The 57,347-nt window shown below is 64.5% G+C and carries 53 protein-coding genes and 1 tRNA gene (1 of these 54 running past the window's edge); 30 read left to right on the top strand and 24 right to left on the bottom strand.

Annotated elements, in window-relative coordinates:
- A protein-coding gene (locus ACVINW_RS34510) for an NADPH:quinone oxidoreductase family protein (RefSeq protein ID WP_456755401.1) crosses the window boundary here: on the bottom strand, positions 1–261 show its 5' end (the start). It extends 717 nt beyond the left edge of the window; the window shows 261 of its 978 coding nt (coding positions 1–261); it begins with the start codon at positions 259–261; its stop codon lies off the left edge, out of view.
- A gap of 398 nt (positions 262–659) precedes the next feature.
- On the opposite strand from ACVINW_RS34510, the gene ACVINW_RS34505 reads away from it, so the two are divergent.
- The 7 genes from ACVINW_RS34505 (at position 660) to ACVINW_RS34475 (ending at position 9,167) form a co-directional block, all read left to right on the top strand.
- Entirely contained in the window at positions 660–1,433 is a 774-nt protein-coding gene (locus ACVINW_RS34505) for a motility protein A (protein ID WP_016848416.1), read from the top strand.
- A 28-nt stretch (positions 1,434–1,461) separates the two neighbouring features.
- The gene (locus tag ACVINW_RS34500) at positions 1,462–2,292 is read left to right on the top strand and encodes a flagellar motor protein MotB (RefSeq protein ID WP_456755400.1); all 831 of its coding nucleotides are present in this window, start codon (positions 1,462–1,464) and stop codon (positions 2,290–2,292) included.
- A 115-nt stretch (positions 2,293–2,407) separates the two neighbouring features.
- Positions 2,408–4,330, top strand: coding sequence for a potassium transporter Kup (locus ACVINW_RS34495; RefSeq protein ID WP_456755399.1), 1,923 nt, complete (start codon positions 2,408–2,410; stop codon positions 4,328–4,330).
- A gap of 154 nt (positions 4,331–4,484) precedes the next feature.
- A complete protein-coding gene (locus ACVINW_RS34490; RefSeq protein WP_456755398.1) occupies positions 4,485–6,410 on the top strand; it encodes a potassium transporter Kup in 1,926 nt (641 codons plus the stop codon).
- Positions 6,411–6,543: 133 nt separating this feature from the next.
- A complete protein-coding gene (locus ACVINW_RS34485; protein WP_456755397.1) occupies positions 6,544–6,873 on the top strand; it encodes a rhodanese-like domain-containing protein in 330 nt (109 codons plus the stop codon).
- An 8-nt stretch (positions 6,874–6,881) separates the two neighbouring features.
- Positions 6,882–8,051, top strand: coding sequence for an aminotransferase (locus ACVINW_RS34480; RefSeq protein ID WP_456755396.1), 1,170 nt, complete (start codon positions 6,882–6,884; stop codon positions 8,049–8,051).
- 6 nt (positions 8,052–8,057) lie between these two features.
- On the top strand, positions 8,058–9,167 hold the full coding sequence (locus ACVINW_RS34475) for a polyamine ABC transporter substrate-binding protein (protein ID WP_456755395.1): 1,110 nt from the start codon (positions 8,058–8,060) through the stop codon (positions 9,165–9,167).
- Between the two features lie 136 nt (positions 9,168–9,303).
- Here the strand turns inward: ACVINW_RS34475 and ACVINW_RS34470 are convergent, their stop codons facing one another.
- From ACVINW_RS34470 to ACVINW_RS34440, 7 genes are all read right to left on the bottom strand, one after another.
- Entirely contained in the window at positions 9,304–10,239 is a 936-nt protein-coding gene (locus ACVINW_RS34470) for a lipid A biosynthesis lauroyl acyltransferase (protein WP_456755394.1), read from the bottom strand.
- 22 nt (positions 10,240–10,261) lie between these two features.
- Positions 10,262–11,539 carry a beta-ketoacyl-ACP synthase gene (locus ACVINW_RS34465; RefSeq protein ID WP_456755393.1) on the bottom strand — a complete coding sequence of 426 codons (1,278 nt, stop codon included), beginning with the start codon at positions 11,537–11,539 and terminating at the stop codon, positions 10,262–10,264.
- Positions 11,540–11,566: 27 nt separating this feature from the next.
- Positions 11,567–12,751: a beta-ketoacyl-ACP synthase gene (locus ACVINW_RS34460; RefSeq protein ID WP_456755392.1), complete on the bottom strand. Its 1,185-nt coding sequence runs from the start codon at positions 12,749–12,751 to the stop codon at positions 11,567–11,569.
- The gene (locus tag ACVINW_RS34455; protein ID WP_456755391.1) at positions 12,744–13,220 is read right to left on the bottom strand and encodes a 3-hydroxyacyl-ACP dehydratase FabZ family protein; all 477 of its coding nucleotides are present in this window, start codon (positions 13,218–13,220) and stop codon (positions 12,744–12,746) included. The genes ACVINW_RS34460 and ACVINW_RS34455 overlap by 8 nt, the downstream gene beginning before the upstream one ends.
- A 9-nt stretch (positions 13,221–13,229) precedes the next feature.
- Positions 13,230–13,529, bottom strand: a complete 300-nt coding sequence (locus ACVINW_RS34450; protein WP_456755390.1) for an acyl carrier protein — start codon at positions 13,527–13,529, stop codon at positions 13,230–13,232.
- Positions 13,530–13,710: 181 nt separating this feature from the next.
- Positions 13,711–14,052 carry a hypothetical protein gene (locus ACVINW_RS34445; RefSeq protein ID WP_456756566.1) on the bottom strand — a complete coding sequence of 114 codons (342 nt, stop codon included), beginning with the start codon at positions 14,050–14,052 and terminating at the stop codon, positions 13,711–13,713.
- A gap of 87 nt (positions 14,053–14,139) precedes the next feature.
- Positions 14,140–14,385 carry a hypothetical protein gene (locus ACVINW_RS34440; RefSeq protein WP_456755389.1) on the bottom strand — a complete coding sequence of 82 codons (246 nt, stop codon included), beginning with the start codon at positions 14,383–14,385 and terminating at the stop codon, positions 14,140–14,142.
- A 231-nt stretch (positions 14,386–14,616) separates the two neighbouring features.
- Here ACVINW_RS34440 and ACVINW_RS34435 point away from each other — a divergent pair, with 231 nt between their 5' ends.
- Positions 14,617–15,243 carry a ParB-like protein gene (locus ACVINW_RS34435; RefSeq protein WP_456755388.1) on the top strand — a complete coding sequence of 209 codons (627 nt, stop codon included), beginning with the start codon at positions 14,617–14,619 and terminating at the stop codon, positions 15,241–15,243.
- Here the strand turns inward: ACVINW_RS34435 and ACVINW_RS34430 are convergent.
- From ACVINW_RS34430 to ACVINW_RS34420, 3 genes are all read right to left on the bottom strand, one after another.
- Positions 15,204–15,716, bottom strand: coding sequence for an MgtC/SapB family protein (locus ACVINW_RS34430; protein WP_456755387.1), 513 nt, complete (start codon positions 15,714–15,716; stop codon positions 15,204–15,206). The two genes, ACVINW_RS34435 and ACVINW_RS34430, sit on opposite strands and share 40 nt — an antisense overlap.
- A gap of 22 nt (positions 15,717–15,738) precedes the next feature.
- Complete coding sequence (locus tag ACVINW_RS34425; RefSeq protein ID WP_456755386.1) at positions 15,739–16,317, bottom strand: peroxidase-related enzyme; 579 nt, start codon at positions 16,315–16,317, stop codon at positions 15,739–15,741.
- Positions 16,318–16,431: 114 nt separating this feature from the next.
- Positions 16,432–18,192: an ATP-binding protein gene (locus ACVINW_RS34420; RefSeq protein WP_456755385.1), complete on the bottom strand. Its 1,761-nt coding sequence runs from the start codon at positions 18,190–18,192 to the stop codon at positions 16,432–16,434.
- A gap of 387 nt (positions 18,193–18,579) precedes the next feature.
- Here ACVINW_RS34420 and ACVINW_RS34415 point away from each other — a divergent pair, with 387 nt between their 5' ends.
- The 8 genes from ACVINW_RS34415 to ggt all read left to right on the top strand — a co-directional run bounded on the left by ACVINW_RS34415 (position 18,580) and on the right by ggt (position 28,094).
- Complete coding sequence (locus ACVINW_RS34415) at positions 18,580–20,472, top strand: putative bifunctional diguanylate cyclase/phosphodiesterase (RefSeq protein WP_456755384.1); 1,893 nt, start codon at positions 18,580–18,582, stop codon at positions 20,470–20,472.
- A gap of 149 nt (positions 20,473–20,621) precedes the next feature.
- A complete protein-coding gene (locus ACVINW_RS34410; RefSeq protein ID WP_456755383.1) occupies positions 20,622–21,578 on the top strand; it encodes a catechol 2,3-dioxygenase in 957 nt (318 codons plus the stop codon).
- A 142-nt stretch (positions 21,579–21,720) separates the two neighbouring features.
- Entirely contained in the window at positions 21,721–22,191 is a 471-nt protein-coding gene (locus ACVINW_RS34405) for a DUF1801 domain-containing protein (protein ID WP_456755382.1), read from the top strand.
- A gap of 175 nt (positions 22,192–22,366) precedes the next feature.
- Positions 22,367–23,644 (top strand): sulfite dehydrogenase, encoded by a 1,278-nt coding sequence (gene soxC / locus ACVINW_RS34400; protein WP_456755381.1) that lies wholly within the window; start codon positions 22,367–22,369, stop codon positions 23,642–23,644.
- A complete protein-coding gene (locus tag ACVINW_RS34395) occupies positions 23,631–24,179 on the top strand; it encodes a c-type cytochrome (RefSeq protein WP_456755380.1) in 549 nt (182 codons plus the stop codon). The genes soxC and ACVINW_RS34395 overlap by 14 nt, the downstream gene beginning before the upstream one ends.
- 138 nt (positions 24,180–24,317) lie before the next feature.
- Complete coding sequence (locus ACVINW_RS34390) at positions 24,318–24,626, top strand: BA14K family protein (RefSeq protein WP_456755379.1); 309 nt, start codon at positions 24,318–24,320, stop codon at positions 24,624–24,626.
- Between the two features lie 146 nt (positions 24,627–24,772).
- Positions 24,773–26,272: an amino acid permease gene (locus tag ACVINW_RS34385; protein ID WP_456756565.1), complete on the top strand. Its 1,500-nt coding sequence runs from the start codon at positions 24,773–24,775 to the stop codon at positions 26,270–26,272.
- An 85-nt stretch (positions 26,273–26,357) separates the two neighbouring features.
- Complete coding sequence (ggt, locus tag ACVINW_RS34380) at positions 26,358–28,094, top strand: gamma-glutamyltransferase (RefSeq protein WP_456755378.1); 1,737 nt, start codon at positions 26,358–26,360, stop codon at positions 28,092–28,094.
- A gap of 133 nt (positions 28,095–28,227) precedes the next feature.
- Here the strand turns inward: ggt and ACVINW_RS34375 are convergent, their stop codons facing one another.
- On the bottom strand, positions 28,228–28,578 hold the full coding sequence (locus ACVINW_RS34375) for a hypothetical protein (RefSeq protein ID WP_092112972.1): 351 nt from the start codon (positions 28,576–28,578) through the stop codon (positions 28,228–28,230).
- 551 nt (positions 28,579–29,129) lie between these two features.
- On the opposite strand from ACVINW_RS34375, the gene ACVINW_RS34370 reads away from it, so the two are divergent.
- On the top strand, positions 29,130–31,622 hold the full coding sequence (locus ACVINW_RS34370; protein WP_456755377.1) for a penicillin-binding protein 1A: 2,493 nt from the start codon (positions 29,130–29,132) through the stop codon (positions 31,620–31,622).
- Between the two features lie 191 nt (positions 31,623–31,813).
- Here the strand turns inward: ACVINW_RS34370 and ACVINW_RS34365 are convergent.
- Positions 31,814–31,887 (bottom strand) — tRNA-Gln (locus ACVINW_RS34365).
- A 637-nt stretch (positions 31,888–32,524) separates the two neighbouring features.
- Between ACVINW_RS34365 and ACVINW_RS34360 the strand changes: the two genes are divergently transcribed.
- The 5 genes from ACVINW_RS34360 to ACVINW_RS34340 all read left to right on the top strand — a co-directional run bounded on the left by ACVINW_RS34360 (position 32,525) and on the right by ACVINW_RS34340 (position 36,232).
- On the top strand, positions 32,525–32,857 hold the full coding sequence (locus ACVINW_RS34360) for a hypothetical protein (protein WP_456755376.1): 333 nt from the start codon (positions 32,525–32,527) through the stop codon (positions 32,855–32,857).
- 10 nt (positions 32,858–32,867) lie between these two features.
- Positions 32,868–33,293: a phage holin family protein gene (locus ACVINW_RS34355; RefSeq protein WP_456755375.1), complete on the top strand. Its 426-nt coding sequence runs from the start codon at positions 32,868–32,870 to the stop codon at positions 33,291–33,293.
- Complete coding sequence (locus ACVINW_RS34350) at positions 33,271–34,332, top strand: DUF3618 domain-containing protein (RefSeq protein ID WP_456755374.1); 1,062 nt, start codon at positions 33,271–33,273, stop codon at positions 34,330–34,332. The genes ACVINW_RS34355 and ACVINW_RS34350 overlap by 23 nt, the downstream gene beginning before the upstream one ends.
- On the top strand, positions 34,319–35,419 hold the full coding sequence (locus tag ACVINW_RS34345) for a YihY/virulence factor BrkB family protein (protein ID WP_456755373.1): 1,101 nt from the start codon (positions 34,319–34,321) through the stop codon (positions 35,417–35,419). The genes ACVINW_RS34350 and ACVINW_RS34345 overlap by 14 nt, the downstream gene beginning before the upstream one ends.
- Positions 35,420–35,824: 405 nt before the next feature.
- A complete protein-coding gene (locus tag ACVINW_RS34340; protein ID WP_456756564.1) occupies positions 35,825–36,232 on the top strand; it encodes a GNAT family N-acetyltransferase in 408 nt (135 codons plus the stop codon).
- Positions 36,233–36,253: 21 nt separating this feature from the next.
- Here the strand turns inward: ACVINW_RS34340 and ACVINW_RS34335 are convergent, their stop codons facing one another.
- The 3 genes from ACVINW_RS34335 to ACVINW_RS34325 all read right to left on the bottom strand — a co-directional run bounded on the left by ACVINW_RS34335 (position 36,254) and on the right by ACVINW_RS34325 (position 41,181).
- Positions 36,254–36,763 (bottom strand): invasion associated locus B family protein, encoded by a 510-nt coding sequence (locus ACVINW_RS34335; protein WP_456756563.1) that lies wholly within the window; start codon positions 36,761–36,763, stop codon positions 36,254–36,256.
- A gap of 105 nt (positions 36,764–36,868) precedes the next feature.
- A complete protein-coding gene (locus ACVINW_RS34330; RefSeq protein WP_456755372.1) occupies positions 36,869–40,015 on the bottom strand; it encodes a multidrug efflux RND transporter permease subunit in 3,147 nt (1,048 codons plus the stop codon).
- Positions 40,012–41,181 (bottom strand): efflux RND transporter periplasmic adaptor subunit, encoded by a 1,170-nt coding sequence (locus ACVINW_RS34325; RefSeq protein ID WP_456755371.1) that lies wholly within the window; start codon positions 41,179–41,181, stop codon positions 40,012–40,014. Before ACVINW_RS34325 ends, ACVINW_RS34330 begins: the two co-directional genes overlap by 4 nt.
- A 182-nt stretch (positions 41,182–41,363) precedes the next feature.
- Here ACVINW_RS34325 and ACVINW_RS34320 point away from each other — a divergent pair, with 182 nt between their 5' ends.
- From ACVINW_RS34320 to ACVINW_RS34290, 7 genes are all read left to right on the top strand, one after another.
- A complete protein-coding gene (locus tag ACVINW_RS34320; RefSeq protein ID WP_456755370.1) occupies positions 41,364–41,825 on the top strand; it encodes a MarR family winged helix-turn-helix transcriptional regulator in 462 nt (153 codons plus the stop codon).
- Positions 41,826–41,942: 117 nt separating this feature from the next.
- Positions 41,943–42,182, top strand: a complete 240-nt coding sequence (locus ACVINW_RS34315; RefSeq protein WP_456755369.1) for a hypothetical protein — start codon at positions 41,943–41,945, stop codon at positions 42,180–42,182.
- 246 nt (positions 42,183–42,428) lie between these two features.
- Positions 42,429–45,008, top strand: coding sequence for a TonB-dependent receptor (locus tag ACVINW_RS34310; RefSeq protein WP_456755368.1), 2,580 nt, complete (start codon positions 42,429–42,431; stop codon positions 45,006–45,008).
- A gap of 20 nt (positions 45,009–45,028) precedes the next feature.
- Positions 45,029–45,718, top strand: a complete 690-nt coding sequence (locus ACVINW_RS34305) for a Fe2+-dependent dioxygenase (RefSeq protein ID WP_456755367.1) — start codon at positions 45,029–45,031, stop codon at positions 45,716–45,718.
- 3 nt (positions 45,719–45,721) lie between these two features.
- Positions 45,722–46,768, top strand: coding sequence for a tonB-system energizer ExbB (exbB, locus tag ACVINW_RS34300; protein WP_456755366.1), 1,047 nt, complete (start codon positions 45,722–45,724; stop codon positions 46,766–46,768).
- Between the two features lie 3 nt (positions 46,769–46,771).
- Entirely contained in the window at positions 46,772–47,236 is a 465-nt protein-coding gene (gene exbD, locus ACVINW_RS34295) for a TonB system transport protein ExbD (RefSeq protein WP_456755365.1), read from the top strand.
- A 12-nt stretch (positions 47,237–47,248) separates the two neighbouring features.
- Entirely contained in the window at positions 47,249–48,043 is a 795-nt protein-coding gene (locus ACVINW_RS34290) for an energy transducer TonB family protein (protein WP_456755364.1), read from the top strand.
- A 4-nt stretch (positions 48,044–48,047) separates the two neighbouring features.
- On the opposite strand, the gene ACVINW_RS34285 is transcribed toward ACVINW_RS34290, so the two are convergent.
- The 4 genes from ACVINW_RS34285 to ACVINW_RS34270 form a co-directional block, all read right to left on the bottom strand.
- Positions 48,048–49,268 carry an ABC transporter substrate-binding protein gene (locus ACVINW_RS34285; RefSeq protein ID WP_456755363.1) on the bottom strand — a complete coding sequence of 407 codons (1,221 nt, stop codon included), beginning with the start codon at positions 49,266–49,268 and terminating at the stop codon, positions 48,048–48,050.
- A gap of 197 nt (positions 49,269–49,465) precedes the next feature.
- Positions 49,466–49,894 carry a hypothetical protein gene (locus ACVINW_RS34280; protein ID WP_456755362.1) on the bottom strand — a complete coding sequence of 143 codons (429 nt, stop codon included), beginning with the start codon at positions 49,892–49,894 and terminating at the stop codon, positions 49,466–49,468.
- 81 nt (positions 49,895–49,975) lie between these two features.
- A complete protein-coding gene (locus ACVINW_RS34275) occupies positions 49,976–50,656 on the bottom strand; it encodes a site-2 protease family protein (RefSeq protein ID WP_456755361.1) in 681 nt (226 codons plus the stop codon).
- An 83-nt stretch (positions 50,657–50,739) separates the two neighbouring features.
- Positions 50,740–51,645, bottom strand: a complete 906-nt coding sequence (locus ACVINW_RS34270) for a DMT family transporter (RefSeq protein WP_456755360.1) — start codon at positions 51,643–51,645, stop codon at positions 50,740–50,742.
- A gap of 94 nt (positions 51,646–51,739) precedes the next feature.
- Between ACVINW_RS34270 and ACVINW_RS34265 the strand changes: the two genes are divergently transcribed.
- A complete protein-coding gene (locus ACVINW_RS34265) occupies positions 51,740–52,609 on the top strand; it encodes a LysR substrate-binding domain-containing protein (protein ID WP_456755359.1) in 870 nt (289 codons plus the stop codon).
- On the opposite strand, the gene ACVINW_RS34260 is transcribed toward ACVINW_RS34265, so the two are convergent.
- From ACVINW_RS34260 to gntR, 4 genes are all read right to left on the bottom strand, one after another.
- Positions 52,606–53,352, bottom strand: coding sequence for an SDR family NAD(P)-dependent oxidoreductase (locus tag ACVINW_RS34260; RefSeq protein ID WP_456755358.1), 747 nt, complete (start codon positions 53,350–53,352; stop codon positions 52,606–52,608). The genes ACVINW_RS34265 and ACVINW_RS34260 overlap by 4 nt on opposite strands.
- A gap of 25 nt (positions 53,353–53,377) precedes the next feature.
- On the bottom strand, positions 53,378–54,109 hold the full coding sequence (locus tag ACVINW_RS34255) for an SDR family oxidoreductase (protein WP_456755357.1): 732 nt from the start codon (positions 54,107–54,109) through the stop codon (positions 53,378–53,380).
- Positions 54,110–54,233: 124 nt separating this feature from the next.
- A complete protein-coding gene (locus ACVINW_RS34250; protein WP_456755356.1) occupies positions 54,234–56,072 on the bottom strand; it encodes an IlvD/Edd family dehydratase in 1,839 nt (612 codons plus the stop codon).
- Positions 56,073–56,284: 212 nt separating this feature from the next.
- Complete coding sequence (gene gntR / locus ACVINW_RS34245; RefSeq protein ID WP_456755355.1) at positions 56,285–57,313, bottom strand: HTH-type transcriptional regulator GntR; 1,029 nt, start codon at positions 57,311–57,313, stop codon at positions 56,285–56,287.
- Between the last annotated feature and the right edge of the window lie 34 nt (positions 57,314–57,347).

Genomic DNA, 57,347 nt, shown 5'->3' with positions numbered 1-57,347 from the left:
GCCCATCACCCGCATCCCCGGCGCGATGCCGGCGACGTCGCTTGCGACCGCATCGACCACGCCGGCGAATTCCGCACCGGGCGTAAAGGGCAGGGCGTCCTTGGTCTGGTAGCGGCCCTCGACCTTCAGCCCGTCGACGAAGCCGATGCTCGCGGCGTGGATCCGGACGCGGATCTGTCCGGGTCCGGGTTCGGGGGTGGCGATCTCCCTCAGCTCGATCTGCTCGATGGGCGCATAGTGCTCGACGACGACCGCCTTCATCCTGTCCTGCTCGCTTGTTCGTTTCCTCGAGAGCCTTTTCCGTTCCGATTGAATCGGAACGGGGCTCTCAATTCTTGTGTTGACGCGTTTTCTTCACACGAACCGGTAGCCATCCCGGATCAAGTCCGGGACAGGCTTTCGCTCGAAAACGCTTTGAGCCCACCTATCTCATGTCCGTTGTTCTACGGGGAGGGCTTTTGCGCATGCCGTGGCGGCGTTCGATGCGGAAAGCCAGCATCTTCAACGACATCGCGAAAAGGCCGGCGTTTACCCGTTGTTATCCCTACCAAATTCGGTAACGCGTCCTTAATGGCGTTAACGCTAGGGTTTTCCACGCGGCCCCCACTGGGCTGCGCGCCGTCCAGGACGGGCAGGTTGCGTACGCGTTGGAGTCTCCTATGGATATCATGACTGGCGCCGGGCTGTTGGCTGGCATCATCGTCATCGCGGTGATGATGTTCATGGGCGGCGACCTGCACATGTTCATCTCCGAACATGCCATGATCATCATCTTCGGCGGCTCGATCGCGGCGACGATGATCCGCTTTCCGCTCGGCGTGATGCTGCACGGGCTGCCGCTCGGCGCCAAGTTTGCCTTCACCATGAGCCGGCTGTCGGCACGCGACCTGGTCGACGAGCTCGCCCGCATTGCCGAGATCGCCCGCAAGCAGGGCCCGGTCGGCCTCGAGAAGGTCGAGACCGACGAGCCGTTCCTTGCCAAGGGGATCCGCTACGTCGCCGACGGCTACGACCTCGAATTCATCCGCGACAACATGGAGCGCGACCGCGACAATTTCCTGATGCACCTCGACGAGGGCAGCAAGATCTATCGTGCGATCGGCGACTGCGCGCCGGCCTTCGGCATGATCGGCACGCTGATCGGCATGGTGCAGATGTTCGCCAACATGACCGACCCGTCGAAGCTCGGCCCGTTCATGGCGACCGCGCTGCTGGCGACGCTGTACGGCGCGCTGGTCGCCAACCTGTTCTGTCTTCCGATCGCCGACAAGCTGCACGGCAAGCTGCTCGACGAGGAGACCAACCGCACGCTGATCATCGACGGCATCCTGATGATCCGCGACTCCAAGAGCCCCGCGCTGGTGCGCGAGATGCTGCTGGCCTATCTGCCGGAGAAGCATCGCCAGGAGGAAGGCGAGCCGGTGCCGGCCTGACCGGCCGGCGGGTTCGGGAAACGCGACAATGGCGAAGAAAAAACGCGGCGACGCCCATACCGGAGGTCACGGCTGGTTCGTGACCTTTGCCGACCTGATGGGCTTGATGATGAGCTTCTTCGTGATGCTCGTCGCGTTCTCCACTATGGACAACAACAAGCTGAAGATCGTCGCCGGCTCGATGCGCGACGCCTTCGGCGTGCAGACCAATGTGCGCTATTCGGGCATCGTCGAGTCCGACGGCCTGCCGACCCGGCCGAAGCTCAAGAACGTCGAGCACATCTCGCCGGAGGAGTCTTCGGCCAATCCGACCCCGGACGAGCAGGAGCGCAGCCAGATCAACGGCGCGCGGCTGAAGATCGACCGCGAATTCGCGCTCGCCTCGGCCTCGCTGCGCCAGGCGCTGCAGGACATGCCGGAGCTGACCGAGATATCCAAGAACATCATGTTCGAGGAGACCAAGGAGGGGCTCAACCTCGAGATCGTCGATCAGGACGGCCGCTCGATGTTCGCCGACGGCTCCAGGGAGCCGTATGAGCGCACCCGCCGGCTGATCCAGAAGCTCGCAGCGCCCTTGAAGGCGACGCCGCTGCGGATCGCGATCGTGGGGCATACAGCCGCAGGCTTCGTGCCGGCGCGCAGCAAATACGACGCCTTCGACCTGTCCGCGGACCGCGCCAATGCGGTGCGGCAGATCCTCGAGCGGGAAGGACTGCCGCCGTCGCATGTTTTCGCGGTTTCCGGCAAGGCGGACGGCCAGCCGCTGTTTCCCGACGACCCGACACTGCCGGCCAACCGTCGCGTGACCATCACGTTGATGCGGGAAAATCCGCCGCTGCCGCCGGACTTGAAGCCGTAGCCCCAAAAACACCATGTTACCGTCGCGCGGGCGGTGTTGCTTGGTTGACAGGCGGGGCGGAAGCGTCGATAGCCGCGCGGATCAAAATCAACCGATCGGGCGTTCCAACTTCGCCATGGCTGCCAGCGTCACATCCAGCGAAGCCCAGGACACTCAAGGCACGATCCAGGGTGCGGGGCACGGCACATCCAGTTTCTGGGCCCTCACACTGGGCAGCATCGGAGTGGTGTTCGGCGATATCGGCACGTCGCCGCTCTACGCATTCCGCGAGGCGGTCGGCGGTGCCGCGCACGGCCAGCCGGTCACCCGCATCATGGTGCTGGGCGTGCTCAGCCTGATCCTGTGGGCGCTGTTCACGGTCGTCACCGCGAAATATGTCCTGCTGCTGCTGCGCGCCGACAACAATGGCGAGGGCGGCACGCTGTCGCTGATGGCGCTCGGCCAGCGCGCGCTCGGACGGCGCAGCTGGCCGCTGCTCGCGCTCGGCGTGGTCGGCGCCTCGATGTTCATCGGCGATTCCATGATCACCCCGGCGATCTCGGTGCTGTCGGCGGTCGAAGGCCTCAAGCTCGCCACGCCGCATCTCGAGCACTATGTGGTGCCGCTGACGATCCTGATCCTCGTCGTGCTGTTCTCGGTGCAGCGCTCCGGCACCGCCCGAGTCGCCTCGGCCTTCGGGCCGGTCATGGTGGTGTGGTTCGCCTCGCTCGCGGCGATGGGCGTGGCCCACATCATGGATGATCCGTCGGTGCTGGCGGCGATCAATCCGTACTACGCGCTCCAGTTCATGCTGACCCACGGCACCATCGGCCTGGTGACATTGGGCGCGGTGTTCCTCGCGGTGACCGGCGGCGAGGCGCTGTACGCCGATCTCGGGCATTTCGGCCGCAAGCCGATCCAGTCCGGCTGGCTGTTCTTCGTGCTGCCGTCGCTGCTATTGAACTATTTCGGGCAGGGCGCGGTGGTGCTGTCCGACCCTGGCGCGATCGAGAACTCGTTCTACCGCATGGTGCCCGACGTGCTGCTGCTGCCGCTGGTCGGGCTCGCCACCGCCGCGACCGTGATCGCGAGCCAGGCGGTCATCACCGGCGCCTATTCGCTGATCAGCCAGGCGGTGCAGCTCGGGCTGTTGCCGCGCTTCGAGGTCCGCTACACCTCGGAGACCCATGCCGGCCAGATCTACCTGCCGCGGGTCAACCGGCTGCTGTTGATCGGCGTGCTGCTGCTGGTGCTGCTGTTCCGCACCTCGAGCGGGCTCGCCTCGGCCTACGGCATCGCCGTCTCCACCACCATGGTCGCCGACGGCATCATGGGCTTCATCGTGATCTGGAAGCTGTGGAACTGGCGGGTGGCATCGGCGGCGGCATTGATCCTGCCGTTCGTGATCGTCGACATGACCTTCTTCAGCGCCAATCTCCTGAAGCTGTTCGAGGGCGCCTGGGTGCCGCTCTTGTTCGGCATCGTGATGGCGACGATGATCTGGACCTGGCGCCGCGGCGCCGCGATCCTGGTCGCCAAGACGCGCCGCATCGAGGTGCCGCTGCGCGACCTGGTCCACAGTCTGGAGAAGCGGCCGCCGCATATCGTCAAGGGCACCGCGGTGTTCCTGACCAGCGACCCGAGCTTCGTGCCGACCGCGCTGCTGCACAATCTCAAGCACAACAAGGTGCTGCACGAGCACAATGTGATCCTGACCATCGAGACCGCGCCGACGCCGCGCGTCGATCTGTCCGAGCGCGTCAGCATGGAGAAGGTCAGCGACAAGTTCACCGCGGTGCGGCTGCGCTTCGGCTACATGGAATCGCCGAACGTGCCGAAGGCGCTCGCGGTCGCTCGCAAGCTCGGCTGGCAGTTCGACATCATGTCGACCTCGTTCTTCGTGTCGCGCCGCTCGCTGAAGCCGTCGGCCCAGTCCGGAATGCCGCAGTGGCAGGACCATCTGTTCATCGCGATGAGCCGCTCCGCCAACGATGCCACCGACTATTTCCAGATTCCGACCGGGCGGGTGGTTGAAGTGGGTACTCAGGTAACTATCTGAGCCGGCAGCGAATTCCGGCGTTGAGAAACCGTGATCTATGCGTGATACGCATAGTGGAGGCCTGAATCCGTGCTAACCTATGCATTCCTGCCGGGAGTATAGGCCTGCAACCCGGCATTGTGCAGTGCGGCAGAAGACAGAGGCGCAGCTTCCCATGTCATCCGAGAGTGCGATCACCGCGGCGGAAACGCCCGCGGTAAACGGCCATGGCGAGGCGCATTCAACCGCCACCTTCAAGGCGCTGATGCTCGGCAGCATCGGCGTCGTCTATGGCGACATCGGCACGAGCCCGCTCTACGCGCTACGCGAGGCCGTGGTTGCGGCTGCCGGCGGCGAGGGCGCCGTCACGACGCATGCGGTGCTCGGCGTGCTCTCGCTGATCCTGTGGGCGCTGATCGTCGTCGTCACGCTCAAATACGTCGTGATCCTGCTCCGTGCCGACAACAATGGCGAGGGCGGCACGCTGGCGCTGATGGCGCTGGCGCAGCGCGCGGTGACCAAGGGCGGAGCCGCGATCGTGCTGCTCGGCATCATCAGCGGCGCGCTGTTCTACGGCGATGCCGTGATCACGCCGGCGCTCTCGGTGCTGTCGGCGATCGAAGGCATCAAGCTCGTCACCTCGACCTTCGATCCCTATGTCGTGCCGCTCACGGTGGTGATCCTGGTCGTGCTGTTCGCGGTGCAGTCGCGCGGCACCGCGCGGGTTGCCGCCTTCTTCGGGCCGGTGATGTGCGTCTGGTTCGCCGTGATCGCGATCGCCGCGCTGCCGCAGATCGTGCGGCATCCCGAGGTGCTGTACGCGCTCAATCCGATCCTTGCGGTGTCGTTCATGCTGCATCACGGCGTGATCGGCTTCATCACCCTCGGTGCCGTGTTCCTCGCCGTGACCGGTGCGGAGGCGCTCTATGCCGATCTCGGCCATTTCGGCAAGCGCCCGATCCAGACCGCGTGGCTGTTCATCGTGCTACCGTCGCTGGCGCTGAACTATCTCGGGCAGGGCGCGCTCCTGATCGGCGATCCCAAGGGCGTCGAGAACCCGTTCTTCCTGATGTTCCCGGATTGGGCCCTGATCCCGATGGTCGCGCTCGCCACCATGGCGACCGTGATCGCGAGCCAGGCCGTCATCACCGGCGCCTATTCGCTGACCCGGCAGGCGATCCAGCTCGGCCTGATGCCGCGGTTCGAGATCCGCCATACGTCAGAGGCGCATTCCGGCCAGATCTACATGCCGCGCATCAACCGGTTGCTGTTCATTGCGGTGATCGTGCTGGTGCTGATGTTCCGTTCGTCGAGCGCGCTGGCGTCGGCCTACGGCATCTCGGTGACCGGCACCATGGTGGTGACCGCGATGATGGGCTTCGTGGTGATCTGGAAGGTCTGGCGCTGGTCGCCGGTCGCCGCCGCCGCGCTGGTGGCGCCGTTCCTGTTCCTCGACATCACGTTCCTGGCCGCCAATCTGCTCAAGGTGTTCGAGGGCGGCTGGGTGCCGCTGGCGCTCGGCGGCGCCATGATGGTCGTGATGTACACTTGGCGGCGCGGCAGCCGGCTATTGTTCGAGAAGTCGCGCAAGCTGGAATTCCCGCTCGCCGATCTCGTCGCGATGCTGGAGAAGCGGCCGCCGCAGCGGGTCTCCGGCACCGCAGTGTTCCTGACCAGCGATCCGGTCAGCGCACCGACCGCGCTGATGCACAGCCTCAAGCACTACAAGGTGCTGCACGAGAAGAATGTCATCCTCACCATCGAGACCGCGCCGACGCCGCGCATCGATCCGTCCGAGCGGGTCCGGATGGAGCAGCTGACCGAGACATTCTCCAAGGTGACGCTGAAGTTCGGCTTCATGGAGCAGCCGAACGTGCCGAAGACGCTGGCGATCGCCCGCAAGCTGGGCTGGCAGTTCGACATCATGTCGACCTCGTTCTTCCTGTCCCGCCGCGCGCTGAAGCCGGCGGCCCATTCGGGCATGCCGAGCTGGCAGGACCATCTGTTCATCGCGCTGAGCCGCTCCTCGAACGATGCCACCGACTATTTCCAGATCCCGACCGGGCGGGTGGTCGAGGTCGGCACGCAGGTCACGATCTAGGCCACGATCCAGCTTTTCTGCGCGGCATCTAACCCGTTTCGGACGCTTGATTTTCTTGCCGCGAGAGGCGACTTTGCGGCCCGGAACGGCGAGCCATGCGACGCTCGCCAAGCAATATCGGGAGGATATTTCCGTGGCGGATCACAAGGTGGAAGATTTGTTTCCGGACGAGGTGTCGAAGGGCATAGCGGAAGGCCGCTATCTCCTGGTCGACGTCCGCGAGCCCAATGAAGTCGCCGTCGAAGCCTATCCCGACGGCCTCGTGGTGCCGCTGTCGAGCTTCGATCCGGCTGCGATCCCCGATCCGCGGGGCAAGCAGGTGGTGTTCGCCTGCCGCTCCGGCAAGCGCTCGGTGACGGCCTCGCTGGCCGCCCAGGCCGCGGGCCTGCCCTACGACAAGCACCTCGCGGGCGGCATCATCGGCTGGAAGGCGGCGGGACTGCCGACCAAGACCGGCGGCTGATCCCTGACATGACCTCCATGAACAAGGTCTTCGCGGACCTTCCCGTCACCATCTTCGAGGCGATGTCGCAGGCTGCGCGCGACAACAACGCCATCAATCTCGGCCAGGGCTTTCCCGACGATCCCGGACCGGAGGACATCCGCCGCGCCGCCGCGGACGCCTCCATCAACGGCTATAACCAGTATCCGTCGATGATGGGGATTCCGGAACTGCGTCAGGCGATCGCAACGCATTACGGCCACTGGCACGGACTCAAGCTCGATCCGATGACCGAGGTGATGGTCACGTCAGGCGGCACCGAAGCGCTGACCTCATCGATCCTCTCCGTGGTCGAGCCGGGCGACGAGGTGGTGTGCTTCCAGCCGGTCTATGATTCCTATCTGCCGATCATCCGCCAGGCCGGCGGCATCCCGCGGCTGTTGCGGCTCGAACCGCCGGAGTGGCGGCTGAACGAGGAGATGCTGCGCAGCGTCTTCAACCACAAGACCAAGGCGGTGCTGTTCAACAATCCGCTCAACCCTGCGGCCGTGGTCTATCCGCGCGAGGACCTCGAGCTGCTGGCGCGGTACTGCCAGGAGTTCGATGTGGTCGCGATCTGCGACGAGGTCTGGGAGCACGTCGTGTTCGACGGCCGCGAGCACATTCCGTTGATCACAATCCCCGGCATGCGCGATCGCACCATCAAGGTCGGCAGCGCCGGCAAGATCTTCTCGTTGACGGGATGGAAGATCGGATTCGTCTGCGCCGCGCCGCCGCTGTTGCGTGTCGCCGCGAAGGTGCACCAATTCCTCACCTTCACGACCGCGCCCAATCTGCAAGCGGCGGTCGCCTACGGCCTTGGCAAGCCGGACGATTATTTCTTCGACATGCGCAAGGACATGGCGCGCAGTCGCGATCGCCTCAGCAAGGGGCTCGAGAGCATCGGCTTTCCGGTGTTGAAGTCGCAGGGCACCTATTTCCTCACGGTCGACCTGTCGCCGCTCGGCCTCAATGAGGCCGATGCGGAGTTCTGCTGGCGAATTGTAAGGGATTACAAAGTCGCGGCTATTCCAGTGTCGGCGTTTTACGAGCAGGATGCGGTGACGTCGGTCGTGCGTTTCTGTTTCGCCAAAAAGGACTCGACGCTCGACACCGCGCTGGAGCGGCTGTCGGACGCGGTGCATCGTCGCAAGAGGTAGACCAGAATGCAGAAGCAGAGCCGTCGTCTCGTCAGCCTCGTCGGTACGGTCGCCACGGTTCTGTTGTTCGCTGCGTCCGCCAGCGCGGAGGAGCGCACGGTCAACTTCTACAACTGGTCGAACTACATGGCGCCGGGAGTCCTCGAGGACTTCACCAAGGAAACCGGCATCAAGGTGATCTACGACACGTTCGACGCCAATGAGACGCTGGAGACGCGGCTGCTGGCCGGTAAGTCCGGCTACGACGTCGTGGTGCCGACCGGCTATTTCCTGCAGCGGCAGATCACCGCGAAGGTGTTTCTGAAGCTCGACAAATCGAAGCTGCCGAACCTCGCCAACGCCTGGCCGGTCGTGACCGGTCAGCTCGCGACCTACGACCCCGGCAACAATTACGGCGCCAACTACATGTGGGGCACCACCGGCATCGGCTACAACGTCAAGATGGCGGAGAAGATCCTGGGGCCCGATGCGAAGATCGACAGCTGGGACATGGTGTTCAAGCCGGAGAACCTCGCCAAGTTCAAGGATTGCGGCATCCACATGCTGGATTCCGCCGACGACATCCTGCCGGCGGCGCTGAGCTATCTCGGCCTCGATCCGAATTCGACCAGGCAGGCCGACCTCGAAAAGGCCGCCGATCTCGTCATCAAGATCCGGCCCTATGTGCGCAAATTCCATTCATCCGAATATCTCAGCGCGTTGGCCTCGGGCGAGATCTGCTTCGTGGTCGGATGGTCTGGTGACATCATGCAGGCGCGCAGCCGGGCGGCGGAAGCCAACACCGGCGTCGAGATCGGTTACACGATCCCGAAGGAGGGCGCGCAGATGTTCTTCGACAATCTGGCGATTCCCGCCGATGCCAAGAACGTCGCCGAGGCCTATGAGCTGATCAACTACCTCTACCGTCCCGACGTCGCGGCGAAGAACTCGAACTTCCTGTCCTACGCCAACGGCAATCTGGCGAGCCAGAAGCTGATCGATCCGAAGATCTTCAACGACAAGAACATCTATCCCGACGAGGCGATGCAGAAGAAGCTGTTCGTGATCACGGCGCGCGATCCGGCGACGCAGCGGATCATCAACCGGCTGTGGACGCGCGTGAAGACCGGGAAGTAGGTCTATCCGTCATTGCGAGGAGTGAAGCGACGAAGCATCCATCGCTCCGCATGCAGGAGAAATGGATTGCTTCGCGGAGCCTGTCATCGGGCGCGCGTTCGCGCAACCCGTTGGCTCGCAATGACGAATGTGGAGCCTACCGCCAGCGCCGGTGCAGCCAGAGCCATTGATCCGGATACTCGCGGACCCAGCCCTCGACGATGTCGGTGATCGCCTGCATGGTGCCCTGGATGTCGATCTGGCCGGACGCGTCGAACACCGGTTTCACTTCCTCGGTGACCTCGCCGCGGAAACGGCCATCGGGCAGGCGGATGATCCGCGTGCCGTGGATCGGGCAATCGATCTGCCGGCGCAGGCGCGCCAGCAGCGGGTTCGCGGTGGTCTTGCGGCCGAAGAAGGTGACGGGAACGCCGTTGGTCAAATACTGGTCGACCAGCATCGCGACGTGCTGGCCGTCCTTCAGCGCCTGCGCCAGCTTGAGCGGCGCGTCGCGGCCGGCGGGGACCAGCGTACCGAGGTTGACGGCGCGGATGCGCTCGATGGCGCGGTCGGCGGCCTCGATGTTCGGCCGCCGGAACAGGATCGTGGCGTCGAGGCCGTGCGCGGCGGCAGCGATCGGCGAGAGCTCCCAATTGCCGAGATGCGCGGCGAAGAACAGTGCCGGCTTGCCGTCGTCACGCAATTGGTCGAACAGCTGCTTGCTCCGCGCCGAGAATTCGACGCGCCCGGGCTTGTCGGGATTCTGGGGGTCATGATCCCAGATGCGGTCGATGTGCGCGAATTCGGCGCCGATGCGTCCGAGGTTGTGCCAGACGCCGGTCAGGATCTCTTCGATTTCCTGCGGTGACTTCTCCGGGAAGGCGGCCGTCAGGTTCTCGCGGCCGATCCGATCCTCGCGCAGCCGACGGCCGATGAAATGCGCGGCGTGGCCGAAGAATCGTGCGGTCTTCTCCGGATCGAAATAGCGCGTGGTGCGCAACAGTCCGGTCGTCAACGCGCCAATGGCAGCGTCGGTCACGGGCTTGGCAGCGTCACGCAGCTGCGCCCTGGTGCGGAGGATCAGGCGTTTCATCTGTCGAGGCGAGGGCGCCGGGCTAGGCCGGCTCGCGCGTCAGGATCAGCGAGGCGTTCTGCCCGCCGAACCCGAACGAGTTCGACATCACGGCGGTCACCTTGGCATCGCGCGCCTTGTTGCCGACCACATCGAACGGGATCGCGGGATCGGGCACCTCGTAATTGATCGTCGGCGGAATCCGCTGATGCTCGAGCGTGAGCAGCGAGAAGATCGCCTCGACCGCGCCGGCGGCAGAGATGGTGTGGCCGACCATCGACTTGTTCGACGACACCGGAATGTTCTTGGTGTGCTCGCCGAACACCGCCGAGGTGGCCAGATATTCCATCTTGTCGTTTTCCGGCGTCGAGGTGCCGTGCGCGTTGATGTGATCGATCTGCTCGGGCTCCATGCCGGCGTCCGCAAGCGTCTTGCGGACGCAGCCGATCGCGGGCTTGCCGTCGGGGGCCGAGCGGGTGCGGTGGAAGGAGTCGGTCAGCTCGCCGCAGCCGGCGACGACGCCGAGGATGCGCGCGCCACGGGCCATCGCGGCCTCGTAGCTCTCCAACACCAGCGCGCCGGCGCCTTCGGCCATCACGAAGCCGTCGCGGTTCTTCGAGAACGGCTTGGAGGCGGCCTGCGGCGGATCGTTCTGGGTGGAAAGCGCCGACAGCAGCGAGAACCGCACCATGGCTTCGGGATTGACCGAGCCGTCGGTGGCGATGCACAGCGTGGCATCGGTTTCACCGCGGCGGATCGCCTCGACGCCGAGCTGGATCGCGGTCGCGCCGGATGCGCATGCCGTCGAGAGTGAAATCGGCGAGCCCTTGGTGCCGAAGGTTTCGGCGAGGCTGAGTGCGACCGAGCCGAAGGTGAAGCGCCGGTGGAAATGCGCAAACTTGCCGCCGCTGCAGGTCGCCAGGTATTCGATGATGCCAAAGTCCTTGGTCGGAACGTCGCGCGCCACCTCGAGCCGCTGCGGCCATTCGGTCTCGATCGGTGCGACCGCCAGGAATAGCGGGCCGGGGAAGTCGCCCTTGCCGCCGATGCCGGATTGCTCCAGCGCCTCTTCGGCTGCGATCTCCGCCAGGCGCTGCGACAGGCTGGTCGAGGAGAACGGATCGACGGTGACGAAATCGACGGCGCCGGCCATCGTCGTCTTCATGCTGTCGAGCGGGAAGCGGGTGACGGTCCGGATGCCCGACTCGCCCGCGGTGAGGCGCTTCCAATTGTCGGTCTTGCCGCCGCCGAGCGACGTCACGATTCCCATGCCGGTCACGACAACGATCGGTCGGCCGAATTTATCGCGTGGTGCTGTCATGGTGTCCCCGTCGGTGCTTGCGCCGAATTACTTGACGGCCTCGACCAGCGCCATGCCTTCGCCCTGCCAGTGGCCGACCCCCAACACGACAATCTGGGTTGGCGCCTCGGTCTTTTCAACCTCCAGCCCGGTCGGGTCGTTGGCCGGATAAAGCGCGCCGCGCGAGATCGACAATGCTGCCAATGCGAGCCCGAGCGGGAACTGGGCCTCCATGGTGTGCCCGAAGGTCGTCCCGGTGGCACGCACGGCAACGTCCGGGTGCTGACCGAGGAATTCGCGCTCCTCGGCGGTCGCAGGCTCCGCGCCGGTCGCACCCGTGATCAGCATGGCATTGGCGTCGCTGACGCCGAGCTGCGGCCACATCGCCTGCAGCGACTTCGTCACGGCGCCGGGTTGCTTGCGCTTGGCGAGATCCGCGACCACCTTGGTCAGCTTGGCGTACGGCTTGGCACCCCGCGCCTCGGCGTGCTCGCGCGATTCCATCACCAGGAAGGCCCCGGCCGAGCCGATGGCGAAGCCCGGGTGATTCCTGCGCGCCCAGACCGGCGCGTATTGATCCTTGAGAGCGAAGTCGCCGAACGAATAGAGCATCAAGAGGTCGCCGCGATCGCCGTTATGGGCCGCGCCGACCAGCGCGATGTCGCTCTGTCCGGCCCCGATGCGGGCGACCGCGATCCGCGCAGCATCGATGCTCGCGGCTTCCTCGCCCATGAAGGTGCGCGACGTCCCGCACACGCCGTGAACGATCGCGATGTTGCCGGCGAGCAGATTGGAGAGCTGCGCCAGGAACAGCGTCGGACGCAGCTCGTTCATCAGCTTCTCGTTGAGCAGGGCGGGCGGCAGCTTGCCCTGCGCGTCGGCATTCATGATCGCCAGGTCGACAGTGAGGTCACGCTCGCCGCCACCGGCTGCGATGATCATGTCCATCCGCGACAGGATTTCCTGATTGCCTTTGACGCCGGCGGAATCGAGCGCCAGCCCGGCGGCATAGGTGCCGATCCGCTGCCATGTCTCCATCTGGCGCTGATCGCCCTTCTTCGGGATCTGCGCGTCGAAGCTCACGGGGGCGATCGGATGGATCACGTAGGGCGCGAGACGCTTGTCGTCGGCATTGACGCGCTTTTCGCCCAGCGCCTGCCAATGCGCATCCAGCCCCTCGCCGAGCGAGGAGAGCAGGCCTACGCCGGTGATCCAGACTTCCTTCTCAGCCATTACTTATTGCCTGCTGCGGAAACCCGATCTTGCCGGCCATCGCATCCATGTGCACGCGCAAGTCCGGGCTGGGGAAGGGAATATGACGGAAGGTCAGCTCGGCATTGCATTTGAGCTCCTTGCCGACGCGGACCTTCGCCGAGGTCACGGTGAAGCCTGAACCTTCGTGCTCGATCTTGGCTTCGATCGTCAGCGTCGAACCGGGGCTGACGAAACCGCGCATCTTGGCTTCCTTGACCATCGCGAGGAAGGGCATGCGCTCGAACTTGGTCAGACCGAGGATCAGCCAGCCCGAGCTCTGGGCCATCGCTTCGGTGAGCAGCACGCCGGGCATGATCGGGTAACCCGGAAAGTGTCCGGTGAACACCGAATGGCTCTCCGGCGGGACATCCGCCTCGACGACAATGGTCTTGGCGTCGAGGTTGAGGTCGACGATCCGATCGATCAGCTGAAAGGTTTCAAGCTGCATGATGGGCGATTACGAGCCCGTGCCCGTGCTCGCGTTCTTGGCCGCAACCAGTTCGTCGATGCGGTCGGCGAGATTCTGCAACACGAAATACTGCTCCGTGGTGGCCTTGCCGTCGTTGACCTCCTGGGTCCACTTCTCGAGCGGCATCTTGATGCCGAACGCCTTGTCGATGGCAAAGGCGATGTCGAGGAAGTCGAGGCTGTCGATCCCCAGATCGTCGATCGCATGGCTCTCCGGCTTGATCGTATCGCGCGGGATGTCGCACGTCTCCGCGATAATGTTGGCGATCTGCTCGAATGTGGAGGACATCATTAAGCCTTTGATATTTTGAAGGTAATTCCGGGTCGGCTTGGAGGAGGCGGGCGCGGTGCCCCGGAAATCCCTATCGCTGCTGCCGGAGTCGTGTGCCCGTATATCGGAGCAGGGCCGTTAGTTCAATGGAGCTTGGCCGGGCCGGCCAGGACGGTTTTTGGGCACGGTTCCGGCCCGCCTAGGTGCGCGGCATCACGGTAATCTTCGCGCAATCCCGGCGTCCCATCAGCACGCAATCCTGGGTCTTGCGCAAATCGGCGATGCTCATGGCGAGCCAGATGCCGATCGCGGTGAGTGCCACGGTGAAGGCGAAGGCGGCGATGTTGGCGAGCATGCGCTGCCGGAAATCGTCCGGCTCCTCGCGCGGCTTCTCGTAACGGGAGAGGTCGTTGGCGACGGAAGCGGGGCGGGTCGGTCGGATCGGTTGCTCGCGCTTGCCGGGCGGCTGCGCCGAGGTACGCGGCCGGAATTTGAGCACCACGTGCTCGTCATCCGAGGAAATTGGCCGCTGCGTCTTCACTGTTGTCAGTCCGGTCGCGTCGCCACTCATGTTTAGCATGTTCGCCGCGCTTCACACCTAAAATCTTGATGCGCGCAGAGGTGGTATTCATCCTTCGAGCGTCTCGTGGAACCGACTGTAGTCGATCCGCAGACGGCCGTCGTCGGTCGTGTGCAGGATCTCCGCGTAGCGATGGCCGATGCGGATGTCGGAATGCTTGCAGGATTTTCGCGCATGCACAGTTTGCGCTGCAACGTCGTCGTAGCCCGAGACGATCAGGCCGAGACTGGCATTGACGGCTGCACCAACGGCAGTTCGTGGGATCGGCGTCGGGCCATGCTTCCTTGCTGACACCGTTCTTGAACAGCCACAGCCGCGTGGCGGCATTGGCGATGGAGCGATGGCGAATGTCTGCTGAGCTCCAAGCCCTCGGTCACCACCTCGCGATTGCCGAGGCGGATCGTGCGGGCCTTCAGGCTCGTTTGCTCGCAAACTCGTTCCGTCGAACCGGCTCTTTCGTCCGCCTGTGACATCATGTCATAATGGAACCCATTCCGGGGTGCCGGTCAAACGGGAGTGCAAATCATGGCCCATACGCGCGAGCCTTACGTCAAACCGGTCCCGATCATGTCGCTGCGGCCGACCCAGATGACGGTCGGCATGCATGAGGTGAAGGAAAAGCGGAAGCGCTGGCGCGAGCACAGCTCGGACAAAAAACGCGCCGAACTGCTGGGCAAGCACATGATCCCGGTCGTACACGGTCCCGACGATCGCTACTACGTGGTCGATCATCATCACATGGCGCGTGCGCTGCATGAGGAAGGCGTCAAGGACATCCTGGTCACGGTGATCGGCGATCTCACGATGGTCGAGCGCGACGTGTTCTGGGGCGTGATGGACAACAAGCGCTGGGTCTATCCCTACAATTCCAAAGGCGACCGTTGCCACTTCAAGGACATTCCGAAGTCGATCAAGGATCTCAAGGACGATCCGTTCCGCAGCCTTGCCGGCGAGATGCGCCGGGCCGGCGGCTTCGCCAAGGACACCACGCCCTTCAGCGAATTCCTGTGGGCCGATTTCCTGCGCCGCCACATCCCGCGCAAGACGGTGGAGAACAATTTCGCCAAGGCGCTGGAGAAGGGGCTGGCGCTCGGCCGCAGCAAGGACGCGGTCTATCTGCCCGGCTGGTGCGGGCCGGCATCCGACGACTGACCGGGGACGGCCTCCGGCTTGGCTGGATCTTCCTTGCCGCCGAGCACGTGGTGCAGCCACCGCTCGGTGCGCTTGCCGAAGGTCAGCAGCAGGAATGCCAGCACGAGCGCGGTAAGGACGATCGGCCAGTGTCCGGCGCCGCAGACGATCCCGACGCATGCGGCGAAGAACGCGCATGCGGCGCTGGTCAGGCCGTGGACGTGAAAACGATCGCCGCGCCGGACGATCACGCCGGCGCCGAGAAAGCCGATGCCGGTCAGCACGCCCTGGATCACGCGGCTGACCGCATCGGTGAATTTCCCGGGATCGACCCCATGCAAGGCCAGCAGCACGACGGTCGCGGTCGAGAGGCTGACGAGGCCGAGCGTCTTCAGGCCGATCGGCTTGCCGCGCAGGTCGCGGTCGAGCCCGATCGCACTGCCGGCCAGGGTGGCCGCGCCGAGCCGCAGGATGATCTCGCTCCAGTCCACCAAGATGTCCTCTGTGAGCCGTCCTCTATTTCGGCTGCCGCCCGAGCGTGTAGAACTCGGCGTTCGGCCGCATGCCGGTGACGTTGGCGAGCCGGTTCGAGAGCGCGAAGAACGCCGCCACCGCGGCAATGTCCCAGACATCGTCGTCGCTGAAGCCGTGGGCTGTGAGCGCGGCGAAGTCGCCTTCCGCGACCTCCTCGGCCGCGCGGCTCACCTTCATGGCGAAGTCGAGCATGGCGCGCTGCCGCGGCGTGATGTCGGCCTTGCGGTAGTTGATAGCGATCTGGTCGGCGATCTCCGGATTCTTGGCGCGGATGCGCAGGATCGCACCATGGGCGATCACGCAATACTGGCACTGGTTGGCGGCGCTGGTCGCCACCACGATCATCTCGCGCTCGGCCTTGGAGAGGCCGGAGTCCTTCTCCATCAGCGCGTCGTGATAGGCAAAGAACGCGCGAAACTCGTCGGGCCGATAGGCCAGAGTGAGGAAGACGTTCGGTACGAAGCCGGACTTCTCCTGCACCGCCAGGATTCGGCTGCGGATATCCTCGGGGAGCTGGTCGAGAGCGGGCGTCGGGAAGCGTTTTGCGGTTGGCTGCGTCATGAGCTGGTTCCGGCGTGCCGCAAGGACGCGGCGTCATGCGAAACCATAGTGGATGACGGCTTGGGTGCAAGGCGCTTTGGGTACAAGGCGCATCGGCGCCTTGCGGCCGCGATGTTAGCGCAGCGGCTTCTTCAGCAGCGAGAAGCGATCCGGATCGAGGCCCAGCGACGGCTGCAGCATCGGCGCCTCGGCCGGCGCCATCGTGCGTGCCGGCACGGGCGAGTTGAGGCTCGAATTCAATCCTGGGTCGTTCGGTGCGTTGTCGCGATGCGAGGTGGCGCCGCGCCAGCGTTCCAGCACAGCGCTGACGAAGTGCATGTCGTGGCCGGCGGTGACCGACGGCACGGTGGCGATGGTGGCCTCGCCGCGCGGCAGCTGGTGCGGCGGCACCTCCTTGAAGCGCAGCCGCGTCGGCAGCGCCACGCCTTCGCCGAACGCCAGCACCTCGCGGGTGCCGAGCGAGGGCACGAACGACAGCAGGTTGGCCGCGGCATCCGACACTGCGGAGCGCAGCAGCGCCTGGTCGCGGTCGTTGGCAAGGCGCATCGTGAACAGCGTGTTGCACTGGGAGATGATGGTGGCGTCGAGCTCGGCCGGGCGCTGGGTGATCAGGCCGAGATAGACGCCGTATTTGCGGCCTTCCTTGGCGATGCGCGACACCGCCTTGCGGGTCGGCCCGAAGCCGATATTGCGGTCGGCGGAAGCGTAGCGGTGCGCCTCCTCGCAGACGAACAGCATCGGCGAGACGCCGTCGCTCCACAGCCCGAAATCGAACGCCATGCGGCACAACACCGACACCACGGAATCGACGACTTCGGCCGGGAAGCCGGCGAGCTGCATGATGGTCATCGGCTTGCCGTTGGCGGGCAGGCGGAACAGATGGCTGATCACCTCGGCCATGGTATCGCCGCCGACATTTGCGTTGTCGAACATGAAGGCGTAGCGCGGGTCGTTGCGCACAGCGTCGATGCGCGAGATCAGCTTGTGATAGATGATGCGCGAGGAGCGGTTCTCCAGCTTGCCCATGCGTTCGTCGATCAGCGAGATCAGGTCGACCAGGCGATAGGGTACCGGCGTATCGACGGTGTAGCCGACCTGCTTGGGGTCGACGCGCTTCAGCCCGAGACCGACCCGGTCGGAATTCTGGTACTGGGTGTAGATGCCCTTCGCCATCGGGATCACTTCGGCGAGGATGTCGAGCTCTTCGGGCACGCCGGGGCGGCCGCCGAACAATACGTCGACGATCTCTTCGAAGTTGAACAGCCAGAACGGCAGCTTGAGGTTTCGCGGGTTCAGCACCTGCGCGCGCTCGCCGAAGCAGCGGCCGTATTCGTTGTGGACGTCGAGCAGGAAGATGCGCAGGTTCGGCCGCGACTTCAGGATCTCGTTGAGCAGCAGCGAGACGCCGGTGGATTTGCCGACGCCGGTCGAGCCGAGCACCGCGAAGTGCTTGGACAGCATTTCCTCGACGTCGACATAGGCAATGACGGAGCGATCCTGCTGCAGCGTTCCGACATTGATCTGGTCGGATCCGCTCGGCGCGTAGACCGTGCGCAGCTCCTGGTTGGTGATCAGGTCGGTGCTGTCGCCGATGGTCGGATAATGGGTGACGCCGCGCTGGAATTTCGGGCGGTCGCCGCCGAGGATTTCGCCGAGCAGGTCGACCGAGGCGGTCGCCATGTACTCGTCGGACGCCGGCAGGTTTTCGCAGGACACCTCGGTGATCATGGCGACGATGACCGAGCTCGCGCAGCGGATGCTGACGAACCGGCCGACGGTCGCGCGCATTTCTGAAAGCTGCATCTGGCCGCCCGCCAGCAGCCCAACCCGGGCCTGCGAGCCGCGCACAGAGATCACACGTCCAAAGGATGTCACAGTTCTCGCCTGGCTCGTTCGCGAAATCCAAATGTCCGGACCAATATGCCTGCCCGGGATTGGAAAAACCGTTAAGTCGCAGAAGTTTCGGTTCGGCTAAATCTACTCCTTCCCGGTGACGATTTGTTTCTGTCGTGTCGCGATATCACGCCGCTTCGGCGGCGGAGCGTCGCGTTCCGGCACAGCGGCGATTGTTTCGCGGCTTTTCCGTTAACGCGGCATTCACCATCTCGGAGAAGTGCGCCGGCAGCTCCGTAGGTTTACGGGGCGTCCGGCCTGGTTGGTCGCCCGCGGTCGCCTGGTATCGTGTAACCGATTGCTAACTGCGGTTTGTAACGACCTTTCCATTTGTGCTGCGTAACGATGCCGCGTCCGGGAGAGATCAGCGTGCGCATCGAACACCGCAATTCATCACCAGGAAATGCCGACGCGGGCACCACCAAGGGCCTGGCGTTCTGTGCCGGCATGCTGGTCGGCAGCCTGTTCGGAAGCGTGACCGCGCAATGGAGCGAGCGCGAAGGCCTGCTGATGGCGGCGTTCGCGATCATGGCCGTGATCGTCTTCCTGTTGCTGAAGCGTCATGAGATTTCCGACGCGCGGCTTGCCACCGAGCGTCGCAATCTGATGACCGCCGTCGACAACATTCCGCAGGGGCTCGTGCTCTACGATGCCTCGGCGCGCATCATCATCTGCAACCGTCCCTATATCGAGATGTTCGGGCTTTCGCCCGATGTGGCAAAGCCGGGCTGCACCATGCAGCGGCTGATCGCGCACCGGCAGGAGACCGGCTCGTTCGACGGCGACGTCGACGCGTTCTGCGATGCCATCATCCGCAACGTGAAGCTCGGCAAGGCGACGCGCCAGCTGACCGAGGCACCGGGCGGGCGGGCGATCGAGATCGTCAACAAGCCGCTGCCGGAGGGCGGCTGGGTGGCGACCATCGAGGACATCACGGAGCGGACGCGCAACGAGAACAAGATCGCCTACATGGCGCATTATGATGCGCTCACCGATCTGCCCAACCGCGTGCTGTTCCGCCAACGCCTCGATCAGGCGCTGAAAGCGATCGGGCCGAACGAGCAACTCGCGGTCATGTATATCGACATCGACGAGTTCAAGAGCGTCAACGACGCGCTCGGCCACCAGATCGGCGACGAACTGCTGAGGGCCGTGGCCGATCGCCTGCGCTCCTGCCTGGGGGATACCGACGTCGCAGCGCGGCTCGGCGGCGACGAATTTGCCGTGATCCAGACCGCGGTACGCGATCAGACCCAGACTATGCAGCTGTTGGCCGCGATCTATCAGGCGATCCGCCAGCCGGTCGATTGCAGCGGGCATCTCATCACCACCGACGCCAGCATCGGCATTGCGGTTGCGCCGGCCGACGGCCTCGAGCTCGATCAACTGCTGCGCAACGCCGATCTCGCGCTCTATGGCGCCAAGAGCGACGGCCGCCGCACCTACCGCTTCTTCGAGGCCGGCATGGACGCGCGCGCCAAGGCGCGGCGCAGCCTGGAGCTGGAATTGCGCCAGGCCATCGTCGACGGCAATTTCGAGCTGCACTATCAGCCGCTGCTTCATCTCGAAGACGGCCGGGTCAGCTGCTGCGAGGCGCTGCTGCGCTGGCGCCATCCCGAACGCGGCACCATTTCGCCTGCGGATTTCATCCCGGTCGCCGAGGACACCGGCCTGATCAACGATCTCGGGCACTGGGTGCTGAACACCGCATGCCGCGAAGCCGTGAAGTGGCCGGATCATGTCCATATCGCGGTCAACGTGTCGCCGATCCAGTTCAAGAGCCAGACGCTGGCGCTGAATGTCGCCGCCGCGCTGGCGGCGTCGGGGCTCGCGCCCTCGCGGCTCGAGCTCGAGATCACCGAAGCCGTGCTGATCCGCGACGACGAGGCCGCGCTCGATGTCCTGCATCAGCTGCGCGAGCTCGGCGTCCGCATCGCGCTCGACGATTTCGGCACCGGCTATTCGTCGCTGAGCTATCTGCAGCGCTTCCCGTTCGACAAGATCAAGATCGATCGCGCCTTCATCAAGGATCTCGCCGGGACCGGCGCATCGTCCACCATCGTCCAGGCCGTCGTGAACATCGCCGCCGCGAGCGACATGACGACGACGGCGGAAGGCGTCGAGACCGAGCAGCAGCGCAACCTGCTGCGCATCCTCGGCTGCACCGAGATGCAGGGCTACCTGTTCAGCCGGCCGGTGCCGGATCTCGAAATCCGCGAGCTGCTGTCCTCGCATCGCGAAAAGGCCGTCTCGGTCGCCTGACTACCGGCCTCGATCAGCATGCCGCGATGCCGGCGCCAACAATTTGTTGACGGGACCTAATCCTTTGTACACTAGTACAAATCGAGAGGCGCCGCCGTCGCCCGCGTAGGAAGGGTCGGTCCGGCGCCGTCGTGCAAGGAGACCGTCCCATGCAGCCGGAACCGATCTTCGATCTCGCTCATCTCGGCCACATCGAGCTGTTAACGCCGAAGCCGGACGAGAGCCTCAAATTCTTCGTCGACGTCATGGGCATGACCGTCAGCGGCCGCAAGGGCGAGTCGGTCTATCTGCGCGGCTGGGACGATTACGAGCGCTATTCGCTGAAGCTCACGGCGTCGAACACGTCTGGCATGGAGCACATGGCGCTGCGGGCGCGCAGTCCGCAGGCGCTCGAGCGCCGCGTCGCCGCGCTGAAGGGCTCGGGCTTCGAGATCGGCTGGGTCGACGGTGACATGGGGCAGGGACCGGCGTTCCGCTGCCGCGATCCCGACGGCCATGTCGTCGAGCTCTATTACGAGACCGAGTGGTACGAGGCGCCCGCCGAGCTGAAGCCCGCGTTGAAGAACCAGGCGCAGCGCTTTCCGGCGCGCGGCGTCAATGTGCGCCGGCTCGACCATCTCAACTGCCTTGCGGTCGACATCAAGGCCAACCGCCTGTTCTTCGAGACTTACCTGGGCTGCCGCACCACCGAGCAGATCGTGCTCAACGACGGCACGGAAGCGGCGATGTGGATGACCATGTCGAACAAGAGCTACGACTTCGCCTACACCCGCGATCACTACGGCAAGCGCGGCCGGTTTCATCACGTGACCTATGCGCTCGACAGCCGCGAGGAGATCCTGCGGGCCGCGGATATCTTCCTCGAGCATGGCGTGCATATCGAGACCGGGCCGCACAAGCATGCGATCCAGCAGACCTTCTTCCTCTATGTCTATGAACCCGGCGGCAACCGCGTCGAGGTCGCCAATGCCGGTGCCCGCCTGATCCTCGCGCCGGACTGGAAGCCGATCGTGTGGACCGAGGAGGAACGCAAGAAAGGACAGGCCTGGGGCTTGAAGACGATCGAGTCGTTCCACACCCACGGCACGCCGCCGGTGACCGGCTAGGTCTGGACCGCGCGGCGCAGGATCGCGCGCGTCGATACGCCGCCGCGAATGTCCGCGGCCGATGACGACAACATCGGCGCATTGTCGATATGATCCGGTTCGAGCGGCTGATGCTGCGCGCGATACGCTGGGAGCGGGTACGATGGCTCGTAAGACGTCCAAGACGCCGGCGAAGCGCGCGAAGAAGAGCGCCACGAAGCGTACCACTGCAAAGCCGCGCCTGCTCTCGGGCGGCAATCCGCAGATCGCAAAGGGACATGGCGACGCTCCCGTGCAGGCCTATATCGCGGCGATGCCGGGTTGGAAGCACGACGTCGGACGCAAGCTTGACGCGCTCATCGCGCGCACCATTCCCGGCGTGCACAAGGCGGTGAAGTGGAACTCGCCGCTCTACGGCATGGAGGGACAAACCTGGTTTCTCGGCATCCATGTCTTCACGCGCTACGTCAAAGTGGCGTTCTTTCGCGGCGCATCGCTGCATCCGGTGCCGCCCGGCAAGTCCAAGCAGCAGCACACGCGCTATCTCGACATTCACGAGAACGACGCGCTCGACGAGGCGCAGTTTGCCGCCTGGGTGAAGCAGGCCAGCGAATTGCCTGGCGAACGGATGTGACCGTCACCATCGGCGTCCGTATGGGCGCTGCCCTCGGCTTTCGAATGTACCTCGCACAGCAATGCAGATCGCCCGCGAGTAACATGCATCTGATGCAGCTCTGCGCGTGGGATCATTGCATCGCCTCGGGCGTTTGGTGCTAGGCTGCGACTCGTAACGTCAGAGGAAAACGTCGATGAGCGAACACACGACGGACAAGCGGGTGCGAGAGGCGTCTCGCAGGCGATTCCTTCAGGCGGGCGCAGCACTGGCCGGTGGCTCCGCGATCTCAGGAGTGGCCGGTTCTCCCGCGCTTGCCGAACAGGGGAATAATCTTCCGCCCAACGTGCCGGAATGGATGAAAGCGCCTGGCGATCCGATGGGAAGCCAGCCCTATGGCACGCCATCGGTTCACGAGAAGGGCGTCGTCAAGAACATCTCGAAGACGCTGCCGCAATATATCTCCGCCTCGGGCCGCACGCCGTTGCAGGAGCTCGACGGCATCATCACGCCGAATGGTCTGTTCTACGAACGCCATCATGGCGGCGTGCCGACCATCGATCCGGCCGAGCACCGGCTGATGCTGCACGGCATGGTCGATCGCCCGCTGGTGTTCACGATGGAGGACATCCGCCGCTTTCCGTCGCAGTCGCGCATCCACTTCCTCGAATGCTCCGGCAATCCCGTCTACACCAAGCCCTACGGCAAGACGGCGTCCGACCTCGTCGGCCTCCTGAGCTGCGCGGAATGGACCGGCGTGCCGCTCAAGACGGTGCTGGACGAAGCCGGCCTGCAGGCAGGCGCCAAATGGATCGTGGCCGAAGGCGCCGATGCCGCCGCGCTGACGCGCTCGATCCCGATCGAGAAATGCCTCGACGACGCCATGCTGGTCTACAGCCAGAACGGCGAGCGGCTGCGTCCGCAGCAGGGCTATCCGCTGCGCCTGTTGTTGCCGGGCTTCGAGGGCAACATGAACGTGAAGTGGCTGCGCCGGCTCAAGGTGGTCGCCGAGCCGGCCTATTCGCGCGAGGAGACCTCGAAATACACCGATCCGATGCCCGACGGCACGTCGCGCGAATTCACCTTCTACATGGAAGCCAAGTCGATCATCACGCGGCCGTCCGGCGGGCAGAGGCTGACCACGCACGGCTTTCACGAGATCACCGGGATCGCCTGGAGCGGTCACGGCAAGATCAAGAGCGTCGAGGTCTCGCTCGACGAGGGCAAGAGCTGGCAGCAGGCCGAACTGCAGGAGCCGGTGCTGACACGGGCGCTGACGCGCTTCCGCTTGCCCTGGCACTGGGACGGCAGCCCGGCGGTGATCCAAAGCCGCGCCATCGACGAGACTGGCTACGTCCAGCCGACGCTGGCGGAATTGGTCAAGGTGCGTGGTCTGAACTCGTTCTACCATAACAATGCGATCTGGCCCTGGCGCATCGACGCGAACGGCGAGGTGACCAATGCCCAGGCGTAACATCAAGGCGGCGTTGCTCGCGGGTGCGATCGCGATGCTTGCCGCTGCTGCGGCGCAGGCCGAGGATCGCTTTGGCATCGGGCGTCCGGCAACGCCTGCCGAGATCGCCGGCTGGAATATCGACATCGATCGCGACGGCTCCAACCTGCCGCCGGGCAGCGGCAGCGTCGAGCGCGGCCGTACCGTGTTCGCAGAGCAGTGCGCGGCGTGCCATGGCGACAGCGGGCAGGGCGGCGTCGGCGATCGCCTGGTCGGCGGTCAGGGTACGCTGGCGAGCCCAAAACCGATCCGCACCGTCGGCAGCTATTGGCCCTATGCCCCGACGCTGTTCGACTATATCCGCCGCGCGATGCCGCAGAACGCGCCGCAGTCGCTCAGCAATGAGGACGTCTATGCGGTATCGGCCTTCATCCTCAGCCTCAACGGCATCGTGCCGTCCAATGCCGTGCTCGACGCGAAGTCGCTCGCGGCGATCAAGATGCCGAACCGCGAAGGCTTCGTCTCCGACCCACGGCCCGACGTGCATAACCATTGAGCGGGAGCCAGGCCCCGGGCGGCTCGCAGCATCGTGACGCCGTGGCCCCTGTGTCCGGAGCATCGCCGTCCCTATGTCCGTCTGGGGGCGGCCCGGCCGTCTTCCGGCACATATTCATTGATCGATAGGAGAGGCCGTATGACCAGGTCGTCGGCAGTCGCAGCCGCCATGCTGCTCGTGGGAATGACGTTCACGCCGGCCTCGGCCCAGATCTCGGAGCCGGCACTGTTCGACGCGCAAAATCCGGGGCGCAGCGCGATCAACGGCGGCGCCCTGACGCCATGGGGCGAGGCCCAGGCGGCACAACGCAGCGGCAACCCCGTGAACGCCAATGGCGCCATGCTGCCCGCGGCGGCGCCATCCTCTTCCTGCGTACGTTACCGTTCATTCGATCCGGCGTCCGGCACCTTCCTTGGCCGCGACGGACGCCGCCATCCCTGCCGATAGGGGCCGCCACCGCGCCTGGCGGTGGATAAGCGCGCTGTCCTTCGTCCGCGGCTCGAACGACTGGACGCCGGACGCGTTATAGTCAGCCGATCGCATTGGGCCCTGCCGGACCCGGGCGGCGGAGGGCATCTGGCGTGACCGACACCCTGGCCGGATTCTGGGATCGAAAGTCGACCTCCGAGCTGCTGCGGGAAGCGGCGCGGGCCGACGGCGACGCGGAGACGCCCGTCTTCAAACGCTCGCTCTCGGCGTTGCAACTGGTCACGCTGGGCATCGGCGGCATCATCGGCGCCGGCATCTTCGTGCTGACCGGCCACGCGGCGGCTGCGAATGCCGGTCCCGCCGTCACGCTCTCCTTCATGCTCGGCGCCGTCGCCTGCGCCTTCGCCGGCCTGTGCTACGCGGAGATGGCCTCGACCGTGCCGATCTGCGGCAGCGCCTACACCTACGCTTATGCCACGCTCGGCGAACTGATCGCCTGGATCATCGGCTGGGACCTGATCCTCGAATACGCGGTCGGCGCGATCGCGGTCTCGGTCGGATGGTCCGGCTATTTCGTCAGCTTCATGTGCGATTTCGGCGTCAACCTGCCGCAGCAATTCACCTCGGCGCCGCTCGCCTACGATGCCAACAGCGGCGTGTGGTCGTCGACCGGTGCGGTCATCAACATCCCGGCGATGGCGATCATCGCGTTTGTCACCACGCTGCTCGTGGTCGGGATTCGCGAGTCCGCGCGCTTCACCGGTTTCGTCGTCGTGGTCAAGCTCGTCGTCATCGCATTGTTTCTCGCCACCGCGGCGTCGTCGGTGACGCTGGCGAACTGGGTGACGGCGGGCAATCCGCAGGGCGCGCTGATCCCTCCGAATGCGGGTCCTGGCGTGTTCGGCTGGTCCGGCGTGATCCGCGGCGCGGCGGTGGTGTTCTTCGCCTATATCGGCTTCGACGCGGTCTCGACCGCGGCACAGGAGGCGAGGGTGCCGGAGCGCGACATGCCGATCGGCATTCTCGGCTCGCTGGTGATCTGCGCTGCGCTCTATGTCGCGGTCGGCTTCGTGCTGACCGGCATCGTGCCGTATGACCGGCTCAGCGTCCCGGACCCAATCGCGGTCGGCATCGATGCTGTCGGCATCGGCTGGCTCGGTCCCTTCATCAAGCTCGGCATCCTGTTCGGATTGACGTCGGTGATCCTCATCATGCTGCTGGCGCAGCCGCGGATCTTCCGCGCCATGGCGCATGACGGGCTGCTGCCGGGCATCGCTGCCAGGATCCATCCGCGATTTCAGACCCCGTATGTCTCGACCATCTTCTCCGGCACCGTCGCTGCTGTTCTCGGCGGGCTGCTGCCGATCGGGCTGGTCGGCGAACTGGTTTCGATCGGCACATTGTTCGCATTCACGGTGGTCTCGATCGGCACGCTGGCGCTGCGTGTGCGCGATCCGGACCTGGCACGGCCGTTCAGGGCGCCGGCGATCTGGCTGGTGGCCCCGGCTGCCGCAGCGACCTCGCTGTTCCTGATGTTCGGCCTGCCGCTCGACACCTGGATCAGGCTCGCGGTGTGGCTCGTGATCGGGCTTGCGATCTATGCGGCCTATGGCAGGCGTCACAGCCGGCTGCGGGCGCGCGGCGAACGCCGCGTGGGCCTATAGTGCGCACGCGTGCGGCCTGCTAGATGTACCCGTTGAGATAGCACCTTAAAGCCGCGACAAGTCGGCATTCCCCGGGGAGCCTTCCATGCAAAATTCAACGGTGCAGGCGCGGTGGATGGTCGCCGTGATTGTTTCACTCGGCATCCTGTCGGCGGCGCCAGGGCGGGCAGCCTCCGTCGCACCCGTCGCCGCCGAGAACGGCATGGTGGTTTCGGCGCAGCATCTCGCGACCCAAGTCGGCGTCGAGGTGTTGAAGCGGGGCGGCAATGCCGTCGATGCGGCGGTCGCGGTCGGTTACGCGCTTGCGGTCGCCTATCCCGCCGCCGGCAATCTCGGTGGCGGCGGGTTCATGACCATCCAGCTCGCCGACGGCCGCAAAACCTTCCTGGATTTCCGCGAGACCGCCCCGAAGGGCGCTACCGCCAACATGTATCTCGACAAGGACGGCAGCGTCATCCCCGGCCTGTCGACCAAGGGGCATCTCGCCGTCGGGGTGCCGGGCTCGGTGGCCGGCATGGAATATGCGCGCGAGAAATACGGCACGATGAAGCGCGCGGACGTGATCGCACCTGCGCTGCAGCTCGCGGAGGACGGCTTCGTGCTCGACCAGGGCGATATCAGCATGCTGCAAACCGCGACCAAGGATTTCCAGGACGATCCGGCCTCGGCTGCGATCTTCCTCAACGACGGCAAGCCGTTCCAGGTCGGTGAGCGGCTGACACAGCACGAGCTCGCCGAGACGCTGCGCGAGATCAGCAAGCGCGGCACCGATGGTTTCTACAAGGGCTGGGTGGGGGCGGCCATCGTCGCCTCGAGCCAGGCCGGCAAGGGCCTGCTCACGCAAGAGGATCTCGACAATTACAAGGTGCGCGAGCTCGCGCCGGTCGAATGCGACTATCGCGGCTACCACGTGGTCTCGGCGCCGCCGCCGAGCTCGGGCGGCGTAGTGATCTGCGAGGTGCTCAATATCCTTGAGGGCTATCCGCTGAAGGAGCTCGGCTATCACTCCGCGCAGGCGGTGCACTACCAGATCGAGGCGATGCGCCATGCCTATGTCGATCGCAACAGCTATCTCGGCGATCCCGACTTCGTGAAGAATCCGCTCGACCGCCTGCTCGACAAGACCTACGCGGAGAAGATCCGTGCCGCGATCGACCCGGCCAAGGCCGGAGTCTCCAGGGACATCAAGCCCGGCGTTCCGCCGCACGAGGGCAGCAACACCACGCATTATTCGATCGCCGACAAGGACGGCAACGCGGTGTCGGTCACCTACACGCTGAACGACTGGTTCGGCGCCAAGGTGACCGCGGCCAGGACCGGCGTGCTGCTCAACGACGAGATGGACGACTTCACCGCCAAGGTCGGCGTGCCGAACCTCTACGGCCTGGTGCAGGGGGAGGCCAATTCGATCGTCCCGGGCAAACGCCCGCTGTCCTCGATGAGCCCGACCATCGTCACCAGGGGCGGCAAGCCGGTGATGGTCGTGGGGACCCCTGGCGGCAGCCGCATCATCACGGCCGTGCTGCTGACGATGATCAACGCGATCGATTACGGCATGGACGCGCAGGAGGCCGTCGACATGCCGCGCTTCCACCAGCAATGGCTGCCGGAGGCGACCAATCTCGAGGACTTCACGCTGTCGCCGGACACGCGGAACATTCTGGAAGGCATGGGCCACAAGTTCGGTCCGCCGCAGCCGGCCAATCACCTTGCGGTCATCATCGTCGGCGCGCCGTCGCTGGACGGCAAGCCGGTCGGCAACAATCGCTTCTATGGCGCCAACGATCCGCGCCGCAATTCGGGGCTCGCCGCCGGATACTGATCGTGAGAGAGCTGTAGACCCATGAGCCAACGGGTCGTGCGAACGCGCGCCCGATGACAGGCTCCGCGACATGCGGGGCCCCAGATATCCCTCCGCTCATCCGGGCTGCGAATCTGCTTATCGGCAGCGCGCCTCAAGCAACGGCAGTCGACCGGCCGTCGTCGTGCCCACTCGTCAGCAGCAGGCGCCGGCGGATGGCATCTTCGACCAGGGCCAGCGATTGCCTGGCTTCACGCGCCTCGGCTTCGGCGGCCTGGGCGCGGAATTCGGCGGCATCGAGCTGCTCCTGCTGGGACTCGATGCGCCGCCGGGCTTCCTCGAGCGCCCGCGACGCGTCCCTCAGCTTGCGCTCGGTCGCGGCGATGATTTCGAGCTGCGCCTGTTCGGCAGCCTCGGCGCGGGCTTCGCCGGCTCGGGCCCTGTCCTCGATGCTGCGGAACAAATCCGCTGCCTGATAGACCAGGTCCAGGGCCTCGGTCCCCATTGCCGATGTCGGAGGCCTCGGAAATCCGAGGACGTTGGGGTCGGCCGCAAAGGGCCGTCTAAATCCGCGCAGTGCCATGCAAATCAGCCCGTCGCGAGTCGCGTGTATTCGAACAACTTGCGGTAGTTATAGTTAACGGATCGTTAATCTGGTGGCCCCGCAGGCGCTGTCCACCGGTTTCTGATGTCCCAGTAACTCGAAGCGGCAACTAGGTAGTGAATGTCGCGATCCGGCACGCGCTTTTCTTTCGCGACTCGCCCCGTGCGCAAGTGCAGCGCTGGAGGCAGGATGGCTGCGGCGAGGTGCGGGCGAATCGGAGCGCGAGCGCACTGCAGATCGATCGGGCCTCGCGGAGCGTCGCCGGAGCGGCGAGGCCGGCTGATTTGGCGCCCGCGCGCGAGCCGGGCTCTATGGCATAAGTTTGACGCCTGAGGCGCTTTAATTCTCCGCTGTTGAATTGCAGGTCCCTGGTACGACCGATATACCGGGCGGCCTAAGTGGCACGCAGCGCGCTCAGAACGAGCGACGCATCCGCCACGGAAATCTGGTCGATGAAATTTCTGTTGCGGTTCTTCGGGTTCCTGTTCACGGCAGGAACCATCCTGTTCCTGGCTGGTCTGGCCGCGGTCGCAGGGCTGTTCTGGCATTTCTCCAAGGACCTGCCCGACTATTCGCAGCTCCAGAACTACGAGCCGCCGGTGATGACCCGCGTCCACGCGGCGGACGGTTCGCTGCTCGGCGAGTTCGCCAAGGAACGCCGGCTCTATCTGCCGATCCAGGCGGTGCCGAAGCTCGTGATCAACGCCTTCCTCGCCGCGGAGGACAAGAATTTCTATGAGCATGGCGGCGTCGACTATACCGGCATGGCGCGCGCCGGCGTTGCCTACATCCAGAATTTCGGTTCCAACCGTCGTCCGCAGGGCGCCTCCACGATCACCCAGCAGGTCGCCAAGAACTTCCTGTTGACCAACGAGGTGTCGTTCAGCCGCAAGATCAAGGAAGCCCTGCTGGCGATGCGAATCGAGCGGGCCTATTCCAAGGACAAGATCCTCGAGCTGTATCTCAACGAGATCTATCTCGGCCTCGGCGCCTACGGCATCGCGGCGGCCTCGCTGGTGTATTTCGACAAGTCGGTCAACGAACTGACGATCTCGGAAGCGGCCTACCTGGCGGCGCTGCCGAAGATGCCGGCCAGCCTGCATCCGGTGCGCAACCGCGCACGCGCCATCGAGCGGCGCAACTACGTGATCGACCGCTTGCAGGAGAACGGCTGGATCACGGCGGCCGACGCCGACAAGGCGCGCAAGGAGCCGCTGACCGTCACCAGCCGCACCAACGGCGCGCACACCTTCGCCGGCGAGTATTTTTCGGAAGAAGTCCGCCGCGACATCTTCGAGCGCTATGGCGAGAAGAAGCTCTATGAAGGCGGCCTGTCGGTGCGAACCACGCTGGATCCCAAGATCCAGGTGATGGCGCGCAAGGCGATGGTGGCGGGGCTCGTGAACTATGACGAGCAGCAGGGCTACCGCGGCGCGATCCAGAAGCTCGATTTGTCGGCCGACTGGGGCGTGCCGCTGGCCGAGATCAAGTCGCTGTCCGACATCTCGCCGTGGCGGATGGCGGTGGTGCTGGAGAGCAACGACCAGTCGGCGCGGATCGGCTTCCAGCCCGGCCGCGAGCTCGGCGGCGCCATCAGCAAGCAGCGCGAGACCGGTATCATCACGCTCGAAGGCGTGCGATGGGCGAGGCTGTTGTCTGGTCCGTACAAGGGCAGGACGCCGACCTCGGTGGCGCAGGTGCTGCAGCCCGGCGACGTGATCTATGCCGATCCGCTGTTCACCAAGGACGGCAAGGCGGTCGAGGGCCAGTACCGGCTGCGCCAGATCCCCGAACTGTCGGGCGCGATGGTGGCGATGGATCCGCACACCGGCCGCGTGCTCGCGATGGTCGGCGGCTTCTCGTTCGACCAGAGCCAGTTCAACCGCGCGACCCAGGCCTACCGGCAGCCGGGCTCGACCTTCAAGCCGATCGTGTATTCGACGGCGCTCGACAACGGCTACACCGGATCGACCGTCATGATCGACGCGCCGATCGAGATCGACCAGGGGCAGGGCAATGTCTGGCGCCCCGAGAACTTCTCGACCGGCAAATACCAGGGCCAGGTCACGCTGCGCAATGCGCTGCGGCTGTCGCTCAACACCGTGACGGTGCGGCTGGCGCAGGAAATCGGCATGCCTGTCATCGGCGAGTACGCCAAGCGTTTCGGCGTCTATGACGAGCTGCCGAACTATCTCGCCTATGCGCTCGGCGCCGGCGAGACCACGGTGATGCGGATGGCCACCGCCTATTCGATGATCGCCAATGGCGGCATCCGCGTGAAGCCGACCCTGATCGACCGCATCCAGGACCGCTACGGCCACACCATCTTCAGGCACGACCAGCGCGAATGCCGCGGCTGCGATGCACCGGAGGGCTGGAAGAACCAGCCGGAGCCGCAGCTGGTCGACCGCCGCGAGCGGGTGCTCGACGCGATGACGGCCTATCAGATCACCTCGCTGATGGAGGGCGTGATTCAGGCCGGTACCGGTACCGCGCTGAAGGAGGTCGGCAAGCCGCTCGCCGGCAAGACCGGCACCTCGAACGAGGCCAAGGATCTCTGGTTCGTCGGCTTCTCGCCGGATCTCGTGGTCGGCCTCTATGTCGGCTACGACAAGCCGCGCTCGCTCGGCCGCAACGCGCAGGCCGGCCACACCGCGGCGCCGATCGCGCGCGACTTCATGAAGCTCGCGCTGGCCGACAAGCCCGCCACCCCGTTCAAGCAGCCGGTCGGCATCCGCCTCGTGCTGGTCGATGCCAAGACCGGCCTGCGCGCCGCGCCGGGGCAGAAGGGCGTGGTGCTCGAAGCCTTCAAGCCGGGCCAGGCGCCGCCGTACTATGATCCCGGGATGGTCGCCGGCACCGACGTGATCGACGGCACCCAGCAGGGCATCTCGCCCGACGCGGATCGGGCCGTGATGCGGTCGGGGACGGGCGGATTGTACTGAGGCCGGGGGGCGGGCATCGGCTAACCGCACGCGTGCAATCTCTTGCGCCGCCGCGGCGTTGCAATTGTCCGCACGCCGCGCTTCCAGACAAGCTGGCCGCGATCCGGCTGAACCATCGCCTCTGCGAGGAGCAGCAACACGGGACGCTGTCGTGAGAATTCTTCAGGTTAGTTGCGCCACCGGGGGCGAATTGGCTGGGGAACCTGGATTCGAACCAAGACAAACAGAGTCAGAGTCTGTTGTGCTACCGTTACACCATTCCCCAAATAAGCACTTGAAATTCCAGCGCTTATTTCAGTGGTTTGCAATGCCTGCGGTGAGTTTTGCAAATCAGCCTGATTGGTGCGGCTGATATAGCGACCGCGCCGTTCGCGGTCTAGTCCTTATTGCTCAAGAGCCTGAGCTTCCTTAGCCGTCCTCCGCGGCCCTCATCTGGTCGGCGCACGTAATGCTCAACGTTTTGACGCGACGTTTCGATGTCGTTGGCGATCTGATTTGTCTCATAACTTGCTCGGATCTGGCCAAGATGCCTGTGCCGCGCAGGCCATGAATGGTCGGTGGTCAGCCTCTTCGGGGGCGGCAAGAAACGCCAGTTAGAAGGTCAGCGATGTTGATGCTTTCGGGCTGGCCACTTGCCGCACTTTCTGGCTCTGCGCCGGGCGCTGGAAGTTGATGCCATAGACAACCAGCAGGTTTCCCAGACGGTCGGAAATCGAAGCACATATCAGCTGCTCCAATCCATTGCGTCGTCGTGGGTTCGGGACGAAGTCCCCATTCCTTAGACCCTCGTGTTTTTTCCGCGCGCAAGGAACGTCAAAGGCTCCTCACTGTTGGCGTTCCGAAGCAGCATTTTTGCAGCGGGCGCAACGGGGGCGGTGCGAGCTGCGAGTGAGGACTCGGACATGCAAGCAGCAGACACAATCACCCAAGTCGAAGCAGTCGCAGAACAGCAGAAGCAGGCAGGTGCCGGTCAAGCCGATCAAATGGCCAAGGCGGTGCACAAAGCGGCGGACGAGCTTCAAGAACAGATGCCAAAGGCCGCCGAGTTCGTGCACGGGGCAGCTTCACAACTGGAAAAGGGCGCCGACGCGCTGCGCAATCGTGGCATCAGCGACCTCATGACAGGCTTCAACGATCTGGGACGTAAGGAGCCGCTGGCGCTCTTTGGGGCCGCCATCATCGCAGGCTTCGCTGCCTGTCGTTTCCTCAAGAGTTCCGCCGAAAAATCGAATTGAGGCGAGTACCATGGCTGCTTCCAATTATCCGCGTCCAGTCCCCCAGATCGTCAGCGACCTCTTTTCGCAATTCACCTCGCTCATGCGTAAGGAGGCCCAGCTCGCCCGCGCTGAGCTCTCTGAGAACATTGCCAGCGTCGGGCGGGGCCTCGGGATGGTCATCGGGGGCGCGGTGCTGCTGATTCCAGCACTCGTCATCCTGCTCCAAGCCGGAGTTTCAGCTCTTACAGATGGGTATGGCTTAGCACCATACTGGTCCGCCCTGATCGTCGGCGGCGCCGTGCTGCTCCTCGGGATCATTCTCCTCCTCATCGGAATCAGCCGCCTCAAGATCGAAAACATCATGCCCGGCAGAACCGTCCACCAGCTCCAGCGGGACGCATCGGTAGCCAAGGAACAAGTGAGCCAGAACCATGACGCACAGCGAGCAGCTTGAACGAGAGACCGAAGAGCAGCGGACGCAGCTTGCCAACACCTTGGACGAGCTCCGGGCGTGTATGACGCCGGGGCACGTAGTTGATCAGTTAGCCGACAGGGTCAGCGAGGGAGCCGCCGCGGCGTTTACGCGCAATCTACGGGATCAAGCGGTCAATAATCCTCTCCCCATCATGATCATGGGGGCGAGCCTTGCATGGATGATGCTGGGATCGCGCACCGGTTCAGCAGCCGGCCCGATGCGGCGGACCGCAGGTCGCATGCGGGATGCCGCTGGAGATGCCACTGAGAGCGTCCGAACCGTGGCCGACCGGGCGAGCGACGGTGCCGCCGAGAAGAGCGGCGAATGGAGCAACAAGGTTTCGACCGCCCGGAGCGAGGTCGCGGATAGCCTTGCTTCGGCCGCGGATCAAACCAAGAAGGCTGCCAATGACACGGGACGGAACATGCGAGACGCTGCCGGCTCGATGGTCGAATCGGCCCGGGAAACTGCTGCGCAGACTCGTGAAAACATTCGCGATACCGCTGCCTCCATGACTGATTCCATGCAGCGCACCGTCTCTGAAGGATACGAAGCTATCGCCGACAGCGGGCGTCGTACCGCCTCGTCAATCTCCGACTCCACGAAGGCAGCCGGTCAACGAACGTTGCAGACGGGCAATTCCCTCGTCGAGTTCTGCCGTGAACAACCATTGCTCCTGACCGGGATAGGAATCGCTGTGGGCGCGCTGATGGGCGCGCTGCTGCCGGCGACCGGAGTGGAAGATCGCATGATGGAAGAGACGAGCGACCAAATGAAGGAACAGGCCAGGGATTTCGCATCGGAGCAGTACGACAGCGCAAAGAAGGTCGGCGAGCGCGCTCTGGATGCGGCGCAGGACGAGGCCACCAAACAGGCACAAAAGGCAGATGCCAGCTCCGGCGAGGTCGCGGCACACGGGGCCAAGAGCGACCAAGCGACGCTGGTGCCCGATGAGTCTCAGACTTCTGAAGGCGAGTGGCAAGGGCAGCCCTGGAAACCCGAGAATGCGCCGGTCTGAGCACGTCGATACCAAGAAGGCAGGCCCGCCGCTTTGGGCTACCGCCATGACCCTTGCCCTAGTCGCGGCCGGTCTCTGGGCTCGGCGGTTTTCAGAGGCGACTGTGGAGGTTCGTGGAAATCGGCCGCAGTCCGATGAGGGCCGCGGCCGCCTTGCAACGATGCCCTCGGAGATTCCGGCGCGAGGTTGGAAAGACATCCTGCTGAGGGTCTACCAGAACATCTCCGAGCACCGGATCGTGGCTTTGGCGGCAGGTGTGACGTTCTACAGCCTTCTCGCGATCTTTCCAGCAATCGCTGCTCTTGTGGCCGTATACGGCTTATTTGCCGATCCGGTAACGCTCGCCCTCCAGTTGGACAAGCTGTCCGGCCTGCTGCCCGGCGGCGCGCTCGACGTCATCCGCGATCAACTGACACGAGTTGCGGCGCAGCGGGGTGCTACGCTCGGATTGACTTTTGTCGTGAGCCTTTGCCTCTCGCTTTGGAGCGCAAACGCGGCGATGAAGTCTATTTTCGATACTCTGAATATCGTCTACGCGGAGCGGGAGAAGCGCAGCTTTGTCAGGCTGAATGCGATCTCGCTCGGATTTACGGCTGCCGGAATCGGTTTCGTGCTGCTCGCGATCGGAGCCATGGTCGTTCTCCCGATTGCGCTCAAATATCTTGGCTTGTCAGAGGTCGGTGAACTCATCTTGCAAGTTGCACGGTGGCCAGCAATGTTTGTGATCGTCACCTTGGCGCTTGCATTCATCTATCGCTTGGGCCCCTCGCGCGAGCAACCCCAGTGGCGCTGGATCACCTGGGGAAGCGCATTCGCGGCAGTAGGCTGGCTCGCGGCCTCGATCCTGTTCTCCTGGTATGCGGCGAACTTCGGATCATTCAACAAGACCTACGGTTCGCTTGGCGCCGTGATCGGCTTCATGATGTGGATCTGGCTGTCCGCAATCGTGATCCTGATCGGCGCCGAACTCGACGCGGAAATGGAACATCAGACAGCGCGCGATACCACAACCGGCCCACCGAAGCCGATAGGAGCGCGGCGGGCGACAATGGCTGATACCGTGGGGGCCGCTCAGACAAAAAGTTAGGGACGCACGACAGGCTAGTAGGGGACCGTCAAGCTCCGAACCCTCCCGCGCGAATGCCACAACGGCAGAAGCGTCTCTCCGTTGGTACGATTTTCCCATACCCGACCCCCGCCCGAGAGTCTTGCAAACTTCTCAGAAGTGCCCGGATCTAGTCGGATCAGAAAAGGGCAGGACTGCAAAACCGGTTGGGAAAAATCAGCGAGTTAGCCCAGAAACTGATAGGCTGCCGTTACACCATTCCAAATCAACAGCTTAGCTGGAGGTCTGGACATCTCGGTGCAGCGAGTTCGCCTGCCAAATCGGCGCCTGCGAGTTTGCGATCTTCTACCGCTTGGTCCCGGGCCCAAGCATAATCGACCATGGTTTCGCGTGTTGTCCGGCTTGTTGCGACAGAGGTTTAAGGTGATGGACGAAATCCTCTATGCCCGCGAGTCGTCGATCGGCGTCGACGAGTTCATCGACGTGCTGCGCCAATCGGGCCTCGGCGAGCGGCGTCCGCTCACGGATACCGACCGGATGGGGCGCATGATCGCCAATGCCAACCTGATCGTGACCGCGCGGAAGGCAGGCAGGCTGGTCGGCGTCTCGCGCGCGCTGACCGATTTCGCCTATTGCTGCTATCTGTCCGATCTCGCGGTCGATCGCGGCTATCAGGGACATGGCATCGGCAAGCGCCTGATCGCGGAGACGCGGCGCCTCGCCGGGCCTGAATCGATGTGCCTGCTGCTGTCGGCGCCTGACTCGATGAGCTTCTATAAGAGCATCGGCATGCCGCAGCCGGACAACGCGTTCCTCTACAAGAGGGAACGCTAGCGACCTGCGGCGTGCGCGGCGTTACTTGATCTTGTCGTACACCGTCGCGAAGTCGGCGAGCGGCATCGGGATCGAGATGGTTTCCTTGCCGAGGTTCTGGAACGACACCTTGAGCTGCTTGCCCGATTTCAGCTGCGCCAGGACGTCGGCGGCGATCGGGGCGTTGATGTAGCAGCCGCGCGCCTCGCAGGTCTGGATCGGCACATCGACGGCCTTGCCGTCGTCGACCTGCAGCTTGGCGCCGACAGGCAGGTTCAGCCCGAGCGGAAGCTGGATCAGCGCAACCGGCGTGCGGGTGTCACCGGGAACACGAATGTTGACCAGCACGATCAGCTGACCGGTCTTGGTGAGAACGGCGGTCTGCTCCATCGCGCATTCGAGCGGCGCGTCACGGCTCGCGCTGGTGCAGCGCGCGACCCAGCCGGTGTTGCTGCCGGATGCATCAGCTTGTGGAGTTGCGGCAGCGGCGGCTGGAGCCGGCGCGGGCGTGGTCTTGCCCTTCGGTGTCTGGGCGTGGCCGAGGCCCGCCATGCCGAATGCGCTGAACAGAACCACGAGCGATCTTGCGACAATCTTCACGATACCGGCTCCGAAACGAACATCTTTCGGATGTGCCGGTATCCGGGCAAAGTCAAGTCACTCGGCAGCCTGCTTGACCGATCCGTCCTCGCCATCACCGGCGTCATGGTCGGCGCGCGGCGAGCGGCCCCAATTCGCAAATGCGTTGGAGAGCTTGTCGAGATAGAGATAGACGATCGGGGTCGTGAACAGCGTCAGCGCCTGGCTGACGATCAGGCCGCCGACCATGGCGTAGCCGAGCGGCTGGCGGATTTCCGAGCCGGTGCCGGTCCCCAGCATCAGCGGCACGCCGCCGAGCAACGCCGCCATCGTCGTCATCATGATCGGCCGGAAGCGGAGCAGGGCGGCCTGGCGGATCGCCGCCTCCGGCTCCAAATGCTGGTCGCGCTCGGCGGCGATCGCGAAGTCGACCATCATGATGCCGTTCTTCTTGACGATGCCGATCAAGAGGATGATGCCGATCAGCGCGATCAGCGAGAAGTCGAAGCCGGCCGCCATCAGGATCGCCAGCGCGCCGACGCCGGCCGACGGCAGCGTCGATAGAATCGTGATGGGGTGGATGTAGCTCTCGTAGAGAATGCCGAGGATCAGGTAGACCACCACGAGCGCCGCCAGGATCAACAGCGGCACGGTCGACAGCGATTGCTGGAACGCCTGCGCGGTGCCCTGGAAGCTCGAGCTCAGGGTCGGCGGCGCGCCGAGGTCGACCATCGCCTTCTGCACCGCCTCCGTCGCTTGGCCGAGCGCTGTACCCTGCGCCAGGTTGAAGGAGATCGTGATCGCCGGGAACTGGCCCTGGTGGCTGATCGACAGCGGCCGCACCGGCGCGCTGGTCCATTTCGCAAAGGTCGACAGCGGCACCTGGTCGCCGGTCAGCGGCGACTTGACGTAGATGTTGTTCAGCGTGTCGATCGCGCCCTGCAACTCCGGCAGCACCTCGAGGATCACGTGGTAGCTGTTGAGCTGGGTGAAGTACTGCGTCACCTGGCGCTGGCCGAAGGCGTCATAGAGCGTGTCGTCGATCAGCTGCGGCTGGATGCCGTAGCGCGAGGCGGTGTCGCGGTTGATCTTCAGCTCGACCGTGGTGCCGTTGGTCTGCTGGTCGGTGGCGACGTCGCGAAGCTGCGGCAGCGTCTGCATCTTCGACAGGATCTTCGGCGCCCACTGGTTCAGCTCGTTGAGGTCGGCGTCCTGCAGCGTGAACTCGAACTGGGTACGGGTCGGGCGGCCGCCGAGGCGAACGTCCTGTGCCGCCTGCATGAACAGCCGGGCGCCCTGGATCTTCTCCAGCTTCGGCCGCAGCCGGGCGATGATCTGCTGCGCGTTGGCGTCGCGCTCGCTCAGCGGCTTCAGCGTGATGAACATGGTGCCGTTATTGCCGGCACGGCCGCTGCCGCCGATCGCCATCGCCACCGTCGCCACGCCGGGATCCTGCATGACGATCTTGCCGAGCTCCTCCTGCTTGCGCTTCATCTCGGCGAAGGAGATGTCCTGGTTGGCTTCCGAGGTCGCGGTGATCAGGCCGACGTCCTGCTGCGGGAAGAAGCCCTTCGGGATGATCACGAACATGTAGACCGACAGCGCCAATGTCGCGAAGAAGATCATCAGCGTGGTGAACTTCCAGCGCAGCGCGAGGTCGAGCACGCTCTGATAGCCGCGCAGCATGGCGTCGAAGCCGCGCTCGCTGAGCTGGTAGAAGCGGCCGTGCTTCTCCTCATTGTGCGCGCGCAGGAAACGCGAGGCCATCATCGGGGTCAGCGTCAGCGACACGAACATCGAGACGAAGATCGTCATCGCCAGCACGACCGCGAATTCGCGGAACAGGCGGCCGATGATGCCGCCCATCAGCAGCAGCGGGATCAGCACCGCGACCAGCGAGATGCTGATCGAAACGATCGTGAAGCCGATTTCCTGCGACCCCTTGAAGGCGGCCGCCATCGGCTTCTCGCCCTCTTCGATGTAGCGGCTGATGTTCTCCAGCATCACGATGGCGTCGTCGACCACGAAGCCGACCGCGATCGTCAGCGCCATCAGCGACAGATTGTCGAGGGTGTAGCCGAACACCCACATCAGCGCGCAGGCGCCGAGCAGCGCCAAGGGCACCGTCACGGTCGGGATCACGGTCGCCCAGAAACTGCGCAGGAAGACGAAGATCACCATCACGACCAGGAAGATGGTCAGGAGCAGGGTGTACTGAACGTCCTCCACCGCGGCGCGGATCGTGGTGGTGCGGTCGGAGATGACTTCGATCTTGATCGCCGGCGGTATCGCGGCAACCAGCCTGGGCAGCGTCGCCTTGATCTTGTCGACGGTGTCGATGACGTTGGCGCCGGGCTGCTTGAACACGACGAGGAACACGCCGCGCTGGCCATTGGCCCAGGCGGCCTGCTTGGCGTCCTCCGGTCCGGTGACGGCCTGGCCGACGTCGCGGATGCGCAGCGGCCCGCCATTGCGGTAGGCGATGATGACGTCATTCCACGGATCAGCCGTCAGCAGCTGGTCGTTGGCGTAGATGGTGTAGGCGCGGGTGGTGCCGTCGATGTTGCCCTTCGGGCTGTCGACGGTGGCGATGTTGATCGCGGCGCGGACGTCTTCCAGCGACAGGCCCTTGGCGACGAGCTTGGCCGGGTCGATCTGGACGCGGACCGACGGCTTCTGCTGGCCGCCGATGATGACCTGCGCGACACCGGAAATCTGGCTGATCTGCTGGGCCAGCTGGGCGTCGACGGCGTCACTGACCGTGGTCAGCGGCAGCGTGTCGGACGTCGCCGACAGCAGCATGATCGGCGCGTCCGCCGGGTTGACCTTGCGATAGGTCGGCGGCGAGGGCAGGGTCTTCGGCAGCTGGCCGCTGGCCGCGTTGATGGCGGCCTGCACGTCGTTGGCGGCGCCGTCGATCGAGCGGTTGAGGTCGAACTGAATGGTGACCGCCGCGGTGCCCAGATAGCTCGTCGAGGTCATCTGGGCGATGCCAGGGATCTGCGCGAACTGGCGTTCCAGCGGCTGGGCGACCGAGGTCGCCATCGTCTCGGGACTCGCGCCGGGCAGCGTCGCGGTGATCTGGATGGTGGGGAAGTCGACCTGCGGCAGCGGCGCGACCGGCAGCAGCGGATAGGCCACGAGGCCGATGAACAGGATGCCTGCCATCAGCAGCGAGGTGCCGATGGGGAAGCGAATGAATGGTGCGGATATTCCGGCGCTCATTCCTGCGTGACCTTCGACTGGGACTGATCCGAGCTCGCCACCGCCGTTGTCACCAGGGTTCCCGGCGAGACCTTGTACTGGCCGGCGGTGATCACCTGCTGTCCGGGCGACAGGCCCTCATCGATCACCGACTTGCCGTCGATCGACTGGCTGACCTTGAGTTTGCGAAGCTCGGCCTTGTTCTCCTGATTGACTGAATACGCGTAGAGGCCTTCGGTGCCATGCTGCACTGCGTCATCCGGGACGACGGTGGCATCCTTCAAGGTTTTGACCAGCAGCCGGGTGGAGACCGACTGGCCCGGCCACAGCGCATGGTCCTTGTTATCAAACACCGCCTTGAGCCGGACAGTCCCGCTCGTGGTATCGACCTGATTGTTGATCAGCGCCAGGGTTCCGGTCGAGAGCACCCTCTTGCCGTCGGTGGTCAGCGCAATGGTCTTCGGCGGCGCCACGGCGAGCGCGGCCTTGATGTCGGGCAGCTGGTCCTCCGGCGCAGTGAAAATCACCGTGATCGGCTCGATCTGGGTGATCGTCACGATGCCGGTCTGGGCCGAGGCGTTGACGATGTTGCCGATATCGACCAGGCGCAGGCCGACGATGCCGTCGATCGGCGACTTCACGGTGGTGTAGTCGACCTGGGTCTGCGCGTTGAAGATGGCGGCCTCGTCGGCCGCGATCTGCGCCGTGAGCTGGGCCACGGTGGAACGCTGGGTATCGAGCTGCTGACGGGTCGCAAACTCGCCGAGCTTGGTGTAGCGCTGCAGATCGAGATTGGCGTTGGCGAGGTTGGCCTCGTCCTGGGCCTTCTTGGCCTTGGCCTGGTCGAGCGTTGCCTGATAGGGCCGCGGATCGATCTCGACCAGCGTATCGCCCGCCTTGACGAACTGGCCTTCCTTGAAGGCGATCTTGGTGATCTGGCCGTCGACCCGGGTGCGGACCTGGACGGTGTTGAACGCCTGCACCGTGCCGAGACCGGTGAGGTAGACCGGGAAGTCGGCCTTTTCGACCGGCGAGATCTTGACCGGAACCGCCGGGCGCTGGGCGGCGCGCTTCTGCGCGGCCTCGGTCGCCTGCTGGTTGAGTGTATATTTTTGCCAGCCGAAATAACCGGCGGCGCCGACCGCAGCGATCACTAAAACCCAACCGATGGTGCGTGACTTTGACATGCGGACTCTTGGGTTCGACGTAACAATAAAGGGTGATTGAAACGGTTCACAGAGCTTGCGGATATAATATGCGTGCACTTAATGTGTAAACACACCAAGGCTTGAGAATCCTAAACATTTGGAAAGGTTTAGGTCAGAAACGAGCAGCAACATTCCGTCTGGGAAACGCACCGAGGACCCCTATGTCGCGCGATCTCAAACGCCAGTTCATTGCGCAGCTCGTCGAGAGTTCCCGGCTGCTGCGCAACTATATCGATCATCGCGCCAAGGCGCGAGGCACCACGCGTGCTCAATGGATCGTGCTCTTCCGTTTGCGCGAGCAGGAGGGATTGTCCCAGGTCGATCTCGCCGATGTCCTCGAATTGCAGCCGATCTCGCTGGTGCGGCTGCTCGACCGCCTCGTCGAGCATGGTCTGCTCGAACGTCGTCCCGATCCCAGGGATCGCCGCGCCAATCGCCTGTTCCTGACCAACAGCGGGCGCCGGCTGGTCGACGATCTCGACAGTCTGCGCGATGCGATCGCCTGCGACGTGCTGCGCGACGTCTCGGACAAGCATGTCGAGAGCGGCCTTGCCACGCTCCGCGCGGTCAAGGACCGCATCAAGCTGCTCGGCGAGGAGGCGGAGCACATCGCCGCGAAATAGCGTGCGTCTCTTTGCAAGAACGTCTGCGTCGGCTCGTCGAGATTGCGCGACGCGGTTGAAACGCCGCGGGATGTCGTTCATATCGCGCAGCGACGGTGTGAGCGGACGAGGACAGCGATGGATGAGTTGAACGGGCGCATGATGGCGTGCCAGCTCCTGGTGACAGGATTGATCGCGCGCGTCGCCAATGAGCAGCGAGACCCGCTGCGCTTCCTCACCGACTTCCGCGACGAGATCAAAGCGGTCGTCAACGGCGTCAATATCGCCGGCCTCGAGAACAGCGACCGCGTGCGGCAGGTCGCGCAGCGGACCATCGACGAGCTGTTTTCACTGATGAAGCCGCCAAGCGCCGAGTGAAAGGCGCATCGGCCGCTGCCTGCAACCATGCGAGGCAGCAATTTAGAACGATTATTAGAATGCTTAAAAACTTCAGTTTAGAACGATTTCAAAGGCGAGATTAGAATCGCTTTGAATTGGGGCGATTCAAGCGAAGTGTTGCGCTCGCCGCATTGATAAAAAAAGTCACGCTCGATAACCGAAAGAGACAGTTCGTCGCAGCTTCATTTCGCGATCGAACTGACTTCGTTTGGGGGCGTGCAAGACATGAACAATATGAAGGCGCCGAGATCGCTGCGCTTCGGAGCAGCAATCGGTTCGGCTGATGATACGGGTTATTCCGCCACGAAGGTCTCCGCGGTCGCGAGCCTGATCGCGGTGGCGTCGTTTTCGGGAGCCGAAGCGCAGCAGTCCAGCCTGCCGCCCGTCAACGTCGATGCCCCGGTCGCGCGTCCGAAGCCCGTCTCATCCAAGCCGCCATCGGACCAGGTCCGCGCCCGCAATGCGCTGCGCCGCGCCGCGCGGCGCGCCAACCAGCAGGCACAGCAGGCGCCGGTGCCGTTTCCGAATGCCGGCGGTCTTCCCCCCGACCGCAACCCCTACGCCGATCCGGCGGCGCCGTACAAGGGCGACCGTCTGCAGGCGTCCGGCAAGTTTCCCGAGCCGATCCTGAACACGCCGAAGTCGGTCACGGTGCTGACCAAGGACATCCTCGAAGACAAGAACGCCACCTCGCTGAAATCGGCGATCCTGTCGACGGCGGGCGTCACGCTCGGCACCGGCGAGGGCGGCAATGCGTTCGGCGACCGCTTCTTCATCCGCGGCTTCGATGCGCGCAACGACATCTTCATCGACGGCGTGCGCGATCCCGGCGTCAGCGTCCGCGAGAACTTCTTCACCGAACAGGTCGAGATCCTGCGCGGCCCCGGCTCGTCCTTTGCAGGCCGCGGCACCACCGGCGGCGCGATCAACATCGTCACCAAGCAGGCGACGACGGAGAAGAGCTTCTACAACATGGACACCACGTTTGGCACCGACCAGACCAAGCGGGTGACACTCGACGTCAACCAGGTGATCAGCCCGACGCTGGCGATCCGCGCCGGCGGCCTGTTCCAGGACGCCAACGTCGCCGGGCGCAACAACACCACCGATGACCGCAGCGGAGCCTTCGTCGCGGCGAAGTGGACACCGATCGACGCGGTGAAGATCACCGCTGACTACGTGCACACCGACCTCCACGGCATACCGGACTTCGGCGTTCCCTACTACCGACCGGGTTCACCGGCGCCAGGAAACATCTTCACCAGCACCGCCGGCGGTCCGTTCCCTCAATTCGGCTCCCCCGCCAATAATTTCTACGGCTTGGTCAATCGCGACTTCTTCAAGGTTCAGCAGGACATCGGAACGGTCAGCACCGAAGTCCATGTCACGCCGGACCTCGTCCTCACCGACAAGTTCCGCGCGTCGCGTGCGATGAACAACTACATCGGGACAATTGCCGAGTCGCCGGTTGTCGCGAGCCCGCTCTCGGCTTCGACGATCACGATGAATCCGCAGAGCCGCTACCAGATCACCGACGTGGTCGCAAACCAGAGCGAAGCGACCTACAAGTTCGACACCGGCGGCTTCAGGCACACGGCGGTCGGCGGCGTCGAGATCTCGCGCGAGACCTCGTATATCGACAAATACACCGGCTTGAGTTCGGAGCTGACGACCGGTACGCCGTTCAACGGCGCCGGCTCGATTTCCGGCGTCAATGTATTCGCGCCGCAATACACCTACACGCCGTTCACGTCGACGCCGACATTGAGCGGTCTGCCGACCAACCTCGCGATCGACACCGCGAGCGTCTATCTGCTCGACAGCGTCAACTACCGTGATCTCGTCATCCTCAATGGCGGCATCCGCTACGACGACTATTCGATCAAGACCAGCGGATACGGCACGGTGTCTGGCGCGACGGTCTTCGGTGCGCAGAGCGCGGAGTTCGGCATGCCGAACTTCAACCTCGGGCTGACGCTGAAGCCCGCGCCGAACGGCAGCGTTTACGCCGCGTACGCGACGTCGTCGAACCCGGTGGGCGCAGAATTCGACGGCACCAGCACGGCGTATGGCGGCCTGTCGCCCGTCCTCAACGGCAGCTCCAACCAGATCTTCGGGCCGGAAAAGAACCAGGCGATCGAAGTCGGCACCAAGTGGGAGCTGTTCGACCGGCACCTGCTGGTGACGGCCGCGCTGTTCCAGACCAACAAGGAAAACGCGCGCGAGGCGCAGAACATCACGCCAACGACCGGCACGGCGACCTGTCCCTATCCGGTCACCACCCCCCAGATCACGAGCTCCGTATCGTGCATCACTGCCGGTGCCGCCTACTGGGTACGCGGCATCGATCTCGGCGTCGGCGGCAAGATCACCGACAAGTGGAGTGTGTTCGGCGGCCTCGTGCTGATGCAGTCGCAGGTGACGAAGTCCAATGCGCCGTCGCCGCAGCCGCTGCTCTACCCGACCAATGTCGGGCTGCCGCTCGCCAACGTCGCGCATCAGTCGTTCAGCATGCTGACGAAGTACCAGCTCACCGACATGTGGGAGCTCGGCGGGCAGGCGGTCTACCGCTCGAAGATTTATGGCGGCACGCTGCTCGCGGCCAACCAGGGCACCTCGCTCCCGAGCTACTGGCGCTTCGACGCCTTCGCCGAAGCGAAGATCGACCAGCACTGGACCGTGAAGCTGTTCGTCAACAACATCTTCGACAAGCGCTACTACGATGCGCTCTACCAGAGTGCGACACCTTTCGTGCTGGAAGCGCCGGGACGCGCTGCGTATCTGGTTGTGTCTGCGCGTTACTGACGGAGGCTCTGCGGCGCAAGATGCTGGTCTGTGTTCCCAACGTATTGAGCAAGGCTGATGTGGCGGACTTCCGCCGCATCATGGAGCAAGCCGAATGGGAGGACGGCCGCTCGACCGCGGGTGCTGCGTCCGCCATGGTCAAGCGCAACGAGCAGCTGCCGCCCGACAGCGAGGTCGCCAGGCTGCTCGGCAACCGCATCCTATCGGCGCTGTCGGCAAGCCCGCGGTTCATCTCGGCGGCGATCCCGCTGAGGATCTTTCCGCCCTTGTTCAATCGCTACGCCGCAAGCGACGGGCACCATTTCGGTCTGCATGTCGACAATGCGGTGCGCGGCGACCGACTGACCGGCATGCGGATCCGCACCGACCTCTCGGTCACGCTGTTTTTATCGGAGCCGGAAGAGTACGATGGCGGCGAACTCGTCATCGAGGACCGCTACGGATCGCATGAAATCAAGCTGCCGGCGGGCGATCTGGTACTTTATCCTGCTTCCAGCTTGCATCTGGTCACGCCGGTCACGCGGGGAGTTCGAGTAGCGTCTTTTTTCTGGTTGCAGAGCATGGTACGGGATGCTCACGCGCGCAGCCTGATCTTTGATCTCGATACTGCGATCCAGGCTCTGGTGGAGCGGCTGGGGCGCGATGACCCTGAAACGGTCAAATTGACCGGGATTTATCACAACCTGATCCGTCACTGGGCTGAAGTGTAACTGATGATGACATTCAAGTTCCCCGCTGCATCCGCCATGATCGCCTCGCTGGCGATGCTGATGCTGGCCGCGCCGTCTTCGGCGCAGCAGCAAACGGCGCCTGCCGCGCAGTCCGTGACCCGGCCGCAGTCCGCTCCCGCGGCTCAACCGCCGGCCGCCCAGGCCCAGCCTGCGGCCGCTGCCCAGGCGGCGCCGGTGGCTCAGCCGGCCGCGCCCGTGGCGCCGCCAGCCCAGGCCGCGCCGGCACAAGCCGCGGCGGCTCCGGCACTGGCGCTTGAAGCGTCGCCCGCCGGCGGCGACGGCAAGTCGCCGAAGTCGACCGCGACCGGCCTGCACGAACTGTCGCCGTGGAATATGTTCTTGAACGCCGACATCATCGTGAAGGCGGTGATGCTTGGCCTTGCCTTCGCGTCGCTCGTGACCTGGACGGTGTTCATCGCCAAGATGGTCGAGCTGACAGTGGCGCAGAGCAAGCTGCGCGGCGCGCTCGCCAAGATCGCTGAATCGCGTTCGCTGGCCGAAGCGCAGTTCGCGCTCGGCGCCAAGGGCAGCGTGCTGTCGTCGTTCATTGCCGCCGCGATGCGCGAGGGACGTCTGTCGGCGGGCATCTTGAGCGATGCCGGCATCAAGGAGCGCGCCGCCTCGAGCTTCGCCGAGATCGTGCGCGCCGAAGCCCGCAAGATCCGCGTCGGCATGGGCCTGCTCGCGACCATCGGCGCGACCTCGCCCTTCGTCGGCCTGTTCGGCACGGTCTGGGGCATCATGAACAGCTTCATCGGCATTTCGAAGTCGCAGACGACCAACCTTGCCGTGGTGGCGCCGGGCATCGCGGAAGCGCTGCTGGCGACCGCGATCGGTCTGGTCGCGGCGATCCCCGCTGTCATCATCTACAACCATTTCTCGCGCGTCACGAAGGTCTATCTCGAGCTGGTCAACCGCGCGTCGGGCGCCGCGGGGCGGCTGCTGTCGCGCGATCTCGACCGCACCCATGGCAGCATTCCCGGTGACGTTCCGCGCAGCGCGCATGGGCGCGCCGCCGCGGCGGAGTAAGCGATGGCAGTCTCGATCTCCGAGAACGACGGCGACGACGATTTCGCGGAATCCCACGAGATCAACGTCACGCCATTCATCGACGTCATGCTGGTGCTCTTGATCATCTTCATGGTGGCGGCGCCGCTCTCGACCGTCGACCTGCCGATCGACCTGCCGACCTCCAGCGCGACGCCGCAGAAGAAGCCGGACAAGCCGACCTATCTCAGCATCAAGCCGGACCTGACGCTGGCGATCGGCGAGAACGCCGTGAAGCGGGCCGAGCTGATCAATTCGCTCGATGCGGTGCCTGACATGAGCCGGGACAAATACGTGTTCCTGCGTGCCGATCGCACGGTGCCCTATGGCGAGCTGATGGGCGTCATGGAGCTGCTGCGCGCCGGCGGCTATACGCATGTGAAGCTGGTCACGCTCGAGGGCGTTCCGGGCGCGCCCGCGGCGGCGCCGGCCGAGCCGGCCAAACCCTGACGGCGAGCAGCGATGTCCACCAACCCCGATCTCGATCTGCGGACCTCGAAGCGGCTCTGGGTGATCGCCGCGGTGACGGCGGTCGGGCTGCATCTGGGCGGCGCGGCGCTGGCGCTGACGAATCTGCGCGGCGACGACGGCGACGAGGGACTTGGCGCCGCAGGCGCCGAGTATGCCATCGAGCTCTCCTCGCCGGATGTCCCTGAAGAAGCGGCACCGCCCGGTGCGCCGTCCGATGAGCAGCAGGCCGTGCAGGAGATGGCGCAGCAGAAGGCGGAGGTGAAGGACACCGACCTGCCTCAGGAAAAGCCTGTCGAGGCCGACGATCCCGATCGCATCGTGACGGAAGACACCGCCAAGAAGCAGAAGGAGGAGGAGGCCAAGGTCGCCAAGGTCGAGACCAACGCCCAGGAGGCGCAGCAGGCTTCAGAAGCGGCCGCGCCGACCAAGCTCGACGACGCGCGCCAGTCGGAGACGACCAAGGCGCCCAATCCCGGCATCGGCAAGGACAAGCTCGCGCTGACCGCCAAATGGGGCAAGAAGATCAGCGCCTATCTCGACCTGCACAAGAAATTCCCGGAGAACGGCAAGGCCAAGGAGGGCAAGGTGAAGCTTGCCCTGGTGCTCAACCGCCTCGGCAAGGTGTTGTCCGTCGCCGTGATGGAAACGTCCGGAGATGTCGCGTTCGACGACGCCGCGGTCTCGATGGTGCACCGTTCCGATCCGGTGCCGGCGCCGCCCGCCGGGCTGACCGAGGACCAGTTCTCCTTCACGCTTCCGGTCACGTTCAACAAGCCGAAGAAGTAGCGCGTCAGCTCTTCTTCACCAGCGGGCAGACGCTCTTCTCGAGCGGCAGCCAGGCCTCATCCGCGGGGATGGTGGCGACAAGCTTGTAATAGTCCCACGGATATTTCGATTCCGATGGCTTCTTCACCTCGAACAGATAGGCCGGGTGGATCTTGCGGCCGTCGACGCGGATCGAGCCCTTGCCGAACAAGGGATCGTCGGTCGGCATCTCCTTCATCTTGGCGACCACGGCGCGGCCGTCATGCGGATTGCCGCCGAGCGCGTCGAGCGCCTTGAAATAGTGGATCAGCGACGAATAGACGCCGGCCTGCACCATGGTCGGCGGGTTCTTCTTGAAACGCTCCATGAAGCGCTTGGTGAAGGCGCGGGTCTGCTCGTTCATGTCCCAGTAGAACGTCTCGGTGAAGTTCAGGCCCTGCGCGACGTTGAGGCCGAGCGCGTTGATGTCGGTGATGAACAGCAGCATGCCGGCAAGCCGTTGGCCGCCCGAGACGATGCCGAATTCGGCGGCCTGCTTGATCGCATTGGTGGTGTCGCCGCCGGCATTGGCGAGGCCGACGATCTTGGCCTTCGAGCTTTGCGCCTGCAGCAGGAACGACGAGAAGTCGGCGTTGTTGAGCGGATGCTTGACGCTGCCGAGCACCTTGCCGCCATTGGCGGTGACGACCGCGGACGTGTCGCGCTCGAGCGCCTGGCCGAAGGCATAATCCGCGGTGAGGAAGAACCAGCTATCGCCGCCGGATTTCACCAGCGCCTTGCCGGTGCCGTTGGCGAGCATGTAGGTGTCGTAGACCCAATGCACCGTGTTCGGCGAGCACTGCGCGCCGGTGAGGTCGGACGAGGCGGAGCCCGAGTTCAGATTGACGACATTCTTTTCCTTGGCGAGGTTGGCGATCGCGAGCCCGACATTGGAGGCGGCGAGATCGACGAACACGTCGACCTTCTCGACATCGATCCATTGCTTGCCGATATTGACCGCGACATCCGGCTTGTTCTGGTGATCCGCCGAGACCAGATCGATCTTCCAGCCCTTGGCCAGCAGCCCGGAATCCTCGATCGCCATCTGCGCCGCCACCGTCGAGCCGGGACCGCCGATATCCTGATAGAGGCCGGACTGATCGCCGAGCGCGCCGACCTTCGCCACCTTGTCCATCGTCTGCGCCGACGCTGCGCCGGCGAACACGAGGCTTGTGGTCATGATCAGGGCTGCAATGGAATGCTTCATGTTCCCTCCAGTATGATTTTGTTTTTTGAGTTCCGCATTATGCCCGGCATCGGGCGCAGCGCCTAGGGCACCGCCGCGAGTACGTGCACGCGATATTCCACGCGGCGGCGATTGCGCGGCTGATGACGCGCGGCGCGATGCCGCGCCACCCGCGTGTCGGTCATCAATATCGGAGACGAAGAGAAGCGCCGACGGCGCTATCTCCAGTAGTAGCGGATCGCGACGTAGACCACGACGAGGCAGGCGAAGATCAGCGCCACCGGCATCGGACGCTTGGCGTTCGGGTTCGACGTATTCGTCTTCTTTGCGGGCAGGCGGCGGAATGCGGTGACATTGCCGGTGTCGGCGACCGGCTCGCGCGTCCGTGCCGGAACCTCGGGCGCCTTGCCGGCGCCGCCCATCTCCGCATAGTAGGTGCGGTACATCTCCTGGATGGTGGCCTCGCTGGCCTCGGCGTCGCTCATCTGCTCTGTGAGCTTCTTGTAGATGGCGAGGAAATTCTGCGCTTCGGGCGGCAGCGCCGAGGCGCCGTTCAGCTTGGCCATCATCTTCCAGGTTGCAAAGTCAGCCCGCGCACGCGTATCGGCGCGTCGTGCAATCAGCATATCGGCAGCTTTGATCACCATGGCCTCGACGCGTTCCTGTCCCCGCGCATGACCCCGGCAAGCGGGCACCGGTTTTCCGATCGGGTCGTGCACTCATGAAAGCTATGTGTTTCCGGTAATGAGGAGAAGGGCATTGATCACATAGCCGGTCAGAGTTCGCAGTATCGTTGAAATAACATCAAGATTTAGGCCGACTTGCCTGCCAATCACGGGCAGCAGGATCAGGAGCCCGATCAGGATCAGCATGCCGTAGGGCTCCAGCCGGGCCAGCGGGATGGCCAGCGGCCGCGGCAGCAGCCCGACCGCGACCCGGCCGCCGTCCAGCGGCGGGATCGGCATCATATTGAAGATCGCGAGCACGATATTGATCAGGAACGCGTTTTTCAGATTATCCGCGGTCCATTTCGCGGCATCGGCGGGAACCAATGGCAGCGCGTGGAATGCCAGCGCTGCCGCGGTCGCCAGGATGATGTTGGTGACCGGACCGGCCAGCGCCACCCAGACCATGTCGAGCTTGGGACGGTTCAGCTTGCGGAAGTTCACCGGCACCGGCTTGGCGTAGCCGAACAGGAACGGCGAATGCGCGAACAGCAGCATCGCAGGCAGGATCAGCGTGCCGAACGGGTCGATGTGCTTCAGCGGGTTGAAGCTGACGCGGCCGAGCTTCCAGGCGGTGTCATCGCCGAGCCGGTGCGCAACGTAGCCGTGTGCGGCTTCGTGAAACGTGATCGCGATGACCAGCGGCAGCACCCAGACAGAGACGTCGTAGAGGGAAATGTTCAATGCGTGCCGCCTTTAGGTTCGCGGGGACCGGACCTCAGGCTAGCACGGATTCGCTGATGGCCTTGCGGGCGAGCGGCCTCCGGTCAGTGCGTCTCCGGCGCGGCCATGCGCGCCTGGTGCGGCTGGGTGGTGGTCGCGATCCAGATGCCGACGAACACGGTGACGATGCCGGCCATCAGATTCCAGCTCAGCGGCTCGCCGAGCAGCGCGGCGCCGACCAGCGAGGCAGCGATCGGATTGACGGTGACCGAGATCGCTACCCGCGTCGGCGTCGTCCGCTCCAGTGCGAAGGCCCAGAGATAGAAGGTGAGCGCTGCGCCGAAGGCGCCGAGATAGGTCGCGCCGAACCATTGCGGTGCACCGAAATCGGCGACCGGCGCAAAACTGCCGCGCAGCAGCGAGGCTGTTATCAGGACCGCAGCGCCAGCCGCCATCGCCAGGGTGGTGAAGGGGATCGGGCCGGAGCGGCGGATATAGGATTTTGACCAGATGCTGTAGAGCGCCATGCACAGTGCGGCGGCGACCATCAACAGGTCGCCGCGCCAGGCGCCTTCTGGTGCCGCGGCGAGGCCGGAGAGCAGCGCCATCGCGACGCCGAGGATGGTGACCAGCACGCCGATGGTCTTGCGCGCGGTGAGTGGCTCGGCGCCGAGCGCGGCGCCGACCAGCATGGTCAGCAGCGGCAGTGTCGAGAGCGCGAGCGCGCTGCGCGCTGCGGTCGTGAAGATCAGCGATGCATTGAACAGGATCGGAAACGCTGCAAAGAACAGCAGGCCGAGGCCGGCTGTGCCGAGCCAGTCGCGCCGCGGCGGCCAGCTGCCGCGCTGGAGCAGCGCGAGCGGCAGCAGAAGCAGGACGCCGATGCCGAAACGGAACGCACCGATCGCCAGCGGATCGATGGCGCCGACCAGAAACCGGGTCGCCCCGATCGAGGTTCCGCCGATCGCGCTCGACGCGACCGCCGCCAAAATTCCCCAGAGCTCACCCATACCGCCTCGATCCCGTTGCTTCGCTTGCGCAATCTAGGGAAGGCGGCATAATCATGGAATGGAATAGATTTGATCAGATAAATCAGAGATCGTTATGAGTGCCTCCATCCTGGACCCGGATCTGCTGCAGGCCTTTGTCGCGGTCGCCGACCATCGCTCCTTCACCCGGGCCGCCTCGGCGCTGAACCGGACCCAATCGGCGGTCAGCATGCAGGTGAAGCGGTTGGAGGAGCGGCTGCAGGCCGAGCTGTTTCACCGCAGCACCTCGAGCGTCGATCTGAGCGCGGCCGGCGAGGGGCTGCTCGGTTACGCCCGGCGCATCCTGAGCCTCAATGCCGAGGCGGTCGGCCGGGTGCGCGCGCACGGCACCGACGGGCGGGTTCGCCTCGGGGTGATGGACGACTACGGCACGCTGATCGTGCCGCCACTGCTCAAGGATTTCACCGCCAACTATCCGCTGATCCATGTCGAGATGGAGACCGGGCTGACGTCGTCGATGACCGAGCGGCTCGGCGAAGCCTATGACCTCGTGATCGCGATGCACCCCGAAGGCCGCGGCGAGGGCGAGCTACTGCGCACCGAGCAGGCGGTGTGGGCCGCAAGCGCATCGCATCGCGTCGAGGAACTCGATCCGCTGCCGGTCGCGCTCTATCCGCAAGGCTGCCTGTTCCGGAGCTGGGCGATGCAAGCGCTCGACGAAGCCGACCGGCCGTGGCGGCTCGCCTTTGTCAGCCACAGCCTGTCCGCGGTCGAGGCGATCGCAGCCCAGGGCCTTGCCGTGACCGTGGTCAAGTCGGGCACCTTTCCGCCGGCGCTGCGGCGCCTGACGGCGCGCGACGGCATGCCGCGGCTGCCACGTGCGGAGATCCGGCTGCACCGCGCGCAAAATCTCTCGCGCGCGGCATCATTGCTTGCCGATCATCTCGTCGCGGCGCTTCGGCAGCCGGTGAAGCGCGCGAATTAGTAGGTCGCACGCCCGCCGGAGATGTCGAACACCGCACCGGTCGAGAAGGCGCAGTCCTCCGACGCAAGCCACGCCACCATCGCGGCAAGCTCCTCGACCAGCACGAAGCGGGCCTTCGGAATTTTCGACAGCATGAAGTCGATATGCGCTTGCGTCATCTGGTCGAAGATCGCGGTCTTCGCCGCTGCCGGCGTCACCGCATTGACCAGGATGTCGTGCTGCGCGAGCTCCTTGCCGAGCGACTTGGTGAGCGCGATCAGGCCGGCCTTCGACGACGAATAATGCGCGGCGTTCGGATTGCCTTCCTTGCCGGCGATCGAGGCGATGTTGACGATGCGGCCGTATTTCTGGCCGATCATAACAGGCACGATCGCCTTGCAGCAGATGAAAGGACCCTCAAGGTTGAGGCGTATCACCCTGCGCCAGTCGTCGAGATCGGTTTCCCATACCGGCTTGTTGGCTCCGGTGATGCCGGCGTTGTTGACGAGAATGTCGATCTTGCCGAACGCCCGCAGCGTCTGATCGCGCGCGGCGTCAACCGCATCGGGATCGGTAACGTCGGTCTTGATCGCGATCACGTTCTCGCCGATCGCTTTCGCGGTCTTCTCCGCCAGCGGCTGGTCGAAATCCCAGATCGCGACCTTGGCGCCCGAGGCGGCGAAGCGCTCGGTGATGGCGCGGCCGAAGCCCTGCGCACCGCCGGTGACGACGGCGCAGCGGCCGTTGAGGTCGATCTTGTTCATGCTGGATGCCTTTTGATCGGGGACGTCAGAGCATGAAGCCGCCGTCGACGACCATGTCGACGCCGGTGGTGAATGCGGCTTCGTCGCTCGCAAGATAGACCGCCATGGCCGCGATCTCCTCTGCGGTGCCGAGCCGGCCCATCTTCTGGCGGGCGACGAATTTCTCGCGTCCGTCGGGGCCTGCGGCCGCCGCGCGCTCGAGCATCGAGGGCGTCTCGACGGTGCCGGGGCAGATCGCGTTGCAGCGGATGCCCCGGGTGATGAAGTCGAGCGCGACCGCACGCGTCAGCAGCGAGACCGCCGCCTTCGACGCGCTGTAGACGTAGCGATTGGCCGGTGGCCGCAACGCCGCGCAGGACGAGATGTTGACGATGCTGCCGCCGCCGCCCTCGAGCATGGCCGGCAGGAATGCCTTGATGGTGCGGTGCATGGATTTGACGTTGAGGTCGAACGAGAAGTCGAAGTCTTCGTCCGAGCACTCCAGGATGGTGCCGTGATGCACGAAGCCTGCCGCGTTGAGCAGGATGTCGATCTTGCCGACGCGCGCGGCGAAGCTGTTGACGTCAGCCGTGCTGCGTACGTCGAGCCGCGCGGTCTCGGCGATGCCGTCCTTGCCGAGCGTGGCGATGCCGCTCTCGTTGATGTCGGTGGCGATCACGGTGGCGCCTTCACGCGCGAATGCGATCGCGCATGCGCGCCCGATGCCTGCCGCGGCGGCGGTGACAACGGCGCGTTTGCCCTTCAGTCGGTCTGACATTCATATCTCCCAGAGTTCGTCCTGATTTTTGTCCCGTCATTGCGAGCAAAGCGAAGCAATCCATTCCTCCGGTGCGGAGCTATGGATTGCTTTGTCGCTGCGCTCCTCGCAATGACGAAGAGTGTCAGTGATTATCCCGCGCCACGCCGACCTTGCCGGCGATGTCGTGGTAGCGCGTCGCGAGTTCGAGGCAGGCGCCGGTGGCGTGCTGGCCGACGGTCTGGCGGTAGAGCTCCTGCCACGGCGTCTGGTTGGCCGGGTGCGGGAAGCCGCCCTTGGCCTTCAGCTCGGCGCGGCGGGTTCGCAGCTCATCCTCCGAGATCATGATGTTGGCGCTGCCCTTGTTGAGGTCGATGCGCACCTTGTCGCCGGTCTTGAGGATCGCAAGCCCGCCGTCGGCGGCCGCTTCCGGCGAGGCGTTGAGGATCGACGGTGAACCAGACGTGCCGGACTGCCGACCGTCGCCAATGCAGGGCAGGGACAGGATGCCGCGTTTGATCAGCGCCGCCGGCGGCTGCATGTTCACGACCTCGGCGCCGCCGGGATAGCCGATCGGGCCGGTGCCGCGGATGAACAGGATGCAATGCTCGTCGATGTCGAGCGCCGGATCCTCGATCCGGGCGTGATAATCCTCCGGGCCCTCGAACACGATGGCGCGGCCCTCGAAGGCGTTGAGGTCCTTCGGGTTGGACAGATAGCGGTCGCGGAATTCCTTCGAGATCACGCTGGTCTTCATGATCGCGGAATCGAACAGATTGCCGCGCAGCACGATGAAGCCGGCGTCCTTCACCAGCGGCTTGTCGTAACCCCAGATCACGTCGCCGTCGGGCGCCGGCGCGTCCTTGCAGTTCTCGCCCATGGTGCGGCCGTTGACGGTCAGCGCCCCCTCGTGGATGCGCTTGTGCTTGATCAGCTCGCGCACCACCGAGGGCACTCCCCCGGCGCGGTGATATTCCTCGCCGAGATAGAAGCCGGCCGGCTGCATGTTCACCAGCAGCGGCACGTCATGGCCGTATTTCTGCCAGTCGTCGATCGACAGCTCGACGCCGACATGGCGCGCCAGCGCGTTGATGTGGATCGGCGCGTTGGTCGAGCCGCCGATCGCGGAATTGACCACGATGCAGTTCTCGAACGCCTCGCGGGTCAGGAAGTCCGACGGCTTGAGGTCTTCCCACACCATGTCGACGATGCGTTTGCCGGTCTCGTAGGCGATCTGGCCGCGCTCGCGATAGGGCGCCGGGATCGCCGCGCAGCCCGGCAGCGAGAAGCCGAGCGCTTCGGCCAGCGAGTTCATGGTCGAGGCGGTGCCCATCGTGTTGCAATGGCCGACCGAGGGCGCCGAGGAGGCGACGATCTCGATGAACTGCTCATAGTCGATCTCGCCCGCGGCGAGCCGTTCGCGCGCCTTCCACACCACCGTGCCGGAGCCGGTGCGTTGGCCCTCGTGCCAGCCGTTCAGCATCGGGCCGCCCGACAGCACGATCGCCGGCAGATTGACGGTTGCCGCCGCCATCATGCAGGCCGGCGTGGTCTTGTCGCAGCCGGTGGTCAGCACCACGCCGTCGAGTGGATAGCCGAACAAGATCTCGACCAGGCCGAGATAGGCGAGGTTGCGGTCGAGCGCCGCGGTCGGGCGCTTGCCGGTTTCCTGGATCGGATGGGTCGGAAACTCCATCGCGATGCCGCCGGCGGCGCGGATGCCTTCGCGGACGCGGTGCGCGAGCTCAAGGTGGTGCCGGTTGCAGGGCGACAGGTCATTGCCGGTCTGGGCGATGCCGATGATCGGCTTGCCCGACTGCAATTCCTCGCGGGTCAGGCCGTAATTGAGGTAACGCTCGAGATAGAGCGCGGTCATGCCCGGATTGTGCGGGTTGTCGAACCATTCCTGGGAGCGGAGCCTGCGGCCCTTGCCCTTTGTGGTCTCGCCTGCGGCGCCGTGCCCGTTGGTGTGGGGTTTTGTCATTTGTTTCTCCCGCAATGCAAACTCTGGATGGGCCCATGGAAGGGCTCTGGTTCAGCGCTGTTCTACCTTGCGCAAATCGTCGCGCATTACAAACCTCGACGATCACGCAGTGGTGTTTCGCTGGATGGATTGGACCTTAGTTGAAGGGACTTGGTTGCGCTACCATTTTGTCATTTTTTGCGTCCTTGTGGCGGGCCGGTGTCGAGCGGATGTCAGCTGCGTCGCGCTGAGCTTTGCCGTTCCATGACACTGAAGCCGAGATCGACGACGGGGTCCGTGGGACGGCGCCCCTCGAGCGTCTCGAGCACCATCATGGCAGCGTTTCTGCCCATTTCGTAGCGATTGGTGCGCACGCTGCTCAGCGTCGGCTCGCTCGACGCCATGAATTCGAGATCGTTGAAGCCGACGATCGCGATCTGCTCGGGGACTGCCATGTGCCGGCGCTTGCATTCGAACAGCGCGCCGAGCGCAAGGTCGTCATTGACGCAGAACACCGCGTCGATGTCGGGGGCCTTGGCGAGCAGGTCGGCAAACAACGTCCCGCCCAATGTCACCGAGGTCGGGATCGCCGTTGTCACAATCAGCTGGGGATCGAACAGCGCGGCCTCGGCCATCGCGGCGCGATAGCCGTCGAGTCGGCGCTGCACCCGCGGATCCATCCGCGCGCCGAGGAAGCCGATCCGCCGATAGCCCTGGGCGAGCAGATGGCCGATGGCGGCTTTTGCCGCGTCAAAATGCGAGAATCCGATCATCAAGTCGATCGGCGAGGGACCGAGCTCCATGATCTGCACGATCGGGCAATCGACCGTTTCCATGATGCTGCGGGAATCGGCAGTCTGGTTGATGCCGGTGATGATCAGGCCGGCCGGCTTCTGTGCCAGAAAAAGACGCAGCAGGCGTTCTTCCTGCAGGATGCTGTAGCGGGTGTTGGCGAGCTGGATGCTGTAGCGGCTGCCGTCGAGCGCGTCATAGATGCCGCGCAGCACATCGGAGAACACGTTGTTGGTCAGCGACGGGATCAGGACACCGATCACCTCGGTACGCTGCGACGCAAGCGCGCGTGCCGCGAGATTGGGCACGTAGCCGAGTTCTTTTGCCGCACTCTCGACCCGGGCGCGCTTGCCGGCCGATAGCGCCTCCGGATTCCTGAAGAAGCGCGAGGCCGTAATCGGACTGACACCGGCGAGCTTCGCGACTTCGGCGAGCCGGATCTTGCCTGGCGTGATGCGTTTTCGGGCCATTTGCCGCTCATAACACGACGTTGGTCGCAGACAA

This window comes from Bradyrhizobium sp. USDA 4461 (assembly GCF_054055655.1).
This window is presented reverse-complemented; position numbering and strand designations above follow the sequence as displayed.

Coding starts and splice junctions, on each gene's coding strand:
- ACVINW_RS34450 (WP_456755390.1), bottom strand. CDS start 13,529: ATGTCCTCCACATTCGAGCAGATCGCCAACATTATCGCGGAGACGTGC.
- ACVINW_RS34330 (WP_456755372.1), bottom strand. CDS start 40,015: ATGAGCGCCGGAATATCCGCACCATTCATTCGCTTCCCCATCGGCACC.
- ACVINW_RS34390 (WP_456755379.1), top strand. CDS start 24,318: ATGACCAGGTCGTCGGCAGTCGCAGCCGCCATGCTGCTCGTGGGAATG.
- ACVINW_RS34255 (WP_456755357.1), bottom strand. CDS start 54,109: ATGTCAGACCGACTGAAGGGCAAACGCGCCGTTGTCACCGCCGCCGCG.
- ACVINW_RS34260 (WP_456755358.1), bottom strand. CDS start 53,352: ATGAACAAGATCGACCTCAACGGCCGCTGCGCCGTCGTCACCGGCGGT.
- ACVINW_RS34375 (WP_092112972.1), bottom strand. CDS start 28,578: ATGGGGACCGAGGCCCTGGACCTGGTCTATCAGGCAGCGGATTTGTTC.
- ACVINW_RS34335 (WP_456756563.1), bottom strand. CDS start 36,763: ATGGCGGGCCTCGGCCACGCCCAGACACCGAAGGGCAAGACCACGCCC.
- ACVINW_RS34490 (WP_456755398.1), top strand. CDS start 4,485: ATGTCATCCGAGAGTGCGATCACCGCGGCGGAAACGCCCGCGGTAAAC.
- ACVINW_RS34460 (WP_456755392.1), bottom strand. CDS start 12,751: ATGGCTGAGAAGGAAGTCTGGATCACCGGCGTAGGCCTGCTCTCCTCG.
- ACVINW_RS34290 (WP_456755364.1), top strand. CDS start 47,249: ATGTCCACCAACCCCGATCTCGATCTGCGGACCTCGAAGCGGCTCTGG.
- ACVINW_RS34435 (WP_456755388.1), top strand. CDS start 14,617: ATGGCCCATACGCGCGAGCCTTACGTCAAACCGGTCCCGATCATGTCG.
- ACVINW_RS34285 (WP_456755363.1), bottom strand. CDS start 49,268: ATGAAGCATTCCATTGCAGCCCTGATCATGACCACAAGCCTCGTGTTC.
- ACVINW_RS34480 (WP_456755396.1), top strand. CDS start 6,882: ATGACCTCCATGAACAAGGTCTTCGCGGACCTTCCCGTCACCATCTTC.
- ACVINW_RS34495 (WP_456755399.1), top strand. CDS start 2,408: ATGGCTGCCAGCGTCACATCCAGCGAAGCCCAGGACACTCAAGGCACG.
- ACVINW_RS34270 (WP_456755360.1), bottom strand. CDS start 51,645: ATGGGTGAGCTCTGGGGAATTTTGGCGGCGGTCGCGTCGAGCGCGATC.
- ACVINW_RS34310 (WP_456755368.1), top strand. CDS start 42,429: ATGAACAATATGAAGGCGCCGAGATCGCTGCGCTTCGGAGCAGCAATC.
- exbD (WP_456755365.1), top strand. CDS start 46,772: ATGGCAGTCTCGATCTCCGAGAACGACGGCGACGACGATTTCGCGGAA.
- ACVINW_RS34465 (WP_456755393.1), bottom strand. CDS start 11,539: ATGACAGCACCACGCGATAAATTCGGCCGACCGATCGTTGTCGTGACC.
- ACVINW_RS34405 (WP_456755382.1), top strand. CDS start 21,721: ATGGCTCGTAAGACGTCCAAGACGCCGGCGAAGCGCGCGAAGAAGAGC.
- ggt (WP_456755378.1), top strand. CDS start 26,358: ATGCAAAATTCAACGGTGCAGGCGCGGTGGATGGTCGCCGTGATTGTT.
- ACVINW_RS34455 (WP_456755391.1), bottom strand. CDS start 13,220: ATGCAGCTTGAAACCTTTCAGCTGATCGATCGGATCGTCGACCTCAAC.
- ACVINW_RS34340 (WP_456756564.1), top strand. CDS start 35,825: ATGGACGAAATCCTCTATGCCCGCGAGTCGTCGATCGGCGTCGACGAG.
- ACVINW_RS34370 (WP_456755377.1), top strand. CDS start 29,130: ATGAAATTTCTGTTGCGGTTCTTCGGGTTCCTGTTCACGGCAGGAACC.
- ACVINW_RS34395 (WP_456755380.1), top strand. CDS start 23,631: ATGCCCAGGCGTAACATCAAGGCGGCGTTGCTCGCGGGTGCGATCGCG.
- soxC (WP_456755381.1), top strand. CDS start 22,367: ATGAGCGAACACACGACGGACAAGCGGGTGCGAGAGGCGTCTCGCAGG.
- ACVINW_RS34305 (WP_456755367.1), top strand. CDS start 45,029: ATGCTGGTCTGTGTTCCCAACGTATTGAGCAAGGCTGATGTGGCGGAC.
- ACVINW_RS34470 (WP_456755394.1), bottom strand. CDS start 10,239: ATGAAACGCCTGATCCTCCGCACCAGGGCGCAGCTGCGTGACGCTGCC.
- gntR (WP_456755355.1), bottom strand. CDS start 57,313: ATGGCCCGAAAACGCATCACGCCAGGCAAGATCCGGCTCGCCGAAGTC.
- ACVINW_RS34505 (WP_016848416.1), top strand. CDS start 660: ATGGATATCATGACTGGCGCCGGGCTGTTGGCTGGCATCATCGTCATC.
- ACVINW_RS34345 (WP_456755373.1), top strand. CDS start 34,319: ATGCGCCGGTCTGAGCACGTCGATACCAAGAAGGCAGGCCCGCCGCTT.
- ACVINW_RS34410 (WP_456755383.1), top strand. CDS start 20,622: ATGCAGCCGGAACCGATCTTCGATCTCGCTCATCTCGGCCACATCGAG.
- exbB (WP_456755366.1), top strand. CDS start 45,722: ATGATGACATTCAAGTTCCCCGCTGCATCCGCCATGATCGCCTCGCTG.
- ACVINW_RS34360 (WP_456755376.1), top strand. CDS start 32,525: ATGCAAGCAGCAGACACAATCACCCAAGTCGAAGCAGTCGCAGAACAG.
- ACVINW_RS34500 (WP_456755400.1), top strand. CDS start 1,462: ATGGCGAAGAAAAAACGCGGCGACGCCCATACCGGAGGTCACGGCTGG.
- ACVINW_RS34265 (WP_456755359.1), top strand. CDS start 51,740: ATGAGTGCCTCCATCCTGGACCCGGATCTGCTGCAGGCCTTTGTCGCG.
- ACVINW_RS34280 (WP_456755362.1), bottom strand. CDS start 49,894: ATGGTGATCAAAGCTGCCGATATGCTGATTGCACGACGCGCCGATACG.
- ACVINW_RS34425 (WP_456755386.1), bottom strand. CDS start 16,317: ATGACGCAGCCAACCGCAAAACGCTTCCCGACGCCCGCTCTCGACCAG.
- ACVINW_RS34475 (WP_456755395.1), top strand. CDS start 8,058: ATGCAGAAGCAGAGCCGTCGTCTCGTCAGCCTCGTCGGTACGGTCGCC.
- ACVINW_RS34250 (WP_456755356.1), bottom strand. CDS start 56,072: ATGACAAAACCCCACACCAACGGGCACGGCGCCGCAGGCGAGACCACA.
- ACVINW_RS34355 (WP_456755375.1), top strand. CDS start 32,868: ATGGCTGCTTCCAATTATCCGCGTCCAGTCCCCCAGATCGTCAGCGAC.
- ACVINW_RS34350 (WP_456755374.1), top strand. CDS start 33,271: ATGACGCACAGCGAGCAGCTTGAACGAGAGACCGAAGAGCAGCGGACG.
- ACVINW_RS34320 (WP_456755370.1), top strand. CDS start 41,364: ATGTCGCGCGATCTCAAACGCCAGTTCATTGCGCAGCTCGTCGAGAGT.
- ACVINW_RS34325 (WP_456755371.1), bottom strand. CDS start 41,181: ATGTCAAAGTCACGCACCATCGGTTGGGTTTTAGTGATCGCTGCGGTC.
- ACVINW_RS34315 (WP_456755369.1), top strand. CDS start 41,943: ATGGATGAGTTGAACGGGCGCATGATGGCGTGCCAGCTCCTGGTGACA.